Annotated in this window: 51 protein-coding genes (1 of these 51 running past the window's edge); 20 read left to right on the top strand and 31 right to left on the bottom strand. The window is 51.3% G+C overall.

Translation table 11 applies throughout. The features are described from left to right. Positions 1-149 precede the first annotated feature (149 nt). Positions 150-431 carry a DUF2574 family protein gene (locus NNN64_RS00005; RefSeq protein WP_271440047.1) on the bottom strand — a complete coding sequence of 94 codons (282 nt, stop codon included), beginning with the start codon at positions 429-431 and terminating at the stop codon, positions 150-152. A 276-nt stretch (positions 432-707) separates the two neighbouring features. Next, positions 708-1,817, bottom strand: a complete 1,110-nt coding sequence (apbC, locus tag NNN64_RS00010) for an iron-sulfur cluster carrier protein ApbC (protein WP_271440048.1) — start codon at positions 1,815-1,817, stop codon at positions 708-710. A gap of 164 nt (positions 1,818-1,981) precedes the next feature. Between apbC and metG the strand changes: the two genes are divergently transcribed. Further along, positions 1,982-4,015 carry a methionine--tRNA ligase gene (metG, locus tag NNN64_RS00015; RefSeq protein WP_271440049.1) on the top strand — a complete coding sequence of 678 codons (2,034 nt, stop codon included), beginning with the start codon at positions 1,982-1,984 and terminating at the stop codon, positions 4,013-4,015. Between the two features lie 115 nt (positions 4,016-4,130). Here metG and NNN64_RS00020 read toward each other — a convergent pair whose 3' ends face one another. The 3 genes from NNN64_RS00020 to NNN64_RS00030 are packed head-to-tail and all read right to left on the bottom strand — an operon-like array spanning position 4,131 to position 7,049. Continuing rightward, the gene (locus tag NNN64_RS00020; RefSeq protein WP_137382304.1) at positions 4,131-4,601 is read right to left on the bottom strand and encodes a DUF1456 family protein; all 471 of its coding nucleotides are present in this window, start codon (positions 4,599-4,601) and stop codon (positions 4,131-4,133) included. Between the two features lie 46 nt (positions 4,602-4,647). Then, on the bottom strand, positions 4,648-5,367 hold the full coding sequence (gene btsR, locus NNN64_RS00025; protein ID WP_005129174.1) for a two-component system response regulator BtsR: 720 nt from the start codon (positions 5,365-5,367) through the stop codon (positions 4,648-4,650). After that, positions 5,364-7,049: a sensor histidine kinase gene (locus NNN64_RS00030; protein ID WP_271440050.1), complete on the bottom strand. Its 1,686-nt coding sequence runs from the start codon at positions 7,047-7,049 to the stop codon at positions 5,364-5,366. Before NNN64_RS00030 ends, btsR begins: the two co-directional genes overlap by 4 nt. Positions 7,050-7,274: 225 nt before the next feature. Between NNN64_RS00030 and mlrA the strand changes: the two genes are divergently transcribed. Then, entirely contained in the window at positions 7,275-8,006 is a 732-nt protein-coding gene (gene mlrA, locus NNN64_RS00035) for an HTH-type transcriptional regulator MlrA (protein ID WP_271440051.1), read from the top strand. A gap of 51 nt (positions 8,007-8,057) precedes the next feature. Beyond that, positions 8,058-8,165: a protein YohO gene (locus tag NNN64_RS00040; RefSeq protein WP_003027354.1), complete on the top strand. Its 108-nt coding sequence runs from the start codon at positions 8,058-8,060 to the stop codon at positions 8,163-8,165. Here NNN64_RS00040 and NNN64_RS00045 read toward each other — a convergent pair. The 5 genes from NNN64_RS00045 to bglX all read right to left on the bottom strand — a co-directional run bounded on the left by NNN64_RS00045 (position 8,146) and on the right by bglX (position 14,428). Beyond that, complete coding sequence (locus NNN64_RS00045) at positions 8,146-8,877, bottom strand: ABC transporter permease (protein ID WP_271440052.1); 732 nt, start codon at positions 8,875-8,877, stop codon at positions 8,146-8,148. The two genes, NNN64_RS00040 and NNN64_RS00045, sit on opposite strands and share 20 nt — an antisense overlap. Beyond that, positions 8,861-9,808, bottom strand: a complete 948-nt coding sequence (locus NNN64_RS00050; RefSeq protein ID WP_271440053.1) for an ABC transporter ATP-binding protein — start codon at positions 9,806-9,808, stop codon at positions 8,861-8,863. Before NNN64_RS00050 ends, NNN64_RS00045 begins: the two co-directional genes overlap by 17 nt. After that, positions 9,801-10,994 carry an ABC transporter permease gene (locus NNN64_RS00055; protein WP_271440054.1) on the bottom strand — a complete coding sequence of 398 codons (1,194 nt, stop codon included), beginning with the start codon at positions 10,992-10,994 and terminating at the stop codon, positions 9,801-9,803. Before NNN64_RS00055 ends, NNN64_RS00050 begins: the two co-directional genes overlap by 8 nt. After that, the gene (gene osmF, locus NNN64_RS00060) at positions 10,982-11,899 is read right to left on the bottom strand and encodes a glycine betaine ABC transporter substrate-binding protein OsmF (RefSeq protein ID WP_271440055.1); all 918 of its coding nucleotides are present in this window, start codon (positions 11,897-11,899) and stop codon (positions 10,982-10,984) included. The genes NNN64_RS00055 and osmF overlap by 13 nt, the downstream gene beginning before the upstream one ends. A gap of 231 nt (positions 11,900-12,130) precedes the next feature. Then, positions 12,131-14,428, bottom strand: a complete 2,298-nt coding sequence (gene bglX / locus NNN64_RS00065; RefSeq protein ID WP_271440056.1) for a beta-glucosidase BglX — start codon at positions 14,426-14,428, stop codon at positions 12,131-12,133. Positions 14,429-14,660: 232 nt separating this feature from the next. Here bglX and dld point away from each other — a divergent pair, with 232 nt between their 5' ends. Then, positions 14,661-16,373 (top strand): D-lactate dehydrogenase, encoded by a 1,713-nt coding sequence (gene dld / locus NNN64_RS00070; protein ID WP_271440057.1) that lies wholly within the window; start codon positions 14,661-14,663, stop codon positions 16,371-16,373. 64 nt (positions 16,374-16,437) lie between these two features. Here the strand turns inward: dld and pbpG are convergent, their stop codons facing one another. Next, positions 16,438-17,385 carry a D-alanyl-D-alanine endopeptidase gene (gene pbpG / locus NNN64_RS00075; protein ID WP_048211180.1) on the bottom strand — a complete coding sequence of 316 codons (948 nt, stop codon included), beginning with the start codon at positions 17,383-17,385 and terminating at the stop codon, positions 16,438-16,440. A gap of 179 nt (positions 17,386-17,564) precedes the next feature. Then, positions 17,565-18,152 carry a Yip1 family protein gene (locus NNN64_RS00080; protein ID WP_005129189.1) on the bottom strand — a complete coding sequence of 196 codons (588 nt, stop codon included), beginning with the start codon at positions 18,150-18,152 and terminating at the stop codon, positions 17,565-17,567. A gap of 162 nt (positions 18,153-18,314) precedes the next feature. Between NNN64_RS00080 and NNN64_RS00085 the strand changes: the two genes are divergently transcribed. Beyond that, complete coding sequence (locus NNN64_RS00085) at positions 18,315-18,890, top strand: DedA family protein (protein ID WP_271440058.1); 576 nt, start codon at positions 18,315-18,317, stop codon at positions 18,888-18,890. Positions 18,891-18,920: 30 nt separating this feature from the next. Here NNN64_RS00085 and mdtQ read toward each other — a convergent pair whose 3' ends face one another. Continuing rightward, positions 18,921-20,354 carry a multidrug resistance outer membrane protein MdtQ gene (gene mdtQ / locus NNN64_RS00090; RefSeq protein WP_271440059.1) on the bottom strand — a complete coding sequence of 478 codons (1,434 nt, stop codon included), beginning with the start codon at positions 20,352-20,354 and terminating at the stop codon, positions 18,921-18,923. A 241-nt stretch (positions 20,355-20,595) separates the two neighbouring features. Then, a complete protein-coding gene (gene dusC / locus NNN64_RS00095; RefSeq protein ID WP_271440060.1) occupies positions 20,596-21,540 on the bottom strand; it encodes a tRNA dihydrouridine(16) synthase DusC in 945 nt (314 codons plus the stop codon). Between the two features lie 215 nt (positions 21,541-21,755). Between dusC and NNN64_RS00100 the strand changes: the two genes are divergently transcribed. The 7 genes from NNN64_RS00100 to preA all read left to right on the top strand — a co-directional run bounded on the left by NNN64_RS00100 (position 21,756) and on the right by preA (position 27,679). Further along, entirely contained in the window at positions 21,756-22,154 is a 399-nt protein-coding gene (locus NNN64_RS00100) for a CidA/LrgA family protein (RefSeq protein ID WP_271440061.1), read from the top strand. Further along, a complete protein-coding gene (locus NNN64_RS00105) occupies positions 22,151-22,846 on the top strand; it encodes a CidB/LrgB family autolysis modulator (protein WP_271440062.1) in 696 nt (231 codons plus the stop codon). Before NNN64_RS00100 ends, NNN64_RS00105 begins: the two co-directional genes overlap by 4 nt. Before the next feature lie 148 nt (positions 22,847-22,994). After that, positions 22,995-23,879, top strand: coding sequence for a cytidine deaminase (cdd, locus tag NNN64_RS00110; protein ID WP_137382291.1), 885 nt, complete (start codon positions 22,995-22,997; stop codon positions 23,877-23,879). Positions 23,880-24,013: 134 nt separating this feature from the next. Then, positions 24,014-24,733, top strand: a complete 720-nt coding sequence (sanA, locus tag NNN64_RS00115; protein WP_137382290.1) for an outer membrane permeability protein SanA — start codon at positions 24,014-24,016, stop codon at positions 24,731-24,733. A 2-nt stretch (positions 24,734-24,735) separates the two neighbouring features. After that, positions 24,736-24,975: a DUF2542 family protein gene (locus NNN64_RS00120; RefSeq protein WP_137382289.1), complete on the top strand. Its 240-nt coding sequence runs from the start codon at positions 24,736-24,738 to the stop codon at positions 24,973-24,975. A gap of 233 nt (positions 24,976-25,208) precedes the next feature. After that, entirely contained in the window at positions 25,209-26,450 is a 1,242-nt protein-coding gene (locus NNN64_RS00125) for an NAD(P)-dependent oxidoreductase (RefSeq protein WP_271440063.1), read from the top strand. Then, positions 26,444-27,679, top strand: a complete 1,236-nt coding sequence (gene preA, locus NNN64_RS00130; protein ID WP_271440064.1) for an NAD-dependent dihydropyrimidine dehydrogenase subunit PreA — start codon at positions 26,444-26,446, stop codon at positions 27,677-27,679. Before NNN64_RS00125 ends, preA begins: the two co-directional genes overlap by 7 nt. A gap of 58 nt (positions 27,680-27,737) precedes the next feature. Here the strand turns inward: preA and mglC are convergent, their stop codons facing one another. The 6 genes from mglC to folE form a co-directional block, all read right to left on the bottom strand. Then, positions 27,738-28,748: a galactose/methyl galactoside ABC transporter permease MglC gene (gene mglC / locus NNN64_RS00135; RefSeq protein ID WP_005129205.1), complete on the bottom strand. Its 1,011-nt coding sequence runs from the start codon at positions 28,746-28,748 to the stop codon at positions 27,738-27,740. A 15-nt stretch (positions 28,749-28,763) separates the two neighbouring features. After that, positions 28,764-30,284 carry a galactose/methyl galactoside ABC transporter ATP-binding protein MglA gene (gene mglA, locus NNN64_RS00140; RefSeq protein ID WP_048211171.1) on the bottom strand — a complete coding sequence of 507 codons (1,521 nt, stop codon included), beginning with the start codon at positions 30,282-30,284 and terminating at the stop codon, positions 28,764-28,766. A gap of 71 nt (positions 30,285-30,355) precedes the next feature. Then, the gene (gene mglB / locus NNN64_RS00145) at positions 30,356-31,354 is read right to left on the bottom strand and encodes a galactose/glucose ABC transporter substrate-binding protein MglB (protein ID WP_043016958.1); all 999 of its coding nucleotides are present in this window, start codon (positions 31,352-31,354) and stop codon (positions 30,356-30,358) included. A 295-nt stretch (positions 31,355-31,649) separates the two neighbouring features. Next, entirely contained in the window at positions 31,650-32,672 is a 1,023-nt protein-coding gene (gene galS / locus NNN64_RS00150) for an HTH-type transcriptional regulator GalS (RefSeq protein ID WP_271440065.1), read from the bottom strand. A 144-nt stretch (positions 32,673-32,816) separates the two neighbouring features. Next, a complete protein-coding gene (gene yeiB, locus NNN64_RS00155) occupies positions 32,817-33,974 on the bottom strand; it encodes a DUF418 domain-containing protein YeiB (protein WP_137382284.1) in 1,158 nt (385 codons plus the stop codon). Between the two features lie 14 nt (positions 33,975-33,988). Next, on the bottom strand, positions 33,989-34,657 hold the full coding sequence (gene folE / locus NNN64_RS00160; RefSeq protein ID WP_003027410.1) for a GTP cyclohydrolase I FolE: 669 nt from the start codon (positions 34,655-34,657) through the stop codon (positions 33,989-33,991). Between the two features lie 321 nt (positions 34,658-34,978). On the opposite strand from folE, the gene fghA reads away from it, so the two are divergent. Then, positions 34,979-35,818, top strand: a complete 840-nt coding sequence (fghA, locus tag NNN64_RS00165) for an S-formylglutathione hydrolase (RefSeq protein ID WP_271440066.1) — start codon at positions 34,979-34,981, stop codon at positions 35,816-35,818. 274 nt (positions 35,819-36,092) lie between these two features. Beyond that, a complete protein-coding gene (locus NNN64_RS00170) occupies positions 36,093-38,078 on the top strand; it encodes a ligand-gated channel protein (protein ID WP_271440067.1) in 1,986 nt (661 codons plus the stop codon). A gap of 710 nt (positions 38,079-38,788) precedes the next feature. Here the strand turns inward: NNN64_RS00170 and lysP are convergent. Further along, entirely contained in the window at positions 38,789-40,258 is a 1,470-nt protein-coding gene (gene lysP, locus NNN64_RS00175) for a lysine-specific permease (protein WP_137383673.1), read from the bottom strand. Positions 40,259-40,453: 195 nt separating this feature from the next. Continuing rightward, on the bottom strand, positions 40,454-41,335 hold the full coding sequence (gene yieE, locus NNN64_RS00180) for a DNA-binding transcriptional regulator YeiE (protein ID WP_048211165.1): 882 nt from the start codon (positions 41,333-41,335) through the stop codon (positions 40,454-40,456). Between the two features lie 133 nt (positions 41,336-41,468). On the opposite strand from yieE, the gene NNN64_RS00185 reads away from it, so the two are divergent. The 3 genes from NNN64_RS00185 to NNN64_RS00195 all read left to right on the top strand — a co-directional run bounded on the left by NNN64_RS00185 (position 41,469) and on the right by NNN64_RS00195 (position 44,655). After that, positions 41,469-42,518, top strand: a complete 1,050-nt coding sequence (locus tag NNN64_RS00185; RefSeq protein ID WP_137383674.1) for a YeiH family protein — start codon at positions 41,469-41,471, stop codon at positions 42,516-42,518. A 188-nt stretch (positions 42,519-42,706) separates the two neighbouring features. Beyond that, the gene (gene nfo, locus NNN64_RS00190) at positions 42,707-43,564 is read left to right on the top strand and encodes a deoxyribonuclease IV (RefSeq protein ID WP_271440068.1); all 858 of its coding nucleotides are present in this window, start codon (positions 42,707-42,709) and stop codon (positions 43,562-43,564) included. A gap of 2 nt (positions 43,565-43,566) precedes the next feature. Further along, entirely contained in the window at positions 43,567-44,655 is a 1,089-nt protein-coding gene (locus NNN64_RS00195) for a sugar kinase (protein WP_271440069.1), read from the top strand. A 141-nt stretch (positions 44,656-44,796) separates the two neighbouring features. Here the strand turns inward: NNN64_RS00195 and NNN64_RS00200 are convergent, their stop codons facing one another. The 4 genes from NNN64_RS00200 to hypT form a co-directional block, all read right to left on the bottom strand. Further along, positions 44,797-46,047: a NupC/NupG family nucleoside CNT transporter gene (locus NNN64_RS00200; RefSeq protein WP_271440070.1), complete on the bottom strand. Its 1,251-nt coding sequence runs from the start codon at positions 46,045-46,047 to the stop codon at positions 44,797-44,799. A gap of 95 nt (positions 46,048-46,142) precedes the next feature. Further along, on the bottom strand, positions 46,143-47,078 hold the full coding sequence (locus NNN64_RS00205) for a pseudouridine-5'-phosphate glycosidase (RefSeq protein ID WP_048211160.1): 936 nt from the start codon (positions 47,076-47,078) through the stop codon (positions 46,143-46,145). After that, entirely contained in the window at positions 47,066-48,007 is a 942-nt protein-coding gene (locus tag NNN64_RS00210) for a pseudouridine kinase (RefSeq protein WP_271440071.1), read from the bottom strand. The genes NNN64_RS00205 and NNN64_RS00210 overlap by 13 nt, the downstream gene beginning before the upstream one ends. A 300-nt stretch (positions 48,008-48,307) precedes the next feature. Next, complete coding sequence (gene hypT / locus NNN64_RS00215) at positions 48,308-49,219, bottom strand: hypochlorite stress DNA-binding transcriptional regulator HypT (protein ID WP_061068168.1); 912 nt, start codon at positions 49,217-49,219, stop codon at positions 48,308-48,310. 350 nt (positions 49,220-49,569) lie between these two features. Between hypT and NNN64_RS00220 the strand changes: the two genes are divergently transcribed. Both NNN64_RS00220 and NNN64_RS00225 read left to right on the top strand, forming a co-directional pair. Continuing rightward, positions 49,570-50,289, top strand: a complete 720-nt coding sequence (locus NNN64_RS00220) for an aspartate/glutamate racemase family protein (RefSeq protein WP_137384075.1) — start codon at positions 49,570-49,572, stop codon at positions 50,287-50,289. 76 nt (positions 50,290-50,365) lie between these two features. Then, positions 50,366-51,664 (top strand): anaerobic C4-dicarboxylate transporter, encoded by a 1,299-nt coding sequence (locus tag NNN64_RS00225; protein WP_271440072.1) that lies wholly within the window; start codon positions 50,366-50,368, stop codon positions 51,662-51,664. Positions 51,665-51,732: 68 nt separating this feature from the next. Here NNN64_RS00225 and NNN64_RS00230 read toward each other — a convergent pair whose 3' ends face one another. The 4 genes from NNN64_RS00230 to fruB form a co-directional block, all read right to left on the bottom strand. Beyond that, positions 51,733-51,969, bottom strand: coding sequence for a YgdI/YgdR family lipoprotein (locus NNN64_RS00230; protein ID WP_271440073.1), 237 nt, complete (start codon positions 51,967-51,969; stop codon positions 51,733-51,735). Between the two features lie 145 nt (positions 51,970-52,114). Then, positions 52,115-53,803 carry a PTS fructose transporter subunit IIBC gene (gene fruA, locus NNN64_RS00235; RefSeq protein ID WP_202038261.1) on the bottom strand — a complete coding sequence of 563 codons (1,689 nt, stop codon included), beginning with the start codon at positions 53,801-53,803 and terminating at the stop codon, positions 52,115-52,117. 16 nt (positions 53,804-53,819) lie between these two features. Further along, a complete protein-coding gene (fruK, locus tag NNN64_RS00240) occupies positions 53,820-54,758 on the bottom strand; it encodes a 1-phosphofructokinase (RefSeq protein WP_003027446.1) in 939 nt (312 codons plus the stop codon). Continuing rightward, positions 54,758-55,888: a fused PTS fructose transporter subunit IIA/HPr protein gene (fruB, locus tag NNN64_RS00245; protein WP_271440074.1), complete on the bottom strand. Its 1,131-nt coding sequence runs from the start codon at positions 55,886-55,888 to the stop codon at positions 54,758-54,760. The genes fruK and fruB overlap by 1 nt, the downstream gene beginning before the upstream one ends. Positions 55,889-56,256: 368 nt before the next feature. Between fruB and setB the strand changes: the two genes are divergently transcribed. Then, entirely contained in the window at positions 56,257-57,438 is a 1,182-nt protein-coding gene (setB, locus tag NNN64_RS00250) for a sugar efflux transporter SetB (protein ID WP_271440075.1), read from the top strand. On the opposite strand, the gene NNN64_RS00255 is transcribed toward setB, so the two are convergent. Then, a protein-coding gene (locus NNN64_RS00255) for a YkgJ family cysteine cluster protein (protein WP_271440076.1) crosses the window boundary here: on the bottom strand, positions 57,435-57,671 show its 3' portion. It continues 18 nt past the right edge of the window; only the last 237 of its 255 coding nucleotides appear in the window; its start codon lies off the right edge, out of view; its stop codon occupies positions 57,435-57,437. The genes setB and NNN64_RS00255 overlap by 4 nt on opposite strands.

Genomic DNA, 57,671 nt, shown 5'->3' on the forward strand with positions numbered 1-57,671 from the left:
GCAATATAATTGCAACAAATAAATATCATAGATATTATTATCGACTTTAATAAATTAACGTAATTAATCGTTAGATATCATTCTTCAGGCCAAAAAAAAGCCCCCATCTCTCATTAAAATGATGGGGGCCTACTATGCAGTACGCTTTTTTAATCGTAGCGATTTAATACTATCTGCCGCGAAGAATCCCCAGGAACAGCGACGATACGGGTCACAACGCCTTGTGCTGGAGCAGTCATCACATTGTTGATATCTGCACTATGCACAGTCTGACCACACCGCTGTTGCACAGTACTATCCACGACATCAGTGCTACAGGTGGGTTCAACTATCTTGCCAGTAATGGTCAAGGTCGCGGTATCAGAAGCAAAAGCAGACGTGCTAATTCCATAAGCCAGTGTGATAATTCCCAAGAATAAACTAATTTTCATGTGTTCATTATTCCTGTAATGGGTCAGAAACAGCATGCAAGCTGCTTGTCCGTTGAATTATGAGATAACTTCCCTGCTAAAACCAATTGAAATTGTAGATTGATGAGATTGGTATGATCAATTTGAATGATGCATTAAGAGGAATTATTCGGAAAAGAACACGAATTATAGTGGCATGATGAATAATATTGGGCAGTTTGCTCACTCAATATATTCACCGTATCAATATATCATTAATACGGTGAATACGTACAACACCTTTCGCATCAGAAAAAATTACACCGCGCGGAAGGCAATTTCCCCAGGAATAACCTCTCCCTGCCAGTAGAGTTGTGCGGCGACACGGCCGGCCAGATCGCGGTAAATCGCGGTGAATTCACTGTCAGGACGACTGATAACCGTCGGCATACCGCGGTCGAGATCTTCACGCAAGGAAATATGCAGCGGCATCTGTCCCAGCAGTTGGGTGTGATATTGCTCTGCCAGCTTTTGTGCGCCACCCGTGCCGAAAATCGGTTCATGATGACCGCAGTTGCTGCAAATATGCATGCTCATATTTTCAACAATGCCCAGCACCGGAACTTCCACTTTTTCGAACATCACGATGCCTTTTTTCGCATCGATAAGCGCAATGTCCTGCGGCGTGGTGACCACTACCGCGCCCGTTACCGGAATGTTCTGCGCCAGCGTCAGCTGAATGTCACCGGTGCCCGGCGGCATATCCAGAACCAGATAATCAAGATCCGGCCATAAGGTCTCTTGCAGCATTTGTAACAACGCCTTGCTGGCCATTGGTCCACGCCACACCATCGCATTGTCATCAGTTACCAGATACCCAATGGAATTGGTTGCCAGGCCATGAGACATAATCGGCGCCATATGGGTGCCATCTGGCGAGGTTGGACGCTGATTTTCCGCACCAAGCATGGTCGGAATGGACGGACCATAAATGTCGGCATCCAGAATACCTACTTTCGCGCCTTCGGCTGCCAGCGCCAGTGCCAGGTTCACCGCAGTAGAGGATTTACCCACACCACCTTTGCCGGAACTCACGGCAATGATGTTTTTCACACCATTAATACCCGGCTGGTTTTTCACACGCTTCAGCGTCGCAATGTTATACGACAGCTTCCAGTCAATGGCTTTAGCACCGGTAATACGTAGTAAATCGGCACTGCATTGCTCTTTTAATGCTTCAAACGCGCTGTGCCATACGAATGGCATGACCAGCTCAACGTGCAACGTGTCGTCCATCCAGGCGACATGATGCAACGCTTTCAGCGTCGTCAGATTATGCTTCAGGGTTGAATGCTGAAAATTCGCCAGCGTCCCAGCGACCATGGCGCGCAGGGTTTCTGGTGATTTGGCCTGGGATTGTGCGTTCATCCCGACTCCTTTTTGTTGTTCTGAAAATACAATAGTCACCAGGTAGTTTACTCCAACCGCAACAATTATTCATTTACGGATAAATGCCCTTATCGCTTGGCGCAGTAATTACCATTTTGGTACTATCAAAGCCCTTTTCACTACAAAAGAAGTAATTGCCCACTATGACTCAAGTCGCGAAGAAAATTCTGGTAACGTGCGCGCTGCCGTACGCCAACGGCTCAATCCACCTCGGCCATATGCTGGAGCACATCCAGGCTGATGTCTGGGTCCGTTACCAGCGAATGCGCGGCCACCAGGTTAACTTCATCTGCGCGGACGACGCACACGGTACGCCAATCATGCTGAAAGCACAGCAGCTTGGGATCACGCCAGAGCAGATGATCGGTGAAATGAGTCAGGAGCATCAGACTGATTTTGCGGGTTTCGACATCAGCTATGACAACTATCACTCAACGCACAGCGAAGAGAACCGTGAACTGTCTGAACTGATTTACACGCGCCTGAAGGAAAACGGTTTTATTAAGAACCGCACCATCTCCCAGCTTTACGATCCGGAAAAAGGCATGTTCCTGCCGGATCGTTTTGTCAAAGGCACCTGCCCGAAATGTAAGTCTCCGGACCAGTACGGCGATAACTGTGAAGTGTGCGGCGCAACCTACAGCCCGACCGAACTTATCGAGCCGAAATCCGTTGTTTCCGGTGCGACACCGGTAATGCGTGACTCCGAGCACTTCTTCTTCGATCTGCCGTCGTTCAGCGAAATGCTGCAGGCGTGGACGCGCAGCGGCGCATTGCAGGAGCAGGTTGCCAACAAAATGCAGGAGTGGTTTGAATCCGGCCTGCAGCAGTGGGATATTTCCCGCGATTCACCGTACTTCGGTTTTGAAATTCCGAATGCGCCGGGTAAATATTTTTATGTCTGGCTGGATGCGCCAATTGGTTATATGGGTTCGTTCAAAAACCTGTGCGACAAACGTGGCGACACCGCCAGCTTTGATGAGTACTGGAAGAAAGACTCCGATGCTGAGCTGTATCACTTCATCGGTAAAGATATCGTCTACTTCCACAGCCTGTTCTGGCCTGCCATGCTGGAAGGCAGCAACTTCCGCAAACCGACTAACCTGTTCGTTCACGGGTATGTCACAGTAAACGGCGCGAAGATGTCCAAGTCTCGCGGTACCTTCATTAAAGCCAGCACCTGGCTGAAACACTTTGATGCCGACAGCCTGCGTTACTACTACACCGCGAAACTCTCTTCGCGCATTGATGATATCGACCTGAACCTGGAAGATTTTGTTCAGCGTGTTAACGCCGATATCGTCAACAAAGTAGTGAACCTGGCTTCCCGTAACGCAGGATTTATTGCGAAACGCTTTGACGGCATTCTTGCCGCCGAACTGGTCGATCCGGCACTGTACAAAACCTTTACCGACGCAGCTGCAGTCATCGGCGAAGCGTGGGAAAGCCGCGAATTCGGTAAAGCAATCCGCGAAATTATGGCGCTGGCCGACGTGGCGAATCGCTATGTTGACGAACAGGCACCATGGGTTGTGGCTAAACAGGAAGGCCGTGACGCTGACCTGCAGGCAATTTGCTCCATGGGTATTAACCTGTTCCGCGTCCTGATGACGTACCTGAAACCGGTACTGCCGACGCTTGCTGAACGTGTTGAGGCATTCCTGAACAGCGACCTGACCTGGGATTCCATTGAGCAACCGCTGCTCGGTCACAAGGTCAACACCTTTAAGGCGCTCTACAACCGTATCGACATGAAGCAAGTTGAAGCGCTGGTGGAAGCGTCCAAAGAAGAAGTGAAAGCCGCAGCCGCTCCGGTGACCGGCCCGTTAGCGGATGACCCTATCCAGGACACCATCACCTTTGACGATTTCGCCAAAGTAGATCTGCGCGTGGCGCTGATTGAAAACGCCGAGTTCGTGGAAGGTTCCGACAAACTGCTGCGTCTGACGTTGGATCTCGGTGGTGAGAAACGTAACGTCTTCTCCGGTATTCGCTCTGCCTACCCGGACCCGCAAGCCCTGATTGGCCGCCAGACTATTATGGTGGCGAACCTGGCTCCGCGTAAGATGCGTTTCGGTATCTCTGAAGGGATGGTAATGGCAGCAGGCCCTGGCGGAAAAGATATCTTCCTGTTAAGCCCGGATGACGGTGCTAAACCTGGTCAGCAGGTGAAATAACAATAAAGCCGGAGATAATCTCCGGCTTTTTTTTGTTTTTTTTCAGGCTGGCGGCTTCGCCTAACCCGATCTTCAAATCCCGTAGCCCTGCAAGCGCAGCGCCACTGGGCAAAAATCACGACTTCGCCTTATGTACTCGCGCAGTTAAACCACGCAAGAAATAACGCAAGAATTGATCGCCACATTCGCGATAGTTCTTATGATCCGGTGCACGCATCATTGCGGTGATTTCCGGCATTGATACGCGAAATTTCTGTTCGGTCATGATGGCCAGAATATCATCGGTTTTCAGTGAAAACGCGATGCGCAGTTTTTTCAGCACCGTATTGTTGTTAACACGACGTTCAATCGCCAGTTCCGGCGCAGAATCATCTTTTCCACGCAGATGGTAGATAAGACCGTTCAGGAAACCGGAGAGGATGATATCCGGGCAGCGAACAAACCCGTCTTCATCCTCTTTCGTCATCCAGGTGTCGAAACCTGCCGAGGTGGCTTCCATCTCAGCAAGCGCAAGAATGCGCACCATGTCGTTATTGTTCGCTTTCAGGGTGTAGCGCAGGCTACGAAGAATATCGTTACTTAGCATAGAGCCTTCAACTGTCGGTGATGCAATGGCGCGCAGTGTACCAGTTTTACAGGCCAATCGCCTCTTTTAGACTTTTGAGGTAACGGCGGCTCACCGGGACAGTCAGTCCGTTACGCAAAATCAGCTCAGCCTGGCCATTATCTTCCAGACGGATTTCCTGCAAATGGGCCATGTTGACCAGGTATTGTCGGTGGCAGCGCAGCAGCGGAGTACGGCTCTCCAGTGTTCTAAGCGTCAGCTCGGTGAATCCTTCTTTGCCATCGCTACTGGTCACATAAACGCCGCTCATACGACTGCTGACAAACGCCACATCATCCATTTGCAGCAGATAGATTCGGCTATGACCACTGCATGGAATGAACTTAAGCGCCTGCTGATGTTCCGGCAGTAACGACACATCCTGCTTCGTGCGCTCCTGACGTAAACGGATCAGCGTTTTCTCCAGACGCGTTTCTTCAATCGGCTTAAGCAGATAATCAAAGGCATGCTCTTCAAAGGCTTTCACGGCATATTCATCAAAAGCGGTGAGAAAAACAATATATGGGCGATGCTCGGGGTCAAGCATACCCACCATTTCCAATCCGCTAATACGCGGCATCTGAATATCGAGGAACAGCACATCCGGGCGTAGTTTATGTACTGCACCAATGGCCTCTACCGCATTCGAACACTCTCCGACTATCTCGATGTCGCTTTGCTCCTGTAACAGGATCCGCAGATTCTCCCGCGCTAACGGTTCATCATCGACAATCAGCACTTTGATCATGCCAGTTCCTCCAGGGGAAGTCGTAAAGTAATTCGGGTAAAGAGGTCAGGCTCACAGGCTACGCTGATACCAAAATCATCGCCAAACCGTTCCCGCAGGCGTTTGTCCACCAGACTCATTCCAAGCCCACTGGACTCCGTCGTGGGCTGATACAGTCCGGCATTATCTTCAATATCCAGCATCAGATACTGCCCTTCCTGACGAGCAGTGATAGAGACTTCTCCGGTATCAAGTAGCTGGGAAGTGCCATGCTTAATCGCATTCTCGACTATCGGTTGCAGCGTAAACGCAGGCAATTGCTGATGCGCAAGCGCTTCCGGGACCGTTAAGGTCACCTGCAGGCGGGACTGGAATCGTGCCTTTTCAATTTGTAGATAGGCATTTACGTGTTCTATTTCATCAGCCAGCGTCACAATTTCCGACGGGCGTTTTAAATTCTTACGAAAGAAAGTCGAGAGATATTGCACCAATTGGCTGGCCTGTTCGCTGTCACGACGGATCACGGCTTTGATCGTATTCAACGCGTTAAACAGAAAATGGGGATTAACCTGAGCGTGCAGAAGTTTGATTTCTGACTGCGTCAGCATCGCTTTTTGTCGCTCATATTGGCCGGCCAGGATTTGCGCGGAAAGCAACTGGGCGATCCCTTCCCCCAGCGTGCGGTTAATTGAGCTAAAGAGACGGTTTTTGGCTTCATACAGTTTAATCGTCCCCATCACCCGCTGGTTTTCACCACGCAAAGGGATAACCAACGTCGACCCTAATTTGCATTGCGGATGCAGTGAACAGCGATAAGGCACTTCGTTACCGTCGGCATACACAACTTCTCCGGTTTCAATCGCCCGTTGGGTGTATGAAGAGGATATGGGCTTGCCTGGCAGGTGATGGTCATCACCAATGCCAGTAAAGGCCAGCAACTTCTCGCGGTCAGTAATCGCCACCGCACCGATATCCAACTCTTCATACAGCACCTGAGCAACCTTCATGCTGTTAACCTCATTAAATCCCTGTCGCAGAATCCCCTCCGTAGAGGCGGCAACTTTTAGCGCAGTGGCAGAAAACGCCGAGGTGTATTTTTCAAACATCGCACGTTTGTCGAGCAGAATACGCATAAACAACGCAGCACCAACGGTATTGGTCACCATCATCGGTGCGGCAATGTTACTGACCAGGTGCAATGCATTCTCAAAGGGACGCGCAATCAGCAAAATGATGAGCATCTGCACCAGTTCGGCAACAAAGGTAATCGCGCCAGCCGTCAGCGGACTAAACACTTTATCAGTACGGCCCCGTCGAGTAAGTACACTGTGTACCAGCCCTCCAAGCAGGCCTTCCACTATGGTCGAAATCATGCAACTGAGTGCCGTCATGCCCCCCATCGAATAGCGATGAAGACCGCCGGTCAGGCCAACCAGTCCCCCAACAACAGGCCCGCCAAGTAGCCCGCCCATCACCGCGCCGATGGCACGGGTGTTTGCAATGGAGTCTTCAATATGCAGCCCAAAGTAGGTGCCCATAATGCAAAAGATGGAGAAGGTGACGTAACACAGAAGTTTGTGCGGCAGTCGGATAGTGACCTGCATCAGCGGGATAAACAGGCGCGTCTTGCTCATTAGCCACGCGATAACGAGAAACACGCACATCTGCTGAAGCAGCAGCAACACCAGATTAAACTCGTACATACCCGCCAACCACACATTTCTTAAAAGCGCGTAACATACATGGGCTGCGCGTAACTTTCTTTGAACTGTTGCAAAAAAACAGGAATTTGTGAGAACGATCACTCGAAAGCGCGAGTATGACGACAATCTCACCCTTCTTCTGATCAAAAAACAGACAAAACTACCTGGTTCGCAAAAGAGCGTCTAAAGTAAAACTGGGACCTCGCGAGCAAGAGTGAGACAACGATGGCGCTTTACACGATAGGTGAAGTGGCTTTGCTTTGTGATATCAACCCTGTCACTTTACGTGCATGGCAGAGGCGTTACGGATTACTAAAACCTCAGCGTACAGACGGGGGGCATCGCCTGTTTAACGATGCGGACATTGACAGGATCCGTGAGATAAAACGCTGGATAAATAATGGCGTTCAGGTCAGTAAAGTTAAAATGTTACTCAGCAATGAGAACATTGATGTGCATAACGGCTGGCGTGAGCAACAAGAAACGCTATTGAGCTATTTGCAAAGTAACAATCTGCACAGCCTCAGGTTGTGGATCAAAGAGCGTGGTCAGGATTACCCTGCGCAAACGCTCAATACACATTTGTTCATTCCCTTACGCCGACGTCTGCAATGCCAACAGCCCATTCTTCAGGCGCTATTGGGGATCCTTGACGGTGTGCTCATCAATTATATTGCGATTTGCCTTGCCTCGGCGCGTAAAAAACAGGGTAAAGATGCCCTGGTGGTCGGCTGGAATATCCACGATACCACCCGCTTATGGCTGGAAGGTTGGGTCGCCAGCCAGCAAGGATGGCGTGTTGATGTACTGGCCCACTCGCTCAATCAGCTACGGCCTGAGCTGTTTGAAGGGCGCACCCTACTCGTCTGGTGTGGAGAGAACCAAACCCCTGCACAACACCAACAACTGGAAGAGTGGCGCGCGTTAGGTCACGATATTTATCCACTCGGTATTTAATATTTTATTAACAAACGTGTACAATCCTTATATTCACATAAGGAGTACAAAATGAGCGCAGCTAAAATCGGTGTTATAACCCTCTTCCTGCTGATGGCTATCGGTGGTATCGGCGGCGTAATGCTGGCTGGTTATACTTTTATTTTACGTGCCGGGTAAGGTAGTACGCTAATCGCTCAAACCCGCGATCGATAATGACTGCGGCCAATGCGACCAGCAGCGCCCCCTGGATCACATAGGCGGTATTAAACCCGCTTAACCCAATAATAATCGGTGTTCCCAGCGTATTCGCCCCAACGGTAGAGGCTATCGTTGCGGTGCCAATATTAATAATCACTGACGTGCGAATCCCGGCCAGAATAACCGGCGCCGCGAGCGGAAGTTCGACTTTACGTAGCCGCTGCCCATGACTCATGCCCATCCCGCTGGCAATATCTATTACGCTGGCAGAGATCCCTCCCAGCCCTGCCAGCGTTGCCTGTAAGATCGGTAACACCCCATACAGGATCAGCGCGATAATCGCAGGCTCCGGGCCAAACCCCATCACCGGCACGGCGATCGCCAGCACCGCGACCGGCGGAAAAGTTTGCCCCACTGCGGCAATTGTTTCGACCAAAGGTCTGAACTCTACTCCCCATGAGCGGGTTACCGCTACACCTGCCCCAACCCCAATAATGACAGCAATCAGGCTTGAAATACCCACCAGCGTGAAATGCGCCAACGCCAGCGCCGTAAAGCTCTCTTGCTGATAAACAGGACGCGGCAATTGGGGAAACAACGCGCTGAACAGTGCCTGGCTGTGGGGCAATCCCACCAGCAACACCAGGAACAGCGCAATGAGCCACAGCAGAGGATCAAGCAGATGTTTCACAGTGCGGTGCCTCCGAAAGCAGATCGTGAAAATGCAGCGTACCGCGGGCCGCACCCTGAGCATTAACTACCGGCAACACATCACAGCCCCGGGCGACAAAAACAGATAGCGCATCACGTAACGTCATCTCGTCCACCAACGGCTCACCAGCCAACTGTTCACCACGGCGGGTAAAATCCCCCACCGTGCGCAGTGACAGCAGTCTTACACCCAGTTCACTGTGGCCAAAAAAGGTCTGCACGAAATCATTAGCAGGCGCAGTCAACATCGACAGCGGCGTGCCTTGCTGTACCACCTTGCCCGCATCCATTAACACCAGGTGCTCCGCCAGTCTCAGCGCTTCATCAATATCATGCGTCACCAACACGATGGTTCGACCCAACAGACGATGGATACGGGTCATCTCCTGCTGTAGCGCACTTCGTGTTACCGGGTCCAGCGCGCCAAAAGGTTCGTCCATCAGCAGTACCTGAGGGTCAGCCGCCAGCGCACGAGCCACACCGACTCGCTGCTGTTGACCACCGGAAAGCTGATGCGGATAACGGTGACGCAAATCCGCTTCCAGCCCCAGTAACGCCATCAGTTCTTCTGTTCGGTCATCAATACGCGCACGTGACCACTTTTGCAGCTGTGGTACGGTGGCAATGTTCTGGGCGACAGTCCAGTGTGGAAACAAACCAATCGACTGGATGGCATAGCCCATGCGTCGTCTTAATTCCAGCACCGGCAGGCTACGGATCTCTTCCCCGGCAAAACGGATCTGACCACTGTCATGCTCGACCAGCCGGTTGATCATTTTCAGCGTGGTGGACTTCCCCGAACCGGAGGTCCCGATTAATACCGAAAAGCTCCCTTCGCCTAAATGCAGATCGAGATCGCTCACGGCCTGTTGCTGGTTATAGGTTTTATTGACATGGCTAAATTCAATCATCGTTTGTCACCTTCAGCAGCGCTAAGCCTAAATCAAACAGCGCATCAATCAGCACTGCCAGTACCACCACCGGAATCACGCCCAGTAGCACTAAATCAACGGCGCTACTGAGCAGTCCCTGAAAGACCAGCGCGCCAAACCCGCCTGCACCAATCAATGCGGCAATGACCGCCATCCCCACCGTCTGAACCATCACCACCCGCAAACTGCGCAGGAAAATGGGTAGCGCTAACGGAAGTTGCACCGAAATAAAACGCTGACGCGCACTCATCCCCATCGCACGCGCACTTTCCAGCACATCACGCGGAACCTGATTCAGCCCGGCCACCACGCCACGAACCAATGGCAATAATGCATACAGCACCAGCGCAATCAGTGCGGGCGTCAGCCCCGTTCCCGCGACACCGAGCGAGCTAAGCCACGGGAAATGCTTAACCAGTCCGGCAAGCGGCGCGATCAACAAACCAAACAATGCGACAGAGGGGATCGTCTGGATGATATTCAGCACGGCAAATATTGGCCCCTGACGCGCAGCAGAAAAGGTGCACCAGATACCCAGCGGCACGCCAATACACAGCGCAGGCACCACAGTACCGAACAGAATAGTCAGGTGCTGCGCCAGAGCATCATCAAAGACATCCTGGCGGTTGGCATATTCTTTGAGCAAAGAAAGATCGTTAAGGGTACCGGACAGCAGCAGCACCACTGGCACAATGACAATTTGCGCATGCAGTACCCAGCGCCACAGCGGCTGAGCGGTGATACGCCGAATGGCGTCACTGCCAGCCAGCAACAGCACCCCTACCCCAAGCCAGAAACCGCTCCCCAGGCTGGTTCTGGCGACAGCAGTTCCCGTCTGAGCCAGATGCGTTGCCGTTTTCCCGGCCATAAACAACGCCGCAATCACCAGTAACTGGACAACAACCAGCGTCAATACATTGCCGGATTTACCGGGTATGAAGCATAGAACCACGAGCAGTAAAAATGTCGCCGCCAGTCCCCACACCATGTGGGGCCAGACCTCCCAGAGTTGGCGACCTTCACCGGAAACCAGACGATTAGGGGCATAGCTGATGAAAGGAAGCGCGGCTGCGGCCGCGGTCAGAACCACCAGCAGCAACAGCACCCAATTAACTGATATCTTTGACACAACACTCACCTGCTGCAAATCCGTTACTTCACCCATCCTTTTTGCTTCAGGTAATCTGCAGCGACTTTTTTCGCATCCAGCCCCTCAACGGCGATACTGGCGTTGAGCCGCTGCAGCGTTTTTTCATCCAGACTGGCAAAGACCGGCTGTAGCCATTCCCCCATTTGCGGGTACTCCTTGAGTACCACGTCACGCACGACGGGCGCAGGTGCGTAAATGGGCTGAACCCCTTTGGGATCGCTTAATGTTTGCAGCCCCAGCGCAGCAACAGGGCCATCGGTTCCGTAAGCCATTGCGGCATTAACGCCGGAGGTCTGCTGCGCCGCAGCTTTAATTGTCACCGCAGTATCGCCCCCTGCCAGTGACAACAATTGGTTCTGATTGAGCTTGAAGTCATACGCTTTTTCAAAGGCGGGCAGCGCGTCTGCACGTTCAATAAACTCGGCGGAGGCCGCCAGTTTGAACGCCCCCCCCTCTTTCAGGTAGCGGCCTAAATCCGCAAGAGAGACAAGTTTGTTTTTTTCAGCGATATCCTGGCGTACTGCAATAGTCCAGGTATTGTTGGCTGGCGCAGGCGTAAGCCAGATCAGTTTATTTTGCTCAGCGTCCAGTTTTTTCACTTTCTCGAAACCTGCCCGCGCATTTTTCCACGCGGGGTCGTTTTCATCTTTAAAAAAGAACGCGCCATTGCCGGTATATTCCGGATAAATATCCAGCTCACCGGAAGTGATGGCCCCACGCACCACGGGCGTCGTGCCCAGTTGCACTTTATTGACCGTTTTCACACCGTGGCTTTCAAGCACCTGCAAAATAATATTGCCGAGCAGCGCCCCTTCGGTATCAATTTTTGACCCCACAGTGACGGGTGACGCGGCCTGTAAAGGCAAGCTTATCGTGGCCAGCAACGCCAGCGAACCCACCCATACCTTTGAGATTATCATGCTGCTCTCCTCATCCTTTTGCTGCCCTTTTCAGAGACTTGAGGAAAAAGCATAGTTGAAAAATCCAGTCTTAACCTGGCTATTGGGGGGTAACACTGAGAGTTATTAGCGGTACGGCGAGCACAAAATAAAAAAATCCGGTAAACCCAACGTGAATTTACCGGATGATACGATTTCGCAGGCCTGATAAGCGTAGCGCTATCAGGCACTGTCGGTGGCTTTATTCACCCATTACAGCAGTTCAAACTCGCCCTGCTTCACTCTGGCAGAGTCCACGCCGATAAAGACGTTAAATTTGCCCGGCTCCGCATCGTATTTCATCTGCTGGTTCCAGAACTTCAGCGCATCAATATCAATGGGGAAACTGACGGTCTGGGTTTCACCTGGCTTGAGGTTCACTTTCTCAAAGCCTTTCAGCTGTTTGACCGGCCGACTCATCGAGGCCGTCACATCCTGTAAATACATCTGAATGACTGTCGCCCCTTCACGCTTGCCGGTATTGGTTACCTGCACGCTGGCAGTCACTGTTCCGTCACGTTTCATTGTCGGTGCAGAGAGCTTCACATCAGACACGGTAAACGTGGTGTAGCTCAGACCATAGCCAAAGGGATACAACGGACCATTCGCTTCATCAAAGTAGCGCGATGTATATTTATTCGGCTTATCGGCGTTATACGGGCGACCGGTATTAAGATGGCTGTAATAGACCGGGATCTGCCCCACCGATCGTGGGAAAGACATCGGTAGCTTACCTGACGGGTTATAATCGCCAAACAGCACATCAGCAATGGCGTTACCCCCTTCGGTCCCGGCAAACCAGGTCTCGAGGATCGCATCAGCCTGCTGATCTTCCTTCACCAATGCCAGTGGGCGACCGTTCATCAGCACCAGCACCAGCGGTTTCCCGGTTGCTTTCAGCGCAGCAATCAGATCACGCTGGCTTTGCGGGATAGTGATATCGGTTCGACTAGAGGCTTCATGCGCCATCCCCTGCGCTTCACCCACTACCGCAACAACCACGTCAGACTGTTTCGCCGCGTTAACGGCTTCATCAATCATCGCCTGCGGCGAGCGTGGGTCAACTTTCACCGCCTCTTCGTACAGGTTAAGGAAGTCAACAATACCTTTATCGTTGGTGATATTCGCCCCTTTGGCGTAGACCACTTTACCTTTATCACCCAGGGCATTTTTAATGCCTGTCAGCACCGTGACAGACTGTTCGGCAACACCCGCCGCAGACCAGCTACCCATGACATCACGTTTGCTGTCTGCTAACGGTCCGACAACTGCCACGGTTGCTGTTTTTTTCAGTGGCAATGTTTCCAGACGGTTTTTCAGCAATACCAGGCTTTCACGCGCCACGTCACGGGCTTCTTTGCGATGCAAACGGCTTTCAGCATTGGTATCTTGTGGGTCAGAGTCTTTCGACCCCAGGTGGCTGTACGGGTCGTTAAACAGACCCATATCATATTTTACATTCAGTACATGGCGCGCGGCATCGTCGAGCTCCGCCATCGTAACCTTGCCCGACTTAATCAGTCCCGGCAGATACTTACTGTAATATTCATCGCTCATGCTCATGTTAATACCGGACGTGATCGCCACGCGCACAGCATCTTCAGGGTCGGACGCGGTTCCATGCTTAATCAATTCTTTAATTGCGCCGTGATCGGAAACCGTTATGCCTTTAAAGCCCCACTTATCGCGCAGCACGTCTTTGAGCAGCCAGGCATCAGAGGTGGCAGGCGTCCCATTCAGTGAATTAAGCCCCACCATCACCGCACCGCTACCGGCATCCAGTCCGGCCTTGTACGGCGGCATGTAGTCGTTAAATAAACGCTGCGGACTCATATCCACAGTGTTGTACTCTTTACCGCCCTCAACGGCGCCATAAGCAGCGAAGTGCTTGACGCTGGTCATCACTGAATAGCGATCGGCAGGGCTTTTCCCTTGCATCGCTTCCACCATGGTTTTGCCCATGATGGCAGTTAAATACGTATCTTCACCAAAACCTTCGGACGCACGGCCCCAACGCGGATCGCGGGAGACATCAACCATCGGCGCCCAGGTCATATTCAGACCATCGTCTGCGGCTTCATACGCAGAAATTCGGCCAACTGTTCTGACCGCATCAAGGTTAAAAGAGGATGCCAGGCCAAGGCTTATCGGAAACACGGTACGTTGACCGTGAAGCACGTCATAGGCGAAAAAGAGAGGGATTTTCAGGCGGCTGAGTTCCATAACCTGATCCTGCATCTTACGGATATCCTGGCGAGTGACGGTGTTAAAAATCGCCCCTACCTGTCCGTCTTTGATCATCTCACGGATGGCTTCTTTCGGGTTATCAGGTCCAACGCTTATCAAACGCAATTGCCCAATTTTCTCATCCACGGTCATCTGTTTGAGTAAATCGGTCACAAACGCATCCCGCGCTTCAGGCGTCAGTGGATGGTTACCAAACAAGGTGTCCGCCAGCGCTGGTTGCAACGCCAGGCCCACCGCGACACCTACAGAACATAGCCATTTCATGTTGATTCTCTCTTAATTTCTACCCGACGAGGCAGCGAAAATATAACAAAAACCGCAGCTTGCCGTAAGCCTAAACGGGAGCGGGGAAGAAAGCTAAGGATATTCTCTGAATTTTCAAAACCAGCATGAATCAGTGGGATACAACACAGAGACAATGCGAATGAGAAAGCGTATTGTCATACATAGCGCTATGCTTGTTCCTGATATTGAGTCCCACCACAAGGAGTGGAGAATGTCTTCCATTACAACAACTGATAATAAAGCGTTTCTGACTGAATTGACCCGACTGGTCGGCCATTCACACCTGCTCACCGAACCGGCCAAAACTGCCCGTTATCGTAAAGGCTTCCGCTCGGGCCAGGGCGATGCGCTCGCCGTCGTTTTCCCTGGCTCGCTATTAGAATTGTGGCGTGTCCTCAACGCCTGCGTCTCGGCTGACAAAATAATCCTGATGCAAGCCGCCAATACCGGTCTGACCGAAGGCTCTACCCCTAGCGGCAATGATTACGATCGCGACATCGTTATCATCAGTACTCTGCGCCTCGATAAGCTGCACGTCATCGGCAACGGTGAACAGGTGCTGGCTTATCCCGGTACGACACTGTATTCGCTGGAAAAGGCGCTCAAACCTTTTGGCCGTGAACCGCATTCGGTGATCGGCTCTTCCTGCATCGGTGCTTCCGTTATCGGCGGTATCTGCAACAACTCTGGCGGCTCGCTGGTACAACGGGGTCCGGCATACACAGAAATGTCGCTCTTTGCACGCATTGATGAGCAGGGCAAGTTACAGCTGGTCAACCATCTGGGTATCGAGCTGGGTCAGACTCCGGAGCAGATCCTCAGTAAACTCGACGACGAGCGGATCAAAGATGATGATGTCCAGCACGATGGGCGTCACGCACACGATCATGATTACGTCACCCGCGTCAGAGATATTGAGGCCGATACGCCGGCACGCTATAACGCAGACCCTGAGCGTTTGTTTGAATCTTCTGGTTGCGCCGGAAAGCTTGCGGTGTTCGCCGTGCGCCTGGATACCTTTGAGGCTGAGAAAAACCAGCAGGTCTTTTATATCGGTACCAACCAGCCAGAAGTGCTGACAGAAATCCGTCGTCATATTCTGGCCAAATTTGAACATCTGCCGGTCGCGGGTGAATATATGCACCGCGATATCTATGACATCGCCGAAACTTATGGCAAAGATACGTTTCTGATGATCGACAAACTCGGCACTGACAAAATGCCGTTTTTCTTTACGCTGAAAGGCCGCACCGATGCGATGCTGGAAAAAGTGAAAATTTTCCGCCCGCACTTTACCGACCGGGCGATGCAGAAGTTTGGTCATTTATTCCCCAGCCATTTACCGGCACGGATGAAAAGCTGGCGTGATAAATACGAACATCACCTGCTGTTAAAAATGGCCGGTGGCGGTGTAGCGGAAGCACAGAGTTGGCTGACTGAGTTTTTCAAAACCGCAGAAGGTGATTTCTTTGCCTGTACGCCGGAAGAAGGTAGCAAGGCCTTTTTGCACCGCTTCGCAGCGGCGGGCGCGGCCATTCGATATCAGGCCGTCCATGCGGATGAGGTGGAGGATATACTGGCACTGGATATTGCGCTGCGCCGTAACGATACCGAATGGTATGAGCACCTGCCGCCAGAAATAGACAGCAAGCTGGTGCATAAGCTCTACTACGGCCACTTCATGTGCTATGTCTTCCATCAGGATTACATCGTGAAGAAAGGTGTGGATGCTCACGAACTGAAAGAGCAAATGCTGGTGTTACTGCGTGAGCGCGGGGCACAATATCCTGCAGAACATAACGTGGGGCATCTGTATAAAGCACCAGAAACATTGACGCGTTTTTATCGCGAGAACGACCCGACCAACAGTATGAATCCAGGTATTGGTAAAACCAGTAAGCAGAAGTACTGGAAAGAGTCGTAGGCCCGATAAGCGTAAGCGCCATCGGGCACGTTGCCGGGGGCGCTTCGCTTGCCCGGCCTACGGTTTAATCGTTTTGCGCGGTTTGCTCACCTGTCGCTGAACCCGCTGCCGCCATCTGGGCGGCTTTTTGCTTTTTATAACTCAGCGCCGCGGCCGGAACAGGCATCACCTTACCGGTTTCAATCCAGGTGCGTAAACGACTGGCATCAGCAAAGTGGGTATATTTGCCAAAGGCATCCATAACCACCAGCGCTACCGGCTTGTTATTAATGACCGTACGCATCACCAGGCAGTGACCGGCGGCATTAGTAAACCCCGTTTTGGTGAGCTGAATGTTCCAGTTATCGCGGTACACCAGATGGTTGGTGTTACGGAACGGCAGCGTATAAGCCGGATTAGCAAAGGTCGCCATGTCTTCACGCGTCGTACTCAACTGACCAATCAGCGGATACTGCTTGCTGGCAATTAGCAGTTTAGTGAGATCACGCGCCGTCGAGACGTTATGAATCGATAACCCGGTCGGTTCCACGAAGCGCGTCTGGGTCATTCCCAACGACTTCGCCTTCGCATTCATCGCCTTGATAAATGCGTTGTAACCGCCCGGATAGTGGTGCGCCAGGCTTGCCGCTGCGCGGTTTTCTGAGGACATCAGCGCCAGTAGCAGCATATTCTTACGACTGATCTCACTGTTCAGGCGCACACGAGAGTAGATGCCTTTCATTTCCGGCGTCTGGCTGATATCAACTTTCAGTTTTTCATCCAGCGGCAGTCGTGCATCAAGCACCACCATCGCCGTCATTAATTTGGTAATCGACGCAATCGGACGGACGAGGTCCGGGTGGTTCGAATAGATAACTTTGTTGGTATTCAGATCAACTATCATCGCACTACCAGAAGCAATCTCAGGTTGAGATGCCGCTGCAGTAGTCGCCGTTTTCGCTACGGCTTGGGGTGCAAAAGGAACGGCCAGCACCAGGGCAAGACTTAATAATGAAACTCGGAATTTCAGCATGATGAGGTTTCTGATAATGGTTCACGCACGTCACAACGCACACCGCCTGAAATAAGGATTATCTCGGGCTAGCTCTGGCATCATAGCGATCCGGCAGGTTTGCCGCTACAGAAGAATCATCTCGAAATGCTGCGTTGCTGACTTTTACGTCAACAACGCAGCGCAGACAGGTTGTACACCTAGAACAATCGGTAACCGTAGCCCCACAGGATCACCGTAATCGCCAGCAGAACCTCCAGCACCAGCACACCGATCGCCAGCGTTGAACTGGAAAAGCTCAGCCCTTCTTCTTTCGTGATATTCAGGAACGTTGGAATACCGAGATAGAGTAAATAGCCGGTGTAAAAAAGCGCGATGGTTCCCACGAGCGCACACAGCCAGACCAGCGGATACAGCGCCACCAGCCCGCTTAAAAACAGCGGCGTGGCAACATATCCGGCAAAGACCATACAATGCGCCAGCGACGGGCGTCGCGAGTAATTCCGCGCCATCCACCAGATCACTCTGCCCATAATGGCCACACCCGCCAGCATCACACCGTAAAACAGAATTGCCATCGCAAATCCGGTAAACAGGGATAACTTCAGTATATTGCCGTCGCCAAAATTCCAGCCAATTTGCGTGGTGCCAATAAACGCACAAATCACCGGGATTGCCGCCATCAGCAGTACATGGTGGGTATAGTGATGCGAAACACTTTCGTTTTCGCTGTTGATCACGTGCATTTCACGATCGGGATGGGAAAACAGCCCCCAGACATGGTTCATACCGCCCCCTTCTTGTCAGCTCCGGACCTCAACACTTCAAGTATAATTCAGCTTTTGATTATTTTATGTACACATGAAAAATACCGATGCGCTGAATTACTGCTTTTCCGGCATGAACAATTCACTGGGTGTATGCTATGGAGCGTGGAGGTCATACAACGTATGGATATAACGCATTATGTTGAGCAATACGGCTATGCGGCGCTGATTATTGGCAGCCTTGCCGAAGGCGAAACCATTACCTTGCTAGGCGGTGTTGCTGCGCATCAGGGAATTCTTAAATTTCCGCTGGTGGTACTCTCCGTCGCGTTGGGCGGGATGATTGGCGATCAGTTGCTCTTTTTACTTGGGCGTCGTTATGGCGGCAAAATTTTACGTCGTTTCTCGCGTCATCGGGCAAAAATCCACTACGCGCAGAAGATGATCCAACGGCGTCCCTATCTGTTTGTGGTCGGCACGCGCTTTATGTACGGCTTTCGCGTCATTGGTCCGTTGCTGATTGGAGCCAGCCACCTGCCGCCGAAGATTTTCATCCCACTGAATATCCTGGGGGCGTTTGTCTGGGCTTTGCTGTTTACCACGCTCGGCTATGTGGGTGGTGAAGTGATTGCCCCATGGTTGCATAGCCTCGACCAGCATATTAAACATGGGATCTGGTTGGTTTTGGTTATCGGCGTTGTAGTGGCTGCCCGCTGGTGGATGAAACGGCGAAGTAAACGCAAAGAACAGGCAAATTGACCCGACAGCGGCTTCTGCCGGGTCAGACTATCAGGAGGCGCGGTAACCGCCGCCCAGTGCGCTGGTCAGCTGTATAGACGCATCCAGCCACTGTCCCTGTAGAACCAGACCATTAAGCTGTTCGCGTAATGCCGGAATTTTGGCCTCGCTAACCCGGGAACCCGCAATGATACCGGCGCTATATCGTGCCTGTGCAAGCCCCACGACGCGCTGTGCGTCATGTTCAATTTGCTGCTGGTGCTGGTTCTTCTGCGCCAGCGTTTCTACCTGTGATGCCGCACGCGCCACGTCATTCACCGCATCGACCACGGCCTTGTTGTAATTTGCCACCGTCAGATTGCTCTGCGCTTTCGTGATATCGAGATTCGCATTCAGTCTGCCGCTATCAAAAATAGGCAGCGTCAGTCCAGCCGTCACGCCCATCTGCTGTGCAGAATGGCGGAACAAATCGCTCAGATGTAGCGCATCCTGCTGTAAAAACGCCATCAGGTTAACGTCCGGATAGAATGCCGCTTTTGCCGCATCAATGCTGCTCAGCGTTGACTCGATGTACCAGTGTGCGGCCTGTAAATCAGGGCGGCGGGCCAGCAGCGAATAACCAAGCTGGGACGGTAGCTGGCTTTCTACCGCCGGTAGCGTTGTCGCTTTAAGCTTCATGACGGAAGATTGCGAGTTGGTCAGTGCGCTCAACCGCGCCTCTATCACCTTCATTTTGCCGCTGACATCGTTCAGTTGCTGCTCCGTTTTACTGGAGTCGATATCCGTTTCAACGCCTTCGACAGAAGAGGTAATCCCGTTTTGATACAGTTGACGATCGACGGTGATGACGTTCTGCTGCTCGTTTTTAATCTGCGTCAGCACGGTTTTAAGCGCCGCCTGCGTCTGCCACTCCCAGTACAAACGCGATACACCGCTCGCCAGTAACTGGCGAGTTTGCTCACGTTCAGCCTCACGCGCTTTCACCTCACCAATACGCGCCGCCACTTCAGCCCGGTTTTTACCCCACAGATCCAGATTCCAGCCAGCGGTTAAACCAAAGGTGCCGTTGGTATACCATGGCCCTGTATTTCCATCCAAATCGGTAGCAAACGGTCCCATCAGCCCTTCAGCTGACATTTTCTGACGCTCCACATCTGCGGAAAAATCAATCTCCGGGCCATCCTGCGCCTTAACCGCTTTAGCCTGCGCTTCTGCCAGTTGAATGCGCTGTTCTGCTACCTGCATATCTGGAGAATTCTTGAGGGTGCTGTCAATCAACGCATTCAGCTGTGGATCATGATACGCCTTCCACCATTGGCTATCCGGCCAACCATTTTTTAATGCCGCAGGCAACGCGGAGTCAACGTTCACAGCGGGCGTCTGCTGTGACAGCGATTGGCGATTGTCATGCATAGGTGCACAACCGACCATCAAAATAAGCAGCGGCAAACATGCCGTTGCAACAAGAACAGAGTTACGATTCATGGGAATATACGGGTAAGAAAAGATGCACAGAGAGTACGACTTACCGCATTCTCTTTTTTAGTTACGCGTGGCAATACATCTTTTGAAATAGAATCACATAATTAAGAAACATATACACAACAAATGGTTCTGTCAAAATAATTCCACTGAATTATAAATGGAGGCGTAATGTCACAAACGCTTATCAGGCCTACGAATTACGCGTCCGTTCCGTAGGCCGGATAAGGCGATTACGCCGCCATCAGGCGATAATAGGGATGGCCTGAATCGCGCGTGCAATATCCGGTGAATTATTCAAAGCCCGAATTTCCTGAAACAGTTCTGTCGCTTCAACATATTCTTTACGAAGATATCCCAGCCACTGCTTGATACGCGCCACATGATACAGCCCGGTATCACCCTGTTTTTCCAGTCGGGTATATTTTTGCAGTAACGTCACAACTTCAGGCCATGGCATACGCGGTTCGTTATATTTCACCACGCGACTCAAATTCGGGATATTAAGCGCACCGCGCCCGATCATGACGGCATCGCATCCGCTGATAGCCATACAGTCCTGTGCGCTTTGCCAGCCCCAGATCTCACCATTCGCGATAACCGGGATATTGAGACGCTGGCGGATCTCGCCAATTGCCTGCCAGTTAATGTGCTCGGCCTTATAACCTTGCTCTTTCGTTCGCCCGTGCACCACCAACTCGCTGGCACCAGCCTGCTGGACGGCATCAGCGATTTCGAACTGCCTGTCACTGCTGTCCCAGCCCAGACGCACTTTTACCGTCACCGGTAAATGGGCCGGAACCGCATCACGCATGGCCTTAGCGCCACGGTAAATCAGCTCAGGGTCCTTCAGTAACGTTGCGCCACCGCCGCTGCCGTTCACCAGCTTCGACGGACAGCCACAGTTTAGATCGACGCCATACGAACCCAGCTCAACCGCGCGGGCTGCATTTTCTGCCAGCCACTGCGGATACTGCCCCAGCAGTTGTATACGCACCGGCGTACCGGATGTCGTGCGGCTGGCGTTAAGCAGTTCAGGACAAATGCGGTGAAAGACTTTTACCGGCAGTAGTTGATCCACCACGCGAACAAATTCGGTGATACAGAGATCATAATCATTCACTTCAGTCAGCAGCTCGCGCACCAGTGAGTCGAGCACGCCTTCCATCGGCGCCAGTAAAACACGCATATTGTTACCCGCAAAAAAGAGAGGCGCTATGGTAACGTCTCTATGCAGGAGATTAAAGCGTCTCAGCGCCGGGCACAGGTTTGGTTATGCTGATTGGGGGCATTGCCTGATGTTCCAGATATCTATTTCCACTATGCTTAGAATTCATGATGTGATCGGTAGCACGTTTTAAAGTTTAATTGTATGATGAATCAGTCTCGTCAAGGGTTTCAAATATGAGCAAGTCACTGAACATTATCTGGCAATATTTACGCGCATTCATCCTCATTTATGCCTGCCTCTATGCAGGTATTTTTCTTGCATCGCTGCTGCCAATCACGATTCCGGGCAGCATTATCGGCATGCTGATTCTGTTTGTATTACTGGCATTACAGATCTTACCGGCAAAATGGGTAAACCCAGGCTGCTACGTACTGATTCGTTACATGGCCCTGCTGTTTGTCCCGATTGGCGTGGGGATCATGCAGTACTTTGACTTGCTACGCGCACAATTTGGTCCGGTCGTGGTGTCCTGCACCATCAGTACACTGGTCGTATTCCTGGTAGTGAGCTGGAGCTCGCACATTGTTCACGGCGAACGCAAAATCGTTGGTCAAAAAGGGTCTAAACAATGATGTCGTATATCTGGTGGTCGTTACCCCTCACCCTGGCGGTATTTTTTGCTGCACGTAAGCTGGCCGCACGATTTAAACTGCCGTTGCTAAATCCGCTGCTCGTCGCGATGGTAGTGATTATTCCCTTTCTGATGCTGACCGGTATCCCCTACGATCACTACTTCAAAGGCAGCGAAGTGCTGAACGATTTATTGCAACCTGCTGTCGTCGCTCTGGCCTATCCGTTATATGAACAGCTGCACCAAATCCGTGCCCGCTGGAAATCCATTATCGCCATCTGTTTTGCCGGCAGTGTCGTGGCCATGGTCACAGGCACATCTATTGCCCTGCTGATGGGGGCTTCACCAGAGATTGCCGCCTCTATTATGCCTAAATCGGTAACCACGCCTATCGCTATGGCTGTGGGCGGGAGTATTGGTGGTATCCCGGCAATCAGCGCAGTGTGCGTTATTTTTGTCGGTATCCTCGGTGCCGTATTTGGCCATACCCTGCTGAATGCAATGCGCATTCGCACTAAAGCAGCACGTGGGCTGGCAATGGGTACGGCTTCACACGCCCTGGGCACGGCTCGCTGTGCTGAACTGGACTACCAGGAAGGCGCATTTAGCTCACTGGCGCTGGTGATTTGCGGGATTATCACCTCATTGGTTGCCCCCTTCCTGTTCCCGGTTATCCTGGCAGTGGTAGGCTAATCTGCATTTTTAAGCTGTTTATTTGCGATGCGTTGCACATTTTTAATTTAAGTTTCATAAGTTGCATACACAATGAGATTTGGATCACATATAAAGCCCTGTCAGGCCCGTAAACTACGGTTCCATTACATTGTTATGAGGCAACGCCATGCATCCACGTTTTCAAACTGCTTTTGCCCAACTCGCGGATAACTTGCAATCAGCCCTGGCCCCTATTCTGGCGGATGTACATTTCCCCGCCATGCTGACGGCTGAGCAGGTATCTTTGCTAAAACGCGAATCGGGACTGGACGAAGACGCGCTGGCATTCGCTCTGCTGCCTTTAGCTGCGGCCTGCGCACGCACTCCGCTGTCCAACTTCAACGTTGGCGCGATCTCACGTGGTATCAGCGGAACCTGGTATTTCGGTGGGAACATGGAGTTTCTGGGTGCCACAATGCAGCAAACCGTTCACGCCGAGCAGAGCGCTATTAGCCATGCCTGGTTACGTGGCGAAAAAGGACTCGCCGCGATTACCGTCAACTACACCCCTTGCGGGCACTGCCGTCAGTTTATGAATGAGCTGAACAGCGGACTGGATTTACGTATTCACCTGCCCGGGCGTGAACCACACGCACTGCGCGACTATCTGCCGGACGCTTTTGGGCCAAAAGATCTCGACATCAAAACGCTGTTGATGGACGACCAGGATCACGGCTTCGCGCTGCAAGGCGATGCGCTGACCCAGGCGGCGATTGCCGCAGCAAACAGATGCCATATGCCCTACAGCAACTCCCCGAGCGGCGTGGCGCTGGAGTGTAAAGATGGACAGATTTTCAGCGGTAGTTATGCTGAAAACGCCGCCTTCAACCCAACGCTGCCACCGTTGCAGGGTGCATTAAACCTGTTGAGTCTTAACGGTTACGACTATCCGGACATTCAACGTGCGGTGCTGGCAGAAAAAGCGGATGCGGCGCTTATCCAGTGGGATGCGACGTCTGCCACGCTGAACGCGCTGGGTTGCGACAATATCGAGCGCGTACTACTCGGTTAAGTCGTGACGCCCGGTGGCGCTGCGTCATCGGGCAACAGTGACTAAAATCCCCTCAATCAGACTGCTGTTTCTTGCGCTCCGCCGTTGGGTACAGTAGCCTGATTGAAATTCCATCCAATTATCGAGTTTTCTGCATGTTAAAGCGCGTGTTTTACAGCTTGTTAGTCCTGGTAGGCTTGCTGCTGTTGACAGTGCTTGGGCTCGACAGATGGATGAGCTGGAAGACGGCCCCCTACATCTATGACGAATTACAGGATCTCCCCTACCGTCAGGTTGGTGTTGTCCTGGGCACGGCAAAATACTACCGTACCGGCGTCATCAATCAGTATTACCGCTACCGCATTCAGGGCGCATTAAATGCGTATAACAGCGGCAAAGTAAACTATCTGCTACTTAGCGGCGACAACGCACAGCAAAGCTATAACGAACCGATGACGATGCGTAAGGACTTGATTGCCGCGGGCGTCGATCCCGCTGACATCGTGCTCGATTACGCAGGGTTCCGTACGCTTGATTCGATTGTACGCACGCGCAAAGTATTCGATACCAACGATTTCATCATCATTACTCAGCGATTCCACTGTGAGCGCGCATTGTTTATTGCGCTACATATGGGCATTCAGGCTCAGTGCTATGCGGTACCCTCGCCAAAAGATATGCTTACCGTGCGGGTACGCGAATTTGGCGCTCGCTTTGGCGCGCTGGCCGATCTCTACCTTTTTAAACGCGAGCCACGTTTTTTAGGTCCGCTGGTACCTATCCCGACCATGCATCAGGTACCCGATGATGCTCAGGGATATCCGGCAGTCACTCCTGAACAATTACTCGAATTACAAAAGAAACAAGGAAAATAAGCATGGATGTACAAACACTCTTCGTCGTATTGGCCTTTCTGCTCATTCCCCTTTTTTGTTTCCGTGAAGCCTGGAAAGGATGGCGCTCCGGGGCCGTAGATAAAATTAAGAAGAATGCGCGCGAACCGGTTTACGCCTATCGCTCGCAAGAGCCTTTGCAATTTTGGTCCTATGTGCTGGTTTATGCCGGGTGCGGATGTTTATCATTAGGTATGGTTGTTTATTTGGTATTTTATCGTTAACGATATTATCTTTATATTAGATGTTGAGAATAACTAATATTATGATAACGGTTACCATTTCAATATAAGGGATTCATGCTGCCTGTCAGCATTTCCCTCACACCTTCTTCTATTTGTGAATCCTTTCACAGAATACTCTTCCTGCAGTGCTTAGCCTTAAGAATAGCCTTTCACTTTTTATATTTTGTTATTAACGGTTTGCCTTAATTTACTCAAGCATTAAGGAAGAAAATATGCCACAACAAAATTATCTGGATGAGCTCACGCCGGCTTTCACCCCATTATTAGCCATAAAAGAGGCTTCTCGTTGTTTATTATGTCACGATGCCCCCTGTAGTCAGGATTGCCCGGCGCAAACCGACCCAGGGAAATTTATTCGTTCCATATATTTCCGTAATTTTAAAGGCGCGGCTGAAACTATCCGGGAAAATAATGCGCTCGGTGCGGTGTGCGCCCGGGTATGCCCAACCGAAAAATTATGCCAACGCGGATGTACACGTTCAGGAATTGATAAGCCTATTGATATTGCGCGACTGCAGCGATTTATTACCGATTTTGAACAGCAGACCGCAATGAAAATCTATCAGCCCGCAACAAAAACGCTGGGCAAGGTCGCCATCATCGGTGCGGGTCCGGCCGGATTACAGGCCAGCGTAACGCTGAGTAATCTTGGCTATGACGTCACCCTCTTCGAAAAGCAGGCCCAGCCAGGCGGCTGGTTGCGTTATGGTATTCCAGAGTTTCGTCTGCCGCAGACGGTTTTAGATAATGAGATTGCCCGTATCGTGGAAATGGGCGTGACCATCAGATGCCATTGTGAAGTGGGTGCTGCCCTCTCCCTTGAGCAACTCAAAACAGAATACCGCGCCGTACTGGTGACCGTAGGGATGTCTTACGGTTCTACGTTGCCTCTGTTTGACCAGGCGAATAATGTCGAAATTGCCGTCGACTTTCTGCAACGGGCCCGACAGTCAGGCGGCAATATTAGTGTCGCGCAAAGCGCATTGATCATCGGCGGTGGCGATGTGGCAATGGATGTCGCCAGTACACTGAAACTGCTGGGCTGCCCGTCCGTCACCTGTGTCGCACGTGAGGAACTGGCCGAATTCCCTGCCAGCAACAAAGAGTTCAACAGTACCCAGGCGTTAGGGGTATCGATTATTGACGGTTTCACGCCTGTGGCGGTTAGTGGGAATCGCGTCACCTTTAAGCACGTACGCCTGCCGGGAGAACTCTCGCTTGAAGCCGAACATATTATTCTTGCCGTCGGTCAACATGCGCAGCTTGATGATTTCGCCGCGTTAAAACCACAGCGCAATCTTATCGATACGCACAATTACCAAACCGCCGATCCGGTTATGTTTGCCGCGGGCGATATTGTTAAAGGCGATAAAACCGTTGTATACGCCGTGAAAACCGGAAAAGAAGCCGCTCAGGCCATTCATCACTATTTAGAGGGAGCTTGCTCATGTTAACGAAAGATCTTTCTATTACATTTTGCGGCGTCAAATTTCCCAACCCGTTCTGCCTCTCTTCTTCTCCGGTGGGCAACTGCTATGAGATGTGTGCCAAAGCCTACGATACCGGCTGGGGCGGTATTGTTTTTAAGACAATCGGTTTCTTTATCGCCAATGAAGTCTCCCCGCGCTTTGACCATCTGACCAAAGAAGATACCGGCTTTATCGGCTTCAAAAACATGGAGCAAATTGCCGAACACCCGCTGGAGGAGAACCTGGCCGCAATTCGCCGACTGAAACAGGACTACCCAAACAACGTCCTGATTGCATCGATCATGGGAGAAAATGAGCAGCAATGGCAGGAACTGGCCCGCCTGGTTGAAGAGGCGGGTGCAGACATGATCGAATGCAACTTCTCGTGTCCGCAAATGACCTCACATGCCATGGGCAGCGATGTCGGGCAAAGCCCTGAGCTGGTCGAAAAGTATTGTCGGGCAGTTAAACGCGGCTCAACCTTACCAATGCTGGCTAAAATGACACCAAATATTGGTGATATGTGCGAGGTGGCGCTGGCAGCTAAGCGCGGAGGTGCTGACGGTATCGCGACCATCAATACGGTTAAATCCATCACCAATATCGACCTGAAGCGCAAAATCGGGATGCCAGTCGTCAACGGTAAATCCAGTATTTCTGGTTACTCCGGCAAGGCCGTGAAACCTATCGCTCTGCGCTTTATTCAGCAACTGCGTATGCACCCTGAACTGCGCGATTTCCCGATTAGCGGCATTGGGGGGATTGAAACCTGGGAGGATGCCGCCGAGTTTCTGCTGTTGGGTGCTGCCACGCTGCAGGTAACCACCGGGATTATGCAGTATGGCTACCGAATCGTGGAGGACATGACCAGCGGGCTGTCGCATTACCTCGCCGATCAAGGATTTGATTCACTGGAGGAGATGGTTGGTCTCGCCAATACCAATATCATCCCCGCAGAGGAACTTGACCGTAGCTACATCGTCTATCCGCATATCAATCTCGAAAAATGTGTGGGCTGTGGCCGCTGCTACATCTCCTGCTATGACGGTGGGCACCAGGCGATGGAATGGAATGAGGAAACCCGTACACCACACTGCAACACGGAAAAATGCGTGGGCTGCCTGCTGTGCGGTCACGTTTGCCCGGTAGCCTGTATCGATCTCGGTGAGGTGAAATTTAAAACCGGCGAGAAAGCGCATACGTTAACGTTGTAACACTCACAAAAAAGCCCGGTGCAGATTGCGCTGCGCCGGGCTTTTAGCGTTTTAATCGTTACTTCTTACGTGCGTATTTCAGTGAATCCAGCGCGACGGCGAAGATGATGATGCCGCCCTTAATAATGTACTGCCAGTAAGGGTTCACGCCGATGTAGGTCAGACCGTAGTTGATGACGGTGAAGATAATCACACCGGTCACCACGCCGAAAACCGTCCCCACACCACCGCTGAACGACACGCCGCCAACCACGCATGCCGCAATAGCATCCAGCTCGTACATAAAGCCGAGGTTGTTGGTCGCAGAACCGATACGCCCTGCTTCCAGCAATCCACCGAAGGCATAGAACACACCAGACAGCGCATAGATAATCAGCAGGTTCAGCGCCACGTTTACACCGGACACTTTCGCCGCTTCAGGGTTACCGCCGATAGCGAAAATATTTTTACCAAAACGGGTCTTGTTCCACAGCACCCAAACAAAGGCCACGGCAATCAAGGCATAGAAAGTAATGTAGGAGAGTCGGAAACTACCCAGCGCAATAAAGCCCTGCGCAAAGGTTGAGAACCCGCTGTCAAAGCCAGAAATTGGCGATGCCCCAACAAAGTCGTAATACAGGGAGTTAATACCGTAGACGATAATCATCGTACCGAGGGTGGTAATAAAGGGCGTCACATTCAGATAAGCAATGATGATACCGTTTACCAGACCGATGACAGCACCGATAACGCAGACAATCAGCACGACCACAATAATGGGCATCGTCGCCATTTCCGGGAACACCTTGTTGGCATTCTCCATCGACTGCAACAAGGTTGCCGCAACGACCGCCGCCAGGCCAACCTGGCGCCCTGCGGACAGGTCCGTCCCTTGCGTAACAATCAGCCCGGCAACACCCAGCGCGATAATAATACGCACGGAAGATTGCGTCAGAATATTACTCAAGTTCAGTAAACTTAAGAAAGTGGGATCCTGGAAAATAATAATTGCCAGCAAAACCAAAAGAACAACGTAAATTCCGCCTTCTTTCAGGTAAGTAAGAAAACTTTTCTTATTTAACGCACTCATGAGGAGCCCCTAATCTTAAAGGTGCAAAGACGCAAGACGGAGGATTTCGTTTTGCGTTGTGGTTTTGGTTTCAACAATTCCCGCGACGAGGCCATTGCTCATCACCAGAATACGATCGGTAATACCTAGCAATTCTGGCATTTCAGAGGAAATAATAATGATCCCCTTTCCTTTTTTCGCCAGTTCAGCAATCAACTGATAAATCTCAAATTTTGCACCAACATCGATACCGCGTGTAGGTTCATCCAGCATCAGGATTTCAGGCTGCGTTAACAACCAACGGCCAATGACCACCTTTTGCTGATTACCACCAGAAAGCGAACCAATTTGCGTACGATGCCCTGGTGTTTTTACCCTCATCGAGTCAATTACCCACTGGGTATCGCTCTTCATGCGGGAGTTATCCAGCAGGCCGACTTTATTTTTATAGTTTTGGATATTGGAAATTAACGAGTTAAAACCAATGTCCAGATAGGCATAAATACCGGTTGAGCGACGCTCTTCGGTGACCAGCGCAAAACCATGGTTAATCGCTTCATTCGCGCTGTGGTTATTGATTTTTTTGCCGTGGAGCGTAATCGTGCCCGATGATTTCTCACGAATGCCAAACAACGTTTCAACGATATCGGTGCGTTTCGCGCCAACCAGACCGGCAATGCCGAGAATCTCCCCTTTATGGAGATCAAAAGAGATATCACGAATCGACGGCTGACGCAGAGAAGTCAGGTTACGCACTTCCAGAATCACTTCTCCCGGCTTATTCTCTTTATCCGGGAAACGTTGGTTCAATGAACGTCCGACCATCATGGCGATGATCTTATCCATGTCCAGCCCTTCCAGCGGCTGGGTCGCAATCCATTGACCGTCGCGCAGCACGGTAATTTCATCACACAGTTGAAAGATTTCTTCCATTTTGTGAGAAATATACACAATCCCGCACCCACGCTCTTTCAGCTTACGGATGATGGTAAACAGATGATTAACCTCTTTCTCGGTTAACGATGAGGTCGGTTCATCCATAATGACGATTTTGGCGTCATACGAAAATGCTTTCGCAATTTCAATCATCTGCATTTGCGAAACAGATAATGTTCCGACACGCGCACGCGGATCGATATCAATATCCAGTTCATCGAAAATCGCTTTGGTATCGCGGTACATTTTTTCCTGATCGACAAACATACCTTTGGTGGGATAGCGCCCCAGCCACATGTTGTCCATTACAGAACGTTGTAATACCAGGTTTAATTCCTGGTGTACCATTGAAATACCATTCTCAAGCGCTTCTTTAGCAGAATGAAAATCGATTTCTTTACCCTGAAATAAAATACTACCGGAATCTTTTTGATAGATCCCAAAAAGACATTTTAATAATGTTGACTTTCCAGCGCCATTCTCGCCCATCAGAGCATGAATAGAATGTGGGCGGACTTTTAAATTGACATTATCAAGAGCCTTAACGCCGGGAAAGGACTTGTTGATGCCGCTCATTTCCAACAAGTATTCGCCTGACGACTGAGTATTAGTGCTGACCATAATTATACCTTGTTGGCCTTGCAGAGTGCGTAATTAAGGGCGCAATGAAATTGCGCCCACAGACGGAGTATTTATTTGTTGGTGAACTCTGCCAGATTATCTTTATCGACACCTACATATGGAACGCGAACAATTTTGTTCTCAATTTTCCAGTTGGTACCGTCTGCCGCGCCTTTGCCATCAGCCAGGTTTCTCGCCAGATCAAAGGTCGCTTTCGCCTGGTTGTTTGCATCGTTCAGCACGGTACCGGCCATGGCACCAGATTTCACCAGAGCCAGCGCTTCAGGCAGCGCATCGACGCCAAATACCGGGACGCTGGTTTTGTTGTGCGCTTTCAGCGCTTCAACTGCACCCATCGCCATGGCGTCATTGTTGGCGATAACCACTTCAATTTTGTTTGCGTTAGGACCAGACATCCACGCATCCATTTTATCTTTCGCCTGGGCGGTATCCCACATTGCGGTATCTAACTGCAACTGCTCAGTTTTAATGCCTTTATCGTTCAGCTCTTTAATCACGTAAGTCGTACGTGCTTCGGCATCCGGATGTCCCGGTTCGCCTTTCAGCAGTACAAACTGAATTTTGCCGTCTTTATTCAGATCCCAGTTCGGGTTAGCGGCCCAGTGCTTGGCAATCAAATCACCCTGAATAATCCCGGACTCTTTGGAGTCAGTACCGACGTAATAGGCTTTGTCATAGCTGTCCAGCGCTTTACGGGAAGGCTCTTTGTTGAAGAATACAATCGGTACGTTCTGACCACGCGCTTTTTCAATTACCGTTCCTGCTGCTGCCGGGTCAACCAGGTTGATGGCCAGTGCTTTAACGCCTTTTGCCAACAACACATCAATCTGATCGTTCTGTTTGGACTGATCGTTTTGCGAGTCATTCATCAGCAACTGTACATCCGGTGCCGCTTTGGCATCTTTTTCAATAGCCTTACGTACCACAGACATAAAGTTATCGTCATATTTATAGATAGTCACACCAATGCGGGTATCAGCAGCGTGCGCAGCCGCGCCGAATAACATACTTGCCATTACAGCAGACAGGGTCAACACCTTCTTATTCATGGTATCTCCGGTTTTATTATGCAGGGTAGTGCTTGAGATAAATGCTCGGCAGGCAGAACGTTACTGAAGTGTTACTGAACGCCGAAGCTCACTTTTAAAAATATTTCTTCCGTGTCTGGCAACGCTCCAAAAACAGGCTTTAATTTTTGTTTAAGACGCCTATACCTCGATGAAAGTGATTATTCACCGTTACATAGTAGTTACAGCGCAGCAAACAGTGTCATCATAGCTATCGCATTGTTAAGATACTGTGAATTTACTCACATATTGAAAGCGGTTACATAGCCCGACATTATCAGTTAGTGATCGGTGCCGCATTCTGCCGCAAAGCCACAGAATGGCGCCGCACCAGTGTCGGCATAAAGCAATGAGTTGCATCAGGATCCAGCGTTCCCGCCGCGCCTTGTAGCGCAAGCTCGGTGGCCATTTTTGCCATAGAAGCAATAGGATAGCGCACCGTTGTCAGCTGCGGGTCGGTGTAACGTGCGATGGGAATATCGTCGAAACCAATGATAGACAGATGTAATGGAATGGCGATGCCGTTGTCTTTTAGCGCCGTTAGCGCGCCAGCGGCCATATTGTCGTTGTAAGCGAAGACAGCCGTCAGTTGCAGGTTGCGTCCCAGCAGTTCCACCATTGCGGACTCTCCGCCCTGCATATCCGGTGAACCAGTACCTATCCAGCTGTCGGCAGGAGTAACACCCTGTTCTTTCAGGGCACTTAGCCACCCTTCTTTACGCATTGCGTCGTCCTCAATGCGGTGACTTGATGCCAGGTAACCAATACGTTGATGCCCATTATTCAGCAGCATGCGGGTTGCCATTTTAGCGCCACTAATATTATCCAGACAGACGCAGCGATGCGCATAGCCCGGCACAATGCGGTTGATCAGCACCATACCGGGGATCTGATCCATAAACTCCGCCAGCTCGCGATCGCTCAACGCTTTCGAGTGAACAATCAGTGCGTTACAACGCTGACGAATCAGTACCTCAATGGCGTGACGTTCTTTTTCAGCTTCGTGGTAGCTGTTGCCTATCAGGACGTACTTCTGATGCTGCTGGGCAACCAGGTCCACGGCTTTGACCAGCGCGCCAAAAAAAGCATCTGAAACATCCATCACCACGACACCAATCGTGTCGCTCACCTGCGTCGCCAGCGCTTGTGCATTGGCGTTTGGGCGATAGCCGAGCTGAGTCACTGCTTTCATTACCGCTTCACGCGTGTCAGGACTCACCAGCGCGCTGTTGTTGAGTACGCGGGAAACAGTCGCTACAGAAACGCCAGACTGCCGTGCCACATCACGTATGGTTACCATATTCACTGCCCTGTTTTAGATTGCGGCTGCCCGCAGACACCCCAGGCTGTGTATTTTGTCAGCACAACGAAACGGACTGCGTGAGTGATGTCACAGGAATGAAAGCGCTTACATCCATTTTGTTAATGAATGTGATCCAGATCGTTATCTGGATGTTCGCGGTAATGATGTCCCTGACGCACGCAGGGTTAATTGACGCCATAGCCATTCTACCGGGCCTTGCCGGTAAAAATGCAACCAAATGACGGAGAAAAGCAGGTTAACGGCCCAGACCGGAATGACAAATAACAGCAGCGCCAGTCGGTCATATTTCATAAATAAGCCAAATTGATAAAACAGCGTGGTGCAAATTAAGGTTTGTAACAGATAGTTGGTCAGCGCCATGCGCCCAACGCAGGCTATCGCAACAACCCCTTTTAAGCGGCTCAGCTGCGGCCAGAAACCAAACAGCAACGCGGCATAACCAATTGTCTGAAACGGCGCGCCCAGCTCACGCGGAGCCTGCAACAGAAAAGCGCACCAGCGATATGCCCAATCCAGATGCCACTGCGCAACGATAGCAGGCAGGTTAATCGCAATGCCAATAATGACCAATAACGCGCCGGTACGTCGATAGTGCTGCAAGCTGTACTGCCCTTTCAGCCAACCGCTGCGCATCAATGCCGCGCCCAGCAGCATCATCCCCGCCAACTGCCAGCCGTACTGTGCGCCCAGCGCCAGTAAGCTATTCGACAGCATATCCACACGATTACTGACCGCTTCCATACCGCCGTTAATCTTCCAGTACTTCTCATACAGCAACGCAGAAGCATCCGGTGTCCAGGCCCGGCTGGTCTCACTTCCGGAGATAAACCCCAGCAGCAACAGCACGCCAACGCCCACCAGATAGAGCAACACGCCGGTATTAAACAGACTTTTGACGGAAGGGGCATCGCGAACCAACCGCCAGCAAATCAGCCCGATGAGGCCATACGCCAGCAGGATATCGCCATCCCAGAACAGCAAACCGTGAATAAACCCCAGCAGGACCAGCAAAGTGAGTCGCGACTGGATCCAACGTTTGCCTCGCGGTAGCAGCATCTGCAGACCCGCGCCAAACAGCAGCGCAAACAGCGTGAGGAATTTCACCTGCGCAAAGAGATCAAGCACAGCCCAGGTCCAGGCATCTGACGGGGTAATGCTGCCGTACCAGGCAGGATTCAGATAGGCCGCCTTTGGCAGACCAAAGGCGCTAATATTGAGAAGCAGGATGCCGAGGATGGCGACGCCACGAATAAAATCCAGCGTGACATTACGCTCCATGGCCCCTGCCCTGATCAGTTGTGGTGACGCACGGCGCGCAGGAATTCCTGACGCGTATTCTGGCTGGACTTAAACAATCCGCCAAGCGAGGTGGTGGTGGTGGCGCTGGTCGCATCACGGATACCACGCGCTTTCACGCAGTAATGCACAGCATCAATTGACACCGCCACATTATTCGTCCCGAGCAGCGTTTGCAGCGCGGTGAGAATTTGCTGAGTCAACCGTTCCTGGACCTGCGGGCGCTGAGCGAAGAACTGCACAATGCGGTTAATCTTCGACAGACCGATGACCGAATCTTTCGGAATATAGGCCACCGTCGCTTTGCCATCAATCGTGACGAAGTGATGTTCGCAGGTGCTGGTCAGCGTGATATCGCGAACCGTGACCATCTCATCCACTTTCATCTTATTTTCAATGACGGTGATTTTAGGGAAATTGGCGTAATCGAGGCCGGAGAAAATCTCATCGACATACATTTTTGCGATGCGATGTGGCGTTTCCATCAGACTGTCATCGCTCAAATCAAGATTGAGCAATTGCATTATCTCGGTCATATGACCGGAGATAAGACGTTTGCGCGTTTCATTATCCATCTCTTGCACGGGCGGGCGTAGCGGTGTTTCAAGACCACGCGCGACCAGCGCTTCATGAACCAGGGCCGCTTCTTTACTGAGTGATGACATTTCTTTTTCTCCTGCAGGTGGGGCGCCTCTGCCCTGCGTGGGGCAAAGTTTTTAGGCTGTGTCACAGCCAGAACATTGTGCGTGAGGCGGCGCACATAATCCAGTATTCACCGCGATAATTATTGAAATTGGTGCTGCCTTTTAGCACACAGATTTCAAACATCGTTCAACCGGGTGAATTCGAGTGTTAATGTAAAGTTATATAGATGATGAAGTATGTTTGCTCAATGCGGAAGTGAAAGTTACTCACAGTGCAATGAATAATCTGTATTATGGTGAGTTCGCAAACACATTCAGGTTCAACACAATAAGGAGCCACGCATGGAAATGCTTGAAGAGCACCGCTGTTTTGAAGGCTGGCAGCAACGCTGGCGTCATGACTCCACCACGCTAAATTGCACCATGACCTTCAGTATTTTTCTTCCACCTCCCCGGGATAACACCCCGCCTCCGGTGCTGTACTGGCTGTCAGGCTTGACCTGCAATGATGAAAACTTCACCACTAAAGCCGGAGCACAACGTATTGCGGCTGAACTGGGCATCGTTCTGGTGATGCCTGATACCAGCCCGCGTGGGGAACAGGTCGCCAATGATGAAGGCTACGATTTAGGCCAGGGTGCCGGATTTTATCTCAATGCCACGCAACAACCGTGGGCCTCACATTTCCGCATGTATGACTATATGCGTGATGAGCTGCCAGCACTCATTCAGTCACAGTTTAACGTCAGCGATCGCTGCGCCATCAGCGGGCACTCAATGGGGGGGCATGGTGCACTGATCATGGCACTGAAAAACCCTGGTAAATACACCAGCGTTTCTGCCTTTGCCCCCATCGTCAATCCATGTCGCGTATCGTGGGGTGAGAAAGCCTTTAGCGCCTACCTGGGTGAAGATAAATCACGGTGGGCGGAATGGGACAGCTGTGCGCTGATGCTAGCCAGCAAACCCGAAGATGCGATCCCAACGCTTATTGATCAGGGGGATAGCGATCAGTTTCTCGCCGACCAGTTGCAACCCGCAGTCCTGGCCGAAACCGCCCGTCAGACTGCATGGCCGATGACATTACGCATTCAGCCTGGCTATGATCATAGCTATTACTTCATTGCATCGTTTATTGAAGATCACCTGCGTTTCCACGCCCAGTATCTGCTGCTGAAGTAGCCTTCGAGGGCGCAAGCCCTCTTGGTTTCTCCATTATTCCTTCACTTTTTATCCATTTTTATTTCGCCGCTATCTCATTGATTTTATAAACACTTCCCCAAATTTTATATCAAACACAAATGATTTCTATTATCATTTGTGTTTACAAAAATTCATACTTTTGTACAATCCCCCCGCTTCTTTACTGAAAAGAGTCCTTAAAAGACAAATACATACAATTGTCATGGCCTTTCACATGACACGCAGTTAGATTCATTTAAATGGAATGATACAAATGACTATACCTCACGTTAAGGCTGTAGCCGCCGCAGTATGCGTCGCGAGTCTCCCATCACTCGTTTATGCCGCCGACCAGGATACCGTGGTCGTCACCGCCACCGGGTTTGAGCAAAAAATTCAGGATGCCCCCGCCTCCATTTCGGTTATTACCAAGCAGCAGATCGAAGATAAAGCGTATCGCGATGTGACCGATGCACTGAAAGACGTCCCTGGTGTTGTTGTCACCGGCGGCGGTAGCAGCAGTGATATCAGCATCCGCGGTATGGCCTCGCAATACACACTCTTCCTGGTTAACGGCAAACGTATCAGCACACGCGGTACGCGCCCGAACAGTGACAACGCGGGTATTGAGCAAGGCTGGCTGCCGCCACTGGAATCCATCGAACGTATCGAAGTGATCCGCGGCCCGATGTCGTCTCTGTACGGCTCTGACGCCATGGGCGGCGTGATTAACGTGATCACCAAAAAAGTCTCGAATACTAAAGCCTGGACCGGCTCCCTGCATGGCGACGCCACCTTCCAGGAAGATCGGGACTCCGGTGACCTTTACCAGACAAATGCCTACGCGTCCGGACCACTGATCGACGGGCTACTCGGTGCAAAAGTGACCGGGCTGTTCTCCCATCGCGGAGAAGATAAGATAGTCAATGGTTACAATGAACAGCGCCTGCGCAACGGCGGACTCACCCTCAACTTCACCCCGGATGATAAAAATGACATCGACTTCGATGTCGCGCATGAACTACAGGATCGCAACAGCACGCCGGGCGAATCGATGGCGGCAGAAAACTGCCGTAACGGTGTTTGTAAGCCAAACAGCAAAAGCTACAACCGTTATGAACACACAACGTATTCATTAACCCACAGCGGTTATTACGACGATTTCAACAGCACCAGCTATGTTCAGCAGGAAGAGACCAAAAACCCTGGTCGTCAGATGAAGTCCTACAACACGATCTTCAATAACCAGAACCAGGTCTTCCTCGGGGCACACACCCTGACAGTTGGCGGGCAATACCGTTATGAAAAACTGCGCGATAACGGCAACCAACTGCAAGCAGCTGACGGTCTGAACAAATTGACCCGCTGGAGCTGGGCACTGTTTGCCGAAGACGAATGGGCGGTTACCGATACTTTCACGCTGACCGGCGGTCTGCGTATGGATAAAGATGAAAACTACGGTGACAACTGGACGCCGCGCGGCTATGGCGTATGGCACCTGAGCGATCAGTGGACATTAAAAGGCGGTGTTTCTGCGGGCTATCGTGCGCCGGATCTGCGCCAGTCATCCGCAAGCTGGGGGCAAGTGACCGGCGGCGGTCGTCTGAACGGTATCATTGTCGGCAACCCGGATCTGAAACCAGAAAAAAGCCTGAGCGAAGAGATCGGTTTACTGTGGGATAACGGCAACGACCTCAATGCGGGCGTCACGCTGTTCAATACCGACTTCAAAAACAAAATCACCGAAGTGCGTCGCTGTAACAGCAGTGCCGATCCGGCTTGTACTATTGGCAGCACCCATTACGACTTTGTCAGCGATCGGGTTAACGTTGATAAAGCCAATATGCGCGGCGTCGAATCCACCTTCGGCTGGAAAATAACCTCCGACATCAACTGGACGGCAAACTACACCTATACGGAATCTGAACAGAAAAGCGGCCAGTTCTCGGGTCAGCCGTTAAACAAAATGCCAAAGCATATGTTTAACACCACCCTGGACTGGCAGGCTACGCAGGATATCGGTTTCTGGAGCCGTTTGAATCTGCGTGGCAAAACATCAGAATACCTGAGTCGTACCTCTATGGCGCAAGGCACCCCTTCCTATACCCAGGTCGATATCGGTATGCGTTACTACGCAACCAAAGATGTACTGCTTACTGCTGGCGTGTATAACGTGCTGGATAAACAGATTGATTACGATACCTATGACACCGTGCTTGATGGTCGTCGCTACACTGTTGGCCTGACTTACAACTTCTAAAGTTAGGACAATAAAAACCCCGGCAAGGTGAATGTCTAATGCCTGTTAGTTAAGCATGTATGGAGAACATTTTATTCCGCTACGGGGTTCCGTTCACTTCAACGGTATCACTTCTTTGAATCACAGATACCCGTGAACGTGCAAGGGAGGCTCACCGCCGCCTCCCTTGCAACCCAGGCTCCCGGCACGGAAAATCGTCGCTGCGCGAGCTATTCGTCTTATGCCGTCTGCCTGTCGGGTCGGGGTCGAGCCTGCGTCCCTGCAGGCCGTCCCCTCTGCCCGCATCCCTGCGGGCAGCCCCGGTCAGCCGTCAACGCCTCATCGATTTTCAGCCGGACCAGGGTGTCGCTTCAACTCTCTGACTTTCAGTTAAATCTGTTTTGCTGTTCCAACATGTTCAAATAAAAATACAGGTGGTCAGGCGTGCCGGGAGCCGGGATTGTTAAGGGTGCGCGATAGCACCCTTAACACGTTCACCGGCGTTCAGGGTGCAGAAAAGCGATGAACATGAGGTGAACGGAACCCTTTCTCAGAGAGAGCATGTTCATTACCTCGCCAACACATGTTGATGCTTTCTGAAACTAAAATGTTAACTGAACAGGGTGAGTGCCGGGGGAGGGTTATTGTCTGCCGGATGGCAGCACGGAGGCCTTACCCGACCTACACTATCTTACGTAGGTCGGATAAGCGCGGTACCATCAGGTACAAGATTACTTCTTCACACGTTTCGGAAAGTGCATTTCGCTGTAACGAACGAAACGGGTTCCTTTGGTCAGCTTATAGCCAAACCAGATGATCAGGAACAGCGGGATACCAATGTAGGTTGCCATTACGCCACCCCAGTCAATGGTATCTTTCAGGAACGCTTCGTAGTTTTGACCCAGGGTGATTATCAGGCACAGAACAAAGGCAAAAATCGGCCCCAGAGGGAAGAAGCCAGAACGATACGGCAGATCCTTAATATCATGGCCCTGCAACACATAACCACGACGGAAACGATAGTGGCTAATTGCAATTCCCAGCCAGGCGATAAAACCCGTCATCCCGGAGGTGTTCAACAGCCACAGGTACACAGTCTGGTTACCAAACATGGATGTCAGGAAGCACAGACCTGCCACGACAGTCGTTGCATACAGCGCGTTACGCGGTACACCGCCACGAGACAGTTTAGAGAAAATACGCGGCGCTTTACCGTCACATGCCAGGGTGTAGAGCATACGTGTTGATGCATACATGCCGGAATTACCCGCCGACAGCACCGCTGTCAGGATAACGGCGTTCATCACCGCCGCCGCAGACAGCAGACCCGCGTGCTGGAATACCAGCGTGAACGGGCTGACGCTGATATCTTTTACATCATTGCGCAGCAGGCTCGGATCGGTATACGGGATAATCAGGCTGATAATCAAAATCGCGAACACATAAAACAGCAGGATTCGCCAGAATACCTGGCGCACCGCGCGCGGAATGTTCTTCTCTGGATCTTCAGATTCGCCCGCGGCGATACCAATCAACTCGGTCCCCTGGAAGGAGAAGCCGACGATCATCGCCACACCAATCATGGCAGCAAAACCGCCAGCAAAGGGGGCATCACCTGTCGTCCAGTTACTCCAACCCACCGGTTGAGCACCTTTGAAGATACCGATAATCATCATCACGCCAACCACGATGAAGATAATCACGGTGGTAACTTTGATCAGTGAGAACCAATACTCTGCTTCGCCAAATCCACGTACCGAAATGTAGTTCAGCAGGAAGATAACGCCAAGGAACAGCGCACTCCAGATCCAGCCTGGCGTATCCGGGAACCACCAGCTCATGACCAATTGTGCGGCCACCAGGTCCACGGCGATAGTTACCGCCCAGTTGTACCAGTAGTTCCAGCCGAGCGCGAAGCCAAAGCCTTCTTCTACATAGTTCTGACCGTAGGTAGAGAACGAACCGGAAACCGGCATATAGGCTGCCAGCTCACCGAGACTGGTCATCAGGAAGTACACCATCAGGCCAATCAGAATATAGGAAAACAGCGCGCCGCCAGGACCCGCCGCAGAAATAGTTGCACCAGATGCAACGAAAAGACCCGTACCGATGGAACCGCCAATGGCGATCATCGTCAGGTGACGCGCCTTCAGTTCACGGCGTAGCGTGGGCGCTTCTGTGGTTTTAGTTTCGGAAACCATGTGAAAATGCTATCCATCCAAAAAATGAGGCGCGATTGTAGCAGACGAAATGGCATTCTTCCGGCACAAATGCGCAGTTATAAGAGACCTTCATGACTGGCCGCGGATTATAAGTAAAGCAGAAACTGGGCAACGTATGACGATTGCCCTCAGTTGAAGATGGGGTGTTCATTGCAGGTGCGACGCATCAGCGTCTTATTCAACCTGCTCTACCTGGTCGCTATAACGTAAAAAACGCAGCAGCGAGTTTGAAAGATGTTTTTGGCGATGATGGACGCGCCAAAGCGTGCGGACCAGACGCGGCAACGGCACCGGAACTTCGCTTAACGTTCCTGCCTGCAGTTGTTCGGCAATAACCCGACGTGACAAGCAGCTGATCCCCAGGCCATGGCGGACAGCATGTTTAATAGCTTCCGAGTTACCCAACTCCATTGCCATCTGAAATCTCGGTAGATGAGACAACAACAGGTAATCCACCAGCTCACGGGTACCGGACCCACGTTCGCGCAGGATCCAGGGCGAAGCCGCAAGTTGCTCCAGCGTCACCGGGCCCGTGGTTAGCGGCGATGACGGTGCCGCAAATACCACCAGTTCATCTTCCAGCCACGGTTCAGAGATGATCTCCGTACTGTGACATGGCCCTTCGATAAGCCCGATGTCGACCCGAAAATCCAGCACCGCATTGATAACATCCTGGCTGTTGCCCACGCTGAGTTCCAGCGGCAAGTCGGGGAAATCACGCCGGTAACCTGCAATCATGGCAGGTAAAATATAGTTGCCGATGGTGCTACTGGCATAGACGCGAATCGCGCCATTATCTTCACGAAAAAGCTGTTCGATTTCTGTCGTTTGCTCGAGCAAGGCCAACGCACGCGGATAGAGTAAGCGCCCGTGCTCATTGACGACCAGCCGCTTGCCGACACGGTCAAACAGTTGCACGCCAAGTTGCCCTTCTAAATCGGTAAGCGCAGCACTCACCGCCGACTGCGACAATGACAACATGACAGATGCCTGAGTCGTCGAGCCGCTTTTCAGTACCTCAGCAAACACTTCAAGTTGTCGCAGGGTGATATGCATAGTCGTTTTCCACCGGGTAGCCCGTGCTTACCACTTATAAAGATTAATTATAAATATATAATCAATTTTATTTTTAAGCCACTTCACCTTACAATTTTTGCCAAGAAATCATTCAAATTGTTCAGGAGGGGTTATGACTGAACTCGCCCTACAGAATCATCGTCGTACAGTGTGGCATTTTATTCCGGGGCTTGCCCTGAGTGCAGTTATCACCGGGGCCGCCTTATGGGGAGGTTCCATTCCCGCCGTCGCAGGTGCCGGGTTCAGCGCCCTCACCTTAGCCATCTTATTCGGGATGGTTATCGGCAACACCGTGTATCCACAAATCTGGAAAAGCTGTGACGGTGGCGTGCTGTTTGCCAAGCAACATTTACTGCGTCTGGGGATCATCCTGTATGGTTTCCGCCTCACCTTCGCCCAAATAGCCGACGTTGGTGTCAGCGGTATCGTCATTGATGTCCTGACGCTCAGCAGCACCTTTATGCTGGCCTGCTTCCTCGGACAGAAAGTCTTTGGTCTGGACAAACACACCAGTTGGCTGATTGGCGCGGGGAGCAGCATTTGTGGTGCCGCCGCGGTATTAGCCACTGAGCCGGTGGTGAAAGCAGAAGCCAGTAAGGTAACGGTCGCCGTTGCTACCGTGGTTATCTTCGGGACCATTGCTATCTTCCTGTACCCGGCAATGTATCCGCTACTGGCGCACTGGTTTAGCCCGGAAACCTACGGGATTTATATTGGCTCCACGATGCATGAAGTTGCACAGGTTGTTGCCGCCGGGCATGCAATCACCCCGGAAGCTGAAAACGCAGCCGTCATTGCTAAAATGCTGCGCGTCATGATGCTGGCTCCGTTCCTCATCATCCTGGCAGCACGTGTTAAACAACTGTCTCCGGCGACCGGCGGAGAGAAAAGTAAAATCACTATTCCGTGGTTTGCCATCCTGTTTATTGTGGTCGCGATTTTTAACTCGTTCCACCTGCTGCCACAGTCAGTGGTGAACATGCTGGTTACGCTGGACACCGTGTTGCTGGCTATGGCGATGGCAGCACTGGGGTTAACCACTCACGTGAGTGCACTGAAAAAAGCCGGTGCAAAACCTCTGCTGATGGCACTGGTGCTGTTTGTCTGGCTGATTGTGGGCGGTGGCGCGATTAACGTTGCCATCCACGCGCTGATGGCATAATCGATCACGACTCACCTCCATTAACCCGCTATACTCTTCCCTTTTGAGTATGGCGGGTTTTTCCCGTCATATTTCAAGTTGCAGGCGCGTTGGCTGCGCTCGTTCACCCCAGTCACGTACTGAAGTACGCTCCCGGGGATTCTCTCTCTTGCCACCTTCCTGCAACTCGAACTATTTAGGGAATCATTATGAAATACATCGGAGCGCATGTAAGCGCCGCTGGCGGTCTGGCTAACGCTGCTATTCGAGCTGCAGAAATCGAAGCGACCGCATTCGCCCTGTTCACCAAAAATCAGCGCCAGTGGCGCGCCGCACCATTGACCACTGAAGTCATTGATGACTTCAAGTCAGCCTGCGAGAAATATCACTTTTCCTCCGCACAAATCCTGCCACATGACAGCTACCTGATTAACCTCGGCCATCCCGTCAGCGAGGCGCTGGAAAAATCACGCGATGCTTTTCTTGATGAAATGCAGCGCTGCGAGCAGCTTGGTTTATCCCTGCTTAACTTTCACCCGGGCAGCCACTTAATGCAGATCCCGGAAGATGAATGCCTGGCGCGTATTGCGGAATCAATCAACATTGTCCTTGCTCAGACTCAGGGCGTGACGGCAGTCATTGAAAACACCGCCGGGCAAGGCAGTAATCTTGGTTTTAAGTTCGAGCATCTGGCGGCAATCATCGACGGTGTCGAGGATAAATCCCGTGTAGGTGTCTGCATCGACACCTGCCACGCCTTCGCGGCCGGTTACGATTTGCGTTCCGCTGACGAGTGTGAAAAGACATTCGCTGAATTTGAACGTATTGTCGGCTTTAACTATTTACGCGGTATGCACCTGAACGATGCCAAGAGCGCATTTGGCAGCCGCGTTGACCGCCACCATAGCTTAGGGGAAGGCAATATCGGTCACGATGCATTCCGCTGGATCATGCAGGACAGCCGTTTTGACGGCATCCCACTGGTACTGGAAACCATCAACCCTGATATCTGGGCCGAAGAAATTGCATGGCTGAAAGCGCAGCAAACTGAAAAGGCGGTTGCATAATCATGAACGACAGGGAAAAGCAGATCCTTAAGATCCTGCGTCGCAATCCGCTGATACAACAAAATGAAATCGCCGATATTTTGCAGATCAGCCGTTCGCGCGTCGCCGCACATATTATGGATTTGATGCGCAAAGGAATGATCAAAGGTAAAGGTTATATCCTTACCGAACAAGATTATTGCGTCGTCGTCGGGGCAATAAACATGGATATTCGTGGTGTCGCTGACATCCACTATCCTCAAGCCGCATCTAACCCCGGCAGCATCCACTGTTCTGCCGGCGGCGTGGGACGAAACATCGCCCACAACCTGGCGCTACTGGGCCGCGACGTGCATTTAATCTCCGCGGTTGGCAGCGATTTCTATGGCGAAACGCTGCTGGAACAGACCCGTCAGGCCGGTGTTAACGTTTCCAATTGTATTCGTCTGCATGGACATAACACCTCCACCTATTTGTCGATCGCAAATCAGCAGGAAGAGACCGTACTGGCGATTAACGATACCCACATTCTGCAACAGCTAACGCCGCAGTTGCTGAACGGTTCACGGGATCTTATCCGCCATTCCGGCGTCGTGCTGGCAGATTGCAACCTGACGGCTGAAGCCATCGAGTGGGTATTTACTATTGCTGATGACATTCCGGTATTTATTGATACCGTTTCAGAGTTCAAAGCAGCAAAAATGAAGACCTGGTTTACACGTATTCATACGCTCAAACCCACGCAGAAAGAGCTTGGCATTTTATGGGGTAAGCCTGTCCAGTCGGATGCGGACCGCGTGCAGGCCGTCAACGACCTCCATCAACAGGGGGTAAAACGCATCTTTGTATGTCTGGAAGACGAATCCGTTTTTTGCAGCGAAAAGGACGGAGAGCAATTTTTACTGACACCGCCGAAGCATACGGTGATAGACAGCTTCGGTGCCGATGACGCATTTATGGCGGGATTGTTATACAGCTTTCTGGAAGGCAGTGCGTTCCGCGAAAGCGCGCAGTTTGCAATGGCTTGTGCAGCATTATCACGCGCCAGCGTCAGTATTAACAACCCGACGCTCTCTGCCGATAATGCCCTGTATTTGCTGAAAACCGCTTAGAGGTAATGCCGGATGGCGCTACGCTTATCCGGCCTACAAACAATGACACTTCCTCGCAAACTGCTACCACCTGGCCTACAAGCAACAACTCTTCCTCGTAGGCTGGATAAGGCGTTAGCCGTCATACGGCAAAGCATCCGGCTATGCTAAACCAATAAAGAAGCCGGCTATTGTGGCGCTCATCAGGTTAGAAAGCGTTGCCGCAGCCAGTGCTCTCATCCCAAGCTGTGCGATTTCCGGTGCGCGCTGTGGCGCAATGGCTGAAAACGCACCGACGACAACACCAATCGAACCAAAGTTTGCAAAACCACACAGGGCAAACGAAATAATCGCAATGGTCTTCACATCTAACGTCCCACCCGTTTGCAGGTACGGTGAGAAGTTGAGATAAGCGACAAACTCATTAATCGCCAGCTTCTGCCCGATCAAGCTCCCCGCCAGCGTTGCATCGCTCCAGTCCACCCCCATAATCCACGCCAGCGGAGCCAGGATATAGCCAAAAATGCCTTCCAGGGTCGCGTGACCGAAGCCAAACCAACCGCCAACGCCGCCAATAATGCCGTTAATTAGCGCAATAATGGCGACAAATGCCATTACCACCGTCGCAACGCCTGCGGCAATCTTCAGCCCGGTCATCGCCCCGCTCGCCGCCGCTTCGATGATGCTTTTCGGTGGTGTCTCAGTAAACGACAGATTCTCGAAGGTAACGCGAGATTCTTCTGTTGCCGGGCTCAACATGCGCGCGAACAAAATCCCGCCAGGAATTGCCATCAATGATGCCGCCAACAAATAATCGATGGGGACCCCCATTCCGGCGTAACCGATCATCATTGAACCCGCAATAGACGCCATCCCGCTACAAATTGCAGTAAACAGCTCATTGCGATTCAGGCGATCAATAAAGGGTTTCACGATTGCCGGAATTTCGTTTTGCCCGAGAAAAATCGTCGTCACCGCAACAAATGATTCGATTTTACTGATGTTCAGCGCTTTCTGGAAAATACCACCGAGAACACGGATCAACAGTCCCATTACGCCAATGTAGTAAAGCAGGCTTATCAGCGCGGTAACAAAAATGATGGCAGGGAGAACCCGGAAGGCAAAGATAAAACCGGCACCGTCAAACAGCACATCCATTTTAGGACCGACCAACGAGCCAAAAATAAATGCACTACCTGCATCGCTATATGACATGACCTTGTGGACGCCGAGTGCCGCCTGTTCAACCAGCCATTTCCCCGGAGGGAAATACAACATGATACCGCCAATGGCGATTTGCAGAACCAACGCAGCGCCAACGGTACGCAGGCTAATACGTTTTTTATTTACTGACAGCAGAAACGCGATGGCCAGTAATACCACCATACCCACAACACTTCTCATTATATCCATAATGAAATCCCTTCATGCCAGGAAACCCGGCGCTAACGCCAGGTTTTGGTAGGTTTGATATTCACGGGCGACCACTTTCTGCCCGGTACATTCGGTCAGGCGAGGCGTTGATATTCCTTCGCAATCTCGCAAGCCAGTACGGCGTTGTTGAACACCAACTGAATGTTAGATTTCAGACTGTCGCCTCCGGTCAGTTCCGCAACCCGTGCCAGAAGGAACGGCGTGCTATCTTTGCCTACAACGCCCTGCTCTTCAGCTTCCTTCACTGCCCTATCGATTGCCGCGTTAATTTTTTCCTCTGCCATTGCAAACTGTTCAGGGATTGGGTTTGCGACAACCAGACCGCCGTTCAGGCCGGTTTGCCATTTCACCGCCATCGCACGGGCAATTTCTTTTGCGCTGTCCAGACGAATACTGACGTCAAACGGGCTGGTGCGGCAGAAAAATGCTGGCAGTGATGTTGTCTGATAACCAATGAGCGGCACACCGAAGGTTTCTAAATATTCGGTTGTTAATCCGAGATCGAGAATAGATTTTGCCCCTGCACAAATAACCGTGACATTGGTATGTGCCAGTTCTTGCAGATCCGCAGAAATATCAAATGTATGCTCAGCCCCGCGGTGAACACCGCCGATACCACCGGTTGCAAATACTTTAATTCCCGCCATAGCGGCAATAATCATGGTAGAGGCAACGGTAGTTGCGCCATTTTTCCCGGCGGCGACAACAAACGGTAAATCTCGACGACTTACTTTAGCAACGTTATGCCCTTCACGTCCTAAAAGTTCAATTTCGTCTTTACTCAAGCCCACTTTCATTACCCCGCCAATAATGGCAATGGTTGCAGGCACAGCACCATGTTTGCGAATAGTTTCTTCTACTTCAATTGCTGTCTGCGCATTTTGTGGGAATGGCATACCATGGGAAATAATGGTTGATTCAAGTGCAACAATGGGTTTTTTACTGTTTAATGCTTCCTGAACTTCTGGAGATATTTGTAATAATTCAGAGGAAAGAGTTAATTCAGACATTCTGTGTTCTCCACTAATGAGCTAACATTCGCAACAGACAAATCAGGGTTATTGGTATATTCACAGGCCAGCGCCATAGATGAGCAACCCTGCGCAAATCGAACCGAATCAATAAAGGGCAAACCGTCTACCCAGCATGATGCCAGTCCTGCCATCATGGCATCACCCGCCCCCGTAACATTAATGACGTGAGTTTTAATGGGCAGCGACCAGCCGCTACTCCCTGAGATATCACTATAATAAACACCGTCCCCCCCCATGCTGAGCACCAGACGGTTTAGGCCGCGTTCATGAAACCACGTGGCAACTTTGCCAACATCCTCTCGCCCGGAGAGTGCAATACCACTCAGGGTTTCAGCTTCAAGTCGATTAGGTTTTAAGGTATGGATTTTGCCGAGCTGCTCGCGAATTTTAACGCACTTCCATGCCGATACCGGGTCAACAAACACCGGTACCTCACCCGCGTTTTCCAACACCCATGTCAGCGCGTCTTCGCTGATATTACAGTCAGCAACAATAACTTTTGCTGCACGAATAAAATCACGATGTTGCGACAAAAAATCCGCTGAAATGTGGTCAGTAATACTCATATCATTAATGGCAACCAGCATCTCACCGGTATTATCAAGCAGCGACAAATAGCTTGATGTATTTTCTCCAGCAACAATCAGGCATTTTTCGACATGAACACCAGATTGATTAGTTTGCGCCAGCAGTGATTGCCCATAGAAATCGTTACCAACGGCAGTCAGTAACCATGAATCTTTCCCCAGCAGCGCCAAATTATGAGCGATATTGCGTCCCACGCCGCCTGGCGTAAATTTTATTTTTCCCGGATTCGAGTCCGCATAATTCAGAGAAGCATGCGAATACCCGGCGACATCCATATTGGCCGAGCCAATGGTTACTATGTATTCCTTTTCACGCATAGCACGTCCCCTGGCAATATAATTACCACTAATGAGTTCGTCAGAAATAACCCTTACCACCAAAATGATTATTAGAGCACATGTTCACTATCAAACACGTGTTCATGTTAGCCAGGTTTTTTGTAAAGTAAATCCATCCGCAAGATCTAAAATAAATAGATATGAACAGAGTCACAATTTTTTATAGATACAGTTTGCAAGGGCGCGAAAAAATGAGAGGTAGAACGCAAATTGAGCAAGCCAGAAAAAAACCTCCGGATAACCGGAGGTTTTTCAGATGCGCCAGGCGGACTGCGTGCATTAACTGAGCGAAACCAGATCCTCCGGCATGTGGTTGTACAAAATCCGCCAGAAGTGCTCAGCCGTTTTATTCAGGCGGGTGTCCATCCGGTAAATATAGGCCTGAATAGGCACCATCAGTTCCGGCGTCTGCAGACAAACCAGCCGCTTGTCGCGCAGTTCGTTTACGATAGTCCACGCCGGTAGCCAGGCGATACCATGCCCATCTAATGCCATATTTTTCAATAACTCACTCATCGAAGACATAAACAGAGTACGAGCAGAAATGCCCCCCACTTCCGCCAGATGACGGTTTACCAATCTTCCCATGTAGGATGTGCTGGTATAGTTCAGAATCGGCACCTGCGGCTGATAGATATCAAACAACGCCTTCCCCTGCGCGTCAGCCGCACAGACGGGATACAGCTCAGACTCAAAAACCTTCAAACCGCAGAAAGGTGACTGCATTAAATCTTCATCCCGAAAGGAGATAATAAAATCACTTTTCCCTTCACGCAGGGTATTCACCGCTTGCACCACATCAATCGCCTCGACGTGATAAACAAACTCTTCCCCCCAGGCCGCCATTGAGTGCACTAAGCGGGGCAACATAGTCAGCGACAGAGAATGTGCCGCCGCTATTTTGATATTGGGTACCCCAAGCAGGTTGTGCCCACTTAGCTCATCCAGATTGCATTCCAGCTGTTGCAGCAGACTACGGGTTTGCGAATGGAATAACTTACCCTCCTCCGTGAGTTGCAGTGGGCTCGTCGTGCGATCAAAAAGCTGTACCCCCACGGCTGATTCGAGCGCCTTGATCCGCCTGCTAAATGCCGGTTGGGATATATTGCGTTCCTCGGCCGCCTGGGAAAAATGACGACACGCCTCCAGCGTCAGGAAATCATATAACCATTTTGTCTCAATATTTTTCATGCCTGTCACGCGGATGTTTAAATATGCCAATTGGCTTTAAGCATTATGCCTGAATATTTCCAGAGATGAAATTCATCATCGCCACCTGGTGATTCGTTTTTTGCATCAAGCCTTCGTTTTCAACATTACCATGCCTCCCTCCCCCTCGGCCACGACCGCTCGCCTGCCGCGTATTGTCGGACCTCAGGCTGAATATCGCCCTGCTGAGGTGACAAACGAAACCACATCCATGCTTTTATTGCATCGAACAAAACATCATTGCATTTCTCCTCACTCCTCACTGCTGTTAAACATTAGGGCAAGATAAACACAGCCTGAATATTAATCATCGGTGAATTGAGGTATATATCGTGAAAGGTTTAATTGGCGTACTTGGTGGTATGGGACCAGCGGCAACCGTCGATCTCTTTAATAAATTCGTCACCTTTACCGCGGCACAACGTGACCAGGAACATATCCCATTAATTATTTCATCTATTCCTGACATTCCTGACCGAACTGACGCATTAATGCATCATGGTAATTCCCCACTCCCGGCAATGCGTGATTATATGCATAAACTCGAAGATGCTGGCGCGGAGTGTATTGTGATCCCCTGTAATACCGCCCACTTTTGGTTTAATGAATTAAAAGAGTGCTGTCACACAGAGTTGCTCAGTATCGTTGAAACGACCATCAACGAGGTCAAGAACTGTGGAAAATCACGTATTGGACTGCTCGCCACCAACGCCACGTTATACATGGGTCTCTATCAGAAAGGCATTGAATCGCTTGGGCTAACCTGCATCAGTCCTGACTCGGCCAGTCAGGAAAAAGTGATGGAAAGCATCTATTGCTTAAAAGCCGGTGATGCTAAGCGTGCACAAATGCTGATGAATGAACAGGCTCAAGCACTCTTTTCTCGTGGCGCACAAGTTATCGTCCTGGGATGTACGGAAGTCCCCGTCATCCTTGCTGAGGCTGTCAAAACATCACCTGAAAAATATATTGATTCAACCGGTTCGTTGGTTCGCGCCGGTATTAAATGGTACGAGAAACGCGTTGGTAAAAATCACCTTTTGGTGCAATGAAAATCTATACCTGGCTAATTGTTGCATTAAATAAACACCCATTTTAATAACCAATTATTCTCTGGCGGAGGCCATCATGATTTGGCTGGAAATTATCGTAGTGTTAGGGGCAATATTCTTTGGCATCCGCCTTGGCGGAATTGGTATCGGTTTATGTGGCGGGCTGGGGCTGGCTATATTAACGCTGGGATTTGGGCTGCAAATTGGTTCGCCGCCCGTGGACGTTATTCTTATTATTATGACGGTTGTCGTGGCAGCATCGGCGCTACAGGCCGCCGGAGGTATGGATTATCTGGTACGTGTTGCCGGGAACTTTATGCGGCGTAACCCTAAATATATCAATATTATTGCGCCTATTATTACCTGGTCGATGACCATTATGGCGGGGACCGGATTTATTGTCTTTTCTACCCTGCCGGTGATTGCCGAAGTTGCGAAAGAGTCGGGTATCCGCCCCTCACGCACACTCGCAGGGTCCGTCGTCGCCTCTCAGGTGGCAATATCCGGCTCACCGATCAGTGCTGCAATGGCTGCAATGCTGACCATCATGGAAGGAAACGGCGTCAGCTTTATACAGGTCATGGCGGTATGCCTGCCCGCCTCGTTCGTTGCCGCCATGGTGGCCGCATTCATCGCTTCACGCCAGGGGTGCGAGCTACAGGATGACGAAGTGTATCTGCAACGCCTGCAAAAAGGTCTGGTCCGTAAATATGAAAGCCAGAGTAGTACGACGCCGGGTGCCGTGCTTTCCGTCGCTCTGTTTATGCTGGCAACCATCGTCATCGTCATCCTTGCTGCCTGCCCTCAGCTACGTCCGGGATTCGACGTCGGTAGTCCGATGAATACGCGGGATATCATTATTATCTGCATGTTATCTGCCGCTTGCCTGATGGTCGTGTTATGCAAAACATCTACAGATGCCATTGTACTGACATCCACTTTTCGAGCAGGGATGAGTTCACTGGCCGTCATTCTCGGCATAGTTACACTGGGAACCACATTCATTGACGCGCACTTAGCGGAAATTAAAGACATCGCGGGTAATATTCTACAGGCCTACCCGATGCTGTTGGCTCTGGTACTGTTTGGGACCTGCGCGCTGCTCTATTCGCAGGGAGCCACCACGCCGCTGATTATCCCGCTTGCCGTCGCGCTCGGCGTACCCACCTGGGCCATTCTGGCTTCCTATGTGGCAGTGACTGGTGTGTTTGTTCTCCCCACATACCCCACTTCACTGGCGGCAATGGAGTTCGACACCACCGGGACAACACGCGTGGGCAAGTACGTCTTAAACCATCCGTTTATGTTACCAGGACTTGGTGGGATCATCGCGGGCGTTGCCTTTGGTTTTATCATCGCGCCAATGATTGCCTGACCCGTTTTATTCTGGGGGGCCGAAAGCGATATCGCCCCCTGAATGCTTCGCGACTTACCTGACCGGGTTCACCATAGCAATACCGTCTTACCTTTATCTATTTGCTTCACCTCGCTGCTTTTAATCACGCGGTGATAGCCATAGGTGTCAGCATATTTTGTCAATCCTGTCCCGGAATCCTGCTCAGGTTTTCCTTGCGTCTCTATCGTTGTCCCTGATGTTGTTGTCATCACATAGGTGGTTGAGCACCCTGTAAGCAACAGCGTAGCGAGTGACAGAGAGGCAAAAATGTGCGTTTTTTTCATATTCGATTTCCGTGATGAGTTTGATTTAAGGGCACTTTATCGAATTTGGTTAAGGCAGGATGGATTATTGTGGCGGTGCCGCAACTGTCGGGATCAAAGAATAAAAAAGGGCAGAGAAATCTCTGCCCTGGGAAGTAAAGAAGGGTTAGGCTACTTTCGCAACGGCGTCCACTTCCGGGCGCTTCAGCACCGCGTAGGAGAGACCTGCCACCAGCGTACCAGCAACAATCGCCAGCAGGTAACCAAGTACAGGGGTAATGGCACCAGGGATCAGCAGTACAAACAGTCCGCCGTGTGGCGCCATCAACTTCGCCCCCACAGCCATTGAGATTGCTCCCGTCACCGCGCCACCGACAATACAGCATGGCAGAACACGCATCGGATCGCGTGCCGCGAACGGAATTGCCCCTTCGGTGATAAAGCACAAACCCAGAACCAGTGCCGCTTTGCCACCTTCTTGTTGTGCTTTGTCGAACTTACGACGCGCAACCAGCGTTGCCAGACCCAGAGCCAACGGTGGCACCATACCTGCCGCCATAATGGCTGCCATCGGTGCATAAGTTTGCGTACTCAGCAGACCCACCCCAAAAGCGTAGGCCGCTTTGTTCACTGGACCGCCCATGTCGGTACACATCATGCCACCAAGAATCGCGCCAAGCAGAACCGCATTCGCCGTCCCCATGGTTTGCAGCCAGTGAGTCAGGCCTTCCAGAATGCCCGCAACCGGTTTACCAATCAGGTAAATCATTGCCAGACCAACGACCAGGCTCGAAAGCAGCGGAATAATCAGAATCGGTTTCAGCGCTTCCATACTCTGTGGAAGTTTCAACTTCGTGCTGATGAGCTTCGCCACATAACCGGCAAGGAAACCGGCGATAATCCCACCGATAAAGCCAGAACCGGTGCTTACCGCCAGCATACCGCCGATAAGACCCGGCGTCAGACCGGGACGGTCAGCGATAGAAAATGCAATGTAACCTGCCAGAACGGGCACCATCAGTGCGAAGGCTGAGCCCCCACCAATCTGCATCAGTGCTGCTGCCAGCGTACCTTGCTCTTTGAATGCTTCAATACCAAAAGCGAATGACAGCGCAATACACAGACCACCCGCAACCACCATCGGCAGCATGTAAGACACACCGGTCAGCAGGTGACGATACGCGCCCGCACCCTCTTTTTTTCCTTCGGTGGCCGCAGTCTGATTCTTCCCGGCAGGCTGGTACGGGGTCGCTTCGTCCAGCGCTTTATCCAGTTCCTGCTTCGTTTTCTTCAGCGCCAGACCCGTAGACGTGCGATACATCGGTTTTCCAGCAAACTTCGCCAGATCAACCTCAATATCAGCCGCCACAATCACCAGATCAGCCTCGGCAACCTCTTCCGGCGTAATGGCATTACCTGCCCCTACAGAGCCACGGGTTTCCACCTTCACCCACCAGCCGCGTTTTTTCGCTTCGGTTTCAATGGCTTCAGCAGCCATAAACGTATGTGCGACACCTGTTGGACAAGCTGTCACTGCCACCACACGTTTTGGACCATTGCTTGCCACTGGCGTGGCCACAACCGGCGCGGTATATGGCTGCGCATGGCCTTTTGCTTCACTGAGAAAAAGCTCGGGATGCGCAACCGCACGACCGATGTCACCCAACCAGACCTTTTTGCCGTTCAGCGAATTGTCGACAGGCAGCTTATCGCCCAGGACAATCGCCAGCTCTGCATCATTTGGATTATCGATGATCTCCAGATGCGCTTTCTGTGCCGCCGCTCCAAGCAGGGTTTTCGCCATATAGGCGCGAGCCTGGCCGAGATTAGCGTCAATAATCAGCAGCGTTTTCATTATGCCTCTCCTGCTGTCAGTTAAACGGTTTTAAGTCGACACGCGCCATCATTGCGGCCAACTGAGGACGATCGGTAATGCCAACATTACTTTGGCTTACCGCCAGGGCGGCAACTGCCGTCGCCAGACGCAGGGTATGTTCGCTGGATTCACGCATCAGCAAGCCATAAATCAGACCGCCAACCATCGAATCACCCGCACCTACAGTGCTGACCACCTCAACAGACGGTGGCTTAGCAATCCATTCACCCGAAGCGTTGACCCACAACGCGCCTTCCGCACCGAGTGAAATCACCACGTGCGCAATGCCTTGCTCACGCAGAGCATGTGCCGCATCGATAACATCTTTCATTTCTGGCAGCTTACGGCCAGCCCAGATTTCCAGTTCACGACGGTTTGGTTTCACCAGCCACGGAGCTGCCTTCAGGCCGGCGACCAGCGCTTCACGACTACTATCAAAGATAATGCATGGGCACTGACTGCGCAGGCGCGTCATCCAGTCAGTGAATGCTTCAGGGCTCACGCCGGTCGGCAAGCTGCCGCTAACGCACACCATGTCGAATTGCCCCAGCCAGCTCAGTGAGTCATTCACAAAGCGTTCCCAGTCAGCCGGCGTGACTTCAAAGCCGGAAAAATTGAAGTCAGAAACTTCACCATCTTTTTCAGTCAGCTTGACATTAATACGGGTACGCCCCTGCACCACCTGAAAACGGTTAGCGATGCCCAGTTCACTGAACAACTGCTGAAAACCATCCTGGTTGTCCTTACCCAGAAAGCCGCCGACCGTCACGTCAATCCCCAGGTCCTTAAGCACTTTTGCGACGTTAATCCCTTTGCCTGCGGCATGCAGACCGGTCGTTTTCACCAGATTGACTTCACCGCGTTCAATTTCCGGGCAAAAACCGACCAGATCGTAAGCCGGGTTCAGGGTGATAGTTGCAACACGTCTGCTCATTATGCGCCCTCCCCAAGACCTGCCGCGATGGCATCACCAATGGCTTTCAGCGCCTGTTCAGCATCTTCACCCTGTGCGGTAAAGCGCAGGTGGTGTCCTTTTTTCACGCCCAATGCCACCACTTTCATCAAACTGCGTCCATTTGCCGGTTTTCCGGTTCCATCAAGATTCGTCACGGTTATTTCACTATTAAATTGTTTAATCGTATTCACCAGCATGGTGCCCGGACGGGCGTGTAAACCATGCTCATTACGCACTACAAACTCGGCACTCAGTACATCATCAGTTAATGCATCATCACTGGTCAGCAGCGCCAACACCGTCGCAGCATCCGCCTTCAGCAAACGGTCAGCTTTATTGCTCAGCAACAGATCGCCAAGACGCTTCAGCACCGCAACGGGCTGGTCATCATTCATCGCGACAGTAACCAGCAGCGCAGCAGCTTCTCCCTGCACGTCAAATGCGCTTGCCGCACGACTGACCGCGACGGCGCTGCGCACATTGCCTTCAGCACAATCATTCAGCCAGATGCCCTGACCAAGATTCATTGGTTGCTCGTTAATCGCTCTGACCACAAAGGTGGCATCTACTGCACCGGCTTCTTTCAGACGTGCGGCGTTCAGCGCCTGCAGCGTCACCAGTGAATTGGCGACGACGTCCAACGACAGCGTTTCGTTATCAAGCTTCAGCTGCTCGCTCTGCTTTTCGCCCATCAGCAATGCACGCAACTCTTCTGCCGTGGTGGCGGATTTCAACTGTTCCGCAACCGAGTCATCACTCAATACATGAGTCAGCTGACGCAGCAGCCCAAGGTGTTCATCTGAGCTGGCTGCAATGCCGATTGCCACATACGCAACCTGACCTTCGCCCCACGTCACCCCCTGCGGAAACTGAAACACCTGAACCCCGGTTTTCAGCACCTGATCGCGTGTGTCTGTCGTACCGTGAGGAATGGCAATACCATTGCCGAGAAACGTCGATGTTTGTTGTTCGCGCGCCAGCATGCCATTGACATAGCCGTCTGCAACATTGCCCGCTTGCACCAGGGCTGCGGCAACCTGGCGAATAGCCTCTTCTTTGTTCCCGGCCTGTTCGCCCGGGTGAATATCCTGAACAGATAACTGGAACATGATTCTCCTCTCCTGCTGAATTGAAACGATTCAGCTAATATGAGAAAAAAGGCGCCACCCGACTCCATCAGTTAAGGCAAGATGACGCTGAAACGTTTCAAGGAGTCTGGATCTTTCTGCTTCAGCACGCAAGTAAAGTTAACAATTAACTTGCTGAATTTAGATATACCGCACATTTTCTCAGCGTTTCTTTGAAACAAGCTGACGCAAAAACGTGTTCAGCTACTCAACTTCAGCATCGTCAGCATGTGGACATCTCAGACTGAAATGACATTTTGATTTTCCATAGCGATTTTGATTTCGTGCCCTGTTTATTTTCTGGCGAGCAGCGTAAACTCCGCCTCTCTTCACTTCACTGATAGCTAAACATGCATAACACCCCCGTAGCCGCCACACCCAAGGCGTTTGATTTAACGTCTTCGGCGTTCCTGCTTGTCGCTTTTCTCACGGGTATCGCCGGGGCATTACAGACACCTACGCTAAGTCTTTTTCTGACCGATGAAGTCCATGCTCGTCCGGGAATGGTGGGCTTCTTTTTTACCGGTAGCGCCGTCATCGGCATTTTGGTAAGTCAGTTTCTGGCCGGACGCTCTGACAAAAAAGGCGATCGTAAAAACCTGATCGTTTTTTGCTGTGTACTGGGCATGCTGGCCTGCGTGCTGTTTGCCTGGAACCGAAACTATTTTATTTTGCTGTTTGTCGGTGTATTCCTCAGTAGCTTTGGCTCCACCGCCAACCCGCAAATGTTTGCTCTCGCCCGTGAACATGCCGATCGCACTGGCCGGGAAGCCGTCATGTTCAGCTCTATTTTACGTGCTCAGGTTTCACTGGCCTGGGTGATCGGCCCACCGTTGGCTTACGCGCTGGCCATGGGGTTCAGCTTTACGGTGATGTATCTCAGCGCCGCGGTGGCATTTGTTGTCTGCGGCGTGATGGTTTGGTTTTTCTTACCGTCAATGAACAAAAGCGTACCTCTCGCGACAGGTGCGGTTGAGGCTCCACGCCGTAATCGTCGTGATACGCTGCTGCTTTTTGCTATCTGTACATTAATGTGGGGCACCAACAGCCTCTATATCATTAATATGCCGCTGTTTATCATCAATGAACTGCATCTGCCGGAAAAACTCGCCGGTATCATGATGGGTACCGCCGCAGGGTTGGAAATCCCAACCATGCTGATTGCCGGATATTTTGCGAAACGTCTGGGCAAACGTCTGTTGATGAGAATTGCCGCCATCGCCGGGTTCTTTTTTTATGCGGGCATGCTGTTGGCACATTCACCGGCGGTTTTGCTCGGCTTACAGTTGCTGAACGCGATTTACATCGGCATCCTCGGCGGAATTGGCATGCTTTATTTTCAGGATTTGATGCCGGGACAGGCGGGATCAGCCACAACGTTGTACACCAATACCATCCGCGTAGGCTGGATTATTGCCGGGTCGTTGGCAGGTATTGCTGCAGAAATCTGGAATTATCATGCCGTATTCTGGTTTGCGCTGGTGATGATCGTCGCGACGGTTGTGTGCCTGGTGCGTATCAAAGACGTTTAAGGTGCAGTCAACGCTTCAAGCTCAATAAGGTACAGCATGGCCTGGTGTGTCGTTTTACCGCACATTTCCGCACAGGGTTGCAAACCGGCACACACTTTTGGGCGCAACGGAGACGCAAAAATCTTACAGCGCAGGGATTCATCTAGCTGAACGCATGGCGTATTGGCGGGCTTGCCATCAGGCATGCCAGGGATAGGGCTGGAGATAGAAGGCGCAGTGCAACATGCGCCACA

The sequence above is a fragment of the Citrobacter sp. Igbk 14 genome, from assembly GCF_028069825.1.
GTDB lineage: Bacteria > Pseudomonadota > Gammaproteobacteria > Enterobacterales > Enterobacteriaceae > Citrobacter.

Excerpts from the sequence above, each read along its gene's own strand:
- NNN64_RS00040 (WP_003027354.1), top strand. The coding sequence starts at position 8,058 with ATGAGCGCAGCTAAAATCGGTGTTATAACCCTCTTCCTGCTGATGGCT.
- mglB (WP_043016958.1), bottom strand. The coding sequence starts at position 31,354 with ATGAATAAGAAGGTGTTGACCCTGTCTGCTGTAATGGCAAGTATGTTA.
- NNN64_RS00195 (WP_271440069.1), top strand. The coding sequence starts at position 43,567 with ATGAACGACAGGGAAAAGCAGATCCTTAAGATCCTGCGTCGCAATCCG.
- pbpG (WP_048211180.1), bottom strand. The coding sequence starts at position 17,385 with ATGCTGAAATTCCGAGTTTCATTATTAAGTCTTGCCCTGGTGCTGGCC.
- hypT (WP_061068168.1), bottom strand. The coding sequence starts at position 49,219 with ATGAAAAATATTGAGACAAAATGGTTATATGATTTCCTGACGCTGGAG.
- dusC (WP_271440060.1), bottom strand. The coding sequence starts at position 21,540 with ATGCGTGTTTTACTGGCGCCGATGGAAGGCGTGCTCGACTCACTGGTG.
- mglC (WP_005129205.1), bottom strand. The coding sequence starts at position 28,748 with ATGAGTGCGTTAAATAAGAAAAGTTTTCTTACTTACCTGAAAGAAGGC.
- fruK (WP_003027446.1), bottom strand. The coding sequence starts at position 54,758 with ATGAGCAGACGTGTTGCAACTATCACCCTGAACCCGGCTTACGATCTG.
- NNN64_RS00005 (WP_271440047.1), bottom strand. The coding sequence starts at position 431 with ATGAAAATTAGTTTATTCTTGGGAATTATCACACTGGCTTATGGAATT.
- NNN64_RS00170 (WP_271440067.1), top strand. The coding sequence starts at position 36,093 with ATGACTATACCTCACGTTAAGGCTGTAGCCGCCGCAGTATGCGTCGCG.
- NNN64_RS00205 (WP_048211160.1), bottom strand. The coding sequence starts at position 47,078 with ATGTCTGAATTAACTCTTTCCTCTGAATTATTACAAATATCTCCAGAA.
- lysP (WP_137383673.1), bottom strand. The coding sequence starts at position 40,258 with ATGGTTTCCGAAACTAAAACCACAGAAGCGCCCACGCTACGCCGTGAA.
- dld (WP_271440057.1), top strand. The coding sequence starts at position 14,661 with ATGTCTTCCATTACAACAACTGATAATAAAGCGTTTCTGACTGAATTG.
- mdtQ (WP_271440059.1), bottom strand. The coding sequence starts at position 20,354 with ATGAATCGTAACTCTGTTCTTGTTGCAACGGCATGTTTGCCGCTGCTT.
- NNN64_RS00055 (WP_271440054.1), bottom strand. The coding sequence starts at position 10,994 with ATGGGTGAAGTAACGGATTTGCAGCAGGTGAGTGTTGTGTCAAAGATA.
- NNN64_RS00125 (WP_271440063.1), top strand. The coding sequence starts at position 25,209 with ATGCCACAACAAAATTATCTGGATGAGCTCACGCCGGCTTTCACCCCA.
- NNN64_RS00050 (WP_271440053.1), bottom strand. The coding sequence starts at position 9,808 with ATGATTGAATTTAGCCATGTCAATAAAACCTATAACCAGCAACAGGCC.
- NNN64_RS00185 (WP_137383674.1), top strand. The coding sequence starts at position 41,469 with ATGACTGAACTCGCCCTACAGAATCATCGTCGTACAGTGTGGCATTTT.
- osmF (WP_271440055.1), bottom strand. The coding sequence starts at position 11,899 with ATGATAATCTCAAAGGTATGGGTGGGTTCGCTGGCGTTGCTGGCCACG.
- NNN64_RS00020 (WP_137382304.1), bottom strand. The coding sequence starts at position 4,601 with ATGCTAAGTAACGATATTCTTCGTAGCCTGCGCTACACCCTGAAAGCG.
- NNN64_RS00085 (WP_271440058.1), top strand. The coding sequence starts at position 18,315 with ATGGATATAACGCATTATGTTGAGCAATACGGCTATGCGGCGCTGATT.
- fruA (WP_202038261.1), bottom strand. The coding sequence starts at position 53,803 with ATGAAAACGCTGCTGATTATTGACGCTAATCTCGGCCAGGCTCGCGCC.
- NNN64_RS00105 (WP_271440062.1), top strand. The coding sequence starts at position 22,151 with ATGATGTCGTATATCTGGTGGTCGTTACCCCTCACCCTGGCGGTATTT.
- apbC (WP_271440048.1), bottom strand. The coding sequence starts at position 1,817 with ATGAACGCACAATCCCAGGCCAAATCACCAGAAACCCTGCGCGCCATG.
- galS (WP_271440065.1), bottom strand. The coding sequence starts at position 32,672 with ATGGTAACCATACGTGATGTGGCACGGCAGTCTGGCGTTTCTGTAGCG.
- NNN64_RS00200 (WP_271440070.1), bottom strand. The coding sequence starts at position 46,047 with ATGGATATAATGAGAAGTGTTGTGGGTATGGTGGTATTACTGGCCATC.
- btsR (WP_005129174.1), bottom strand. The coding sequence starts at position 5,367 with ATGATCAAAGTGCTGATTGTCGATGATGAACCGTTAGCGCGGGAGAAT.
- NNN64_RS00230 (WP_271440073.1), bottom strand. The coding sequence starts at position 51,969 with ATGAAAAAAACGCACATTTTTGCCTCTCTGTCACTCGCTACGCTGTTG.
- metG (WP_271440049.1), top strand. The coding sequence starts at position 1,982 with ATGACTCAAGTCGCGAAGAAAATTCTGGTAACGTGCGCGCTGCCGTAC.
- NNN64_RS00210 (WP_271440071.1), bottom strand. The coding sequence starts at position 48,007 with ATGCGTGAAAAGGAATACATAGTAACCATTGGCTCGGCCAATATGGAT.
- yeiB (WP_137382284.1), bottom strand. The coding sequence starts at position 33,974 with ATGGAGCGTAATGTCACGCTGGATTTTATTCGTGGCGTCGCCATCCTC.
- NNN64_RS00225 (WP_271440072.1), top strand. The coding sequence starts at position 50,366 with ATGATTTGGCTGGAAATTATCGTAGTGTTAGGGGCAATATTCTTTGGC.
- mlrA (WP_271440051.1), top strand. The coding sequence starts at position 7,275 with ATGGCGCTTTACACGATAGGTGAAGTGGCTTTGCTTTGTGATATCAAC.
- NNN64_RS00100 (WP_271440061.1), top strand. The coding sequence starts at position 21,756 with ATGAGCAAGTCACTGAACATTATCTGGCAATATTTACGCGCATTCATC.
- folE (WP_003027410.1), bottom strand. The coding sequence starts at position 34,657 with ATGTCATCACTCAGTAAAGAAGCGGCCCTGGTTCATGAAGCGCTGGTC.
- NNN64_RS00030 (WP_271440050.1), bottom strand. The coding sequence starts at position 7,049 with ATGTACGAGTTTAATCTGGTGTTGCTGCTGCTTCAGCAGATGTGCGTG.
- preA (WP_271440064.1), top strand. The coding sequence starts at position 26,444 with ATGTTAACGAAAGATCTTTCTATTACATTTTGCGGCGTCAAATTTCCC.
- bglX (WP_271440056.1), bottom strand. The coding sequence starts at position 14,428 with ATGAAATGGCTATGTTCTGTAGGTGTCGCGGTGGGCCTGGCGTTGCAA.
- mglA (WP_048211171.1), bottom strand. The coding sequence starts at position 30,284 with ATGGTCAGCACTAATACTCAGTCGTCAGGCGAATACTTGTTGGAAATG.
- sanA (WP_137382290.1), top strand. The coding sequence starts at position 24,014 with ATGTTAAAGCGCGTGTTTTACAGCTTGTTAGTCCTGGTAGGCTTGCTG.
- nfo (WP_271440068.1), top strand. The coding sequence starts at position 42,707 with ATGAAATACATCGGAGCGCATGTAAGCGCCGCTGGCGGTCTGGCTAAC.
- setB (WP_271440075.1), top strand. The coding sequence starts at position 56,257 with ATGCATAACACCCCCGTAGCCGCCACACCCAAGGCGTTTGATTTAACG.
- NNN64_RS00080 (WP_005129189.1), bottom strand. The coding sequence starts at position 18,152 with ATGAACCATGTCTGGGGGCTGTTTTCCCATCCCGATCGTGAAATGCAC.
- yieE (WP_048211165.1), bottom strand. The coding sequence starts at position 41,335 with ATGCATATCACCCTGCGACAACTTGAAGTGTTTGCTGAGGTACTGAAA.
- fruB (WP_271440074.1), bottom strand. The coding sequence starts at position 55,888 with ATGTTCCAGTTATCTGTTCAGGATATTCACCCGGGCGAACAGGCCGGG.
- fghA (WP_271440066.1), top strand. The coding sequence starts at position 34,979 with ATGGAAATGCTTGAAGAGCACCGCTGTTTTGAAGGCTGGCAGCAACGC.
- cdd (WP_137382291.1), top strand. The coding sequence starts at position 22,995 with ATGCATCCACGTTTTCAAACTGCTTTTGCCCAACTCGCGGATAACTTG.
- NNN64_RS00120 (WP_137382289.1), top strand. The coding sequence starts at position 24,736 with ATGGATGTACAAACACTCTTCGTCGTATTGGCCTTTCTGCTCATTCCC.